General features: G+C 36.0%; 49 protein-coding genes and 2 tRNA genes (1 of these 51 running past the window's edge). 22 read left to right on the plus strand and 29 right to left on the minus strand.

Annotated elements, in window-relative coordinates; translation table 11 throughout:
• Positions 1–479 precede the first annotated feature (479 nt).
• The 4 genes from thrS (at position 480) to rplT (ending at position 3,743) form a co-directional block, all read left to right on the plus strand.
• Positions 480–2,420: a threonine--tRNA ligase gene (thrS, locus tag HW347_RS18825; RefSeq protein WP_214613292.1), complete on the plus strand. Its 1,941-nt coding sequence runs from the start codon at positions 480–482 to the stop codon at positions 2,418–2,420.
• Between the two features lie 38 nt (positions 2,421–2,458).
• Positions 2,459–3,007 carry a translation initiation factor IF-3 gene (infC, locus tag HW347_RS18830; RefSeq protein WP_317195331.1) on the plus strand — a complete coding sequence of 183 codons (549 nt, stop codon included), beginning with the start codon at positions 2,459–2,461 and terminating at the stop codon, positions 3,005–3,007.
• Positions 3,008–3,112: 105 nt separating this feature from the next.
• A complete protein-coding gene (gene rpmI / locus HW347_RS18835; RefSeq protein WP_138115992.1) occupies positions 3,113–3,310 on the plus strand; it encodes a 50S ribosomal protein L35 in 198 nt (65 codons plus the stop codon).
• An 88-nt stretch (positions 3,311–3,398) separates the two neighbouring features.
• Positions 3,399–3,743, plus strand: coding sequence for a 50S ribosomal protein L20 (gene rplT, locus HW347_RS18840; protein WP_194532084.1), 345 nt, complete (start codon positions 3,399–3,401; stop codon positions 3,741–3,743).
• 55 nt (positions 3,744–3,798) lie between these two features.
• On the opposite strand, the gene HW347_RS18845 is transcribed toward rplT, so the two are convergent.
• The gene (locus HW347_RS18845; RefSeq protein WP_214613293.1) at positions 3,799–4,221 is read right to left on the minus strand and encodes a secondary thiamine-phosphate synthase enzyme YjbQ; all 423 of its coding nucleotides are present in this window, start codon (positions 4,219–4,221) and stop codon (positions 3,799–3,801) included.
• 92 nt (positions 4,222–4,313) lie between these two features.
• Between HW347_RS18845 and HW347_RS18850 the strand changes: the two genes are divergently transcribed.
• A complete protein-coding gene (locus HW347_RS18850; RefSeq protein ID WP_214613294.1) occupies positions 4,314–5,126 on the plus strand; it encodes an HAD family hydrolase in 813 nt (270 codons plus the stop codon).
• 5 nt (positions 5,127–5,131) lie between these two features.
• Here HW347_RS18850 and HW347_RS18855 read toward each other — a convergent pair whose 3' ends face one another.
• Entirely contained in the window at positions 5,132–6,118 is a 987-nt protein-coding gene (locus HW347_RS18855) for a helix-turn-helix transcriptional regulator (protein WP_214613295.1), read from the minus strand.
• A gap of 119 nt (positions 6,119–6,237) precedes the next feature.
• On the opposite strand from HW347_RS18855, the gene HW347_RS18860 reads away from it, so the two are divergent.
• The 5 genes from HW347_RS18860 to HW347_RS18880 all read left to right on the plus strand — a co-directional run bounded on the left by HW347_RS18860 (position 6,238) and on the right by HW347_RS18880 (position 14,333).
• Entirely contained in the window at positions 6,238–8,655 is a 2,418-nt protein-coding gene (locus tag HW347_RS18860; protein WP_214613296.1) for a TonB-dependent receptor, read from the plus strand.
• Positions 8,656–8,675: 20 nt separating this feature from the next.
• On the plus strand, positions 8,676–10,034 hold the full coding sequence (locus HW347_RS18865) for a hypothetical protein (protein WP_214613297.1): 1,359 nt from the start codon (positions 8,676–8,678) through the stop codon (positions 10,032–10,034).
• Between the two features lie 88 nt (positions 10,035–10,122).
• Positions 10,123–11,628, plus strand: coding sequence for an ankyrin repeat domain-containing protein (locus HW347_RS18870; RefSeq protein WP_214613298.1), 1,506 nt, complete (start codon positions 10,123–10,125; stop codon positions 11,626–11,628).
• Between the two features lie 6 nt (positions 11,629–11,634).
• The gene (locus tag HW347_RS18875) at positions 11,635–12,132 is read left to right on the plus strand and encodes a DUF2271 domain-containing protein (protein WP_214613299.1); all 498 of its coding nucleotides are present in this window, start codon (positions 11,635–11,637) and stop codon (positions 12,130–12,132) included.
• A gap of 5 nt (positions 12,133–12,137) precedes the next feature.
• On the plus strand, positions 12,138–14,333 hold the full coding sequence (locus tag HW347_RS18880) for a PepSY domain-containing protein (protein WP_214613300.1): 2,196 nt from the start codon (positions 12,138–12,140) through the stop codon (positions 14,331–14,333).
• Positions 14,334–14,379: 46 nt separating this feature from the next.
• Here the strand turns inward: HW347_RS18880 and HW347_RS18885 are convergent, their stop codons facing one another.
• From HW347_RS18885 to tgt, 6 genes are all read right to left on the minus strand, one after another.
• Positions 14,380–15,642, minus strand: coding sequence for an asparagine synthetase B (locus HW347_RS18885; protein ID WP_214613410.1), 1,263 nt, complete (start codon positions 15,640–15,642; stop codon positions 14,380–14,382).
• A gap of 112 nt (positions 15,643–15,754) precedes the next feature.
• On the minus strand, positions 15,755–17,302 hold the full coding sequence (gene dnaB / locus HW347_RS18890; protein ID WP_214613301.1) for a replicative DNA helicase: 1,548 nt from the start codon (positions 17,300–17,302) through the stop codon (positions 15,755–15,757).
• Between the two features lie 155 nt (positions 17,303–17,457).
• On the minus strand, positions 17,458–18,411 hold the full coding sequence (locus tag HW347_RS18895) for an acetyl-CoA carboxylase carboxyltransferase subunit alpha (protein ID WP_155594259.1): 954 nt from the start codon (positions 18,409–18,411) through the stop codon (positions 17,458–17,460).
• 45 nt (positions 18,412–18,456) lie between these two features.
• Positions 18,457–19,350: a DMT family transporter gene (locus HW347_RS18900; protein WP_214613302.1), complete on the minus strand. Its 894-nt coding sequence runs from the start codon at positions 19,348–19,350 to the stop codon at positions 18,457–18,459.
• Between the two features lie 25 nt (positions 19,351–19,375).
• Positions 19,376–20,458, minus strand: a complete 1,083-nt coding sequence (locus HW347_RS18905; RefSeq protein ID WP_214613303.1) for an LptF/LptG family permease — start codon at positions 20,456–20,458, stop codon at positions 19,376–19,378.
• Positions 20,458–21,588 (minus strand): tRNA guanosine(34) transglycosylase Tgt, encoded by a 1,131-nt coding sequence (gene tgt, locus HW347_RS18910; RefSeq protein ID WP_214613304.1) that lies wholly within the window; start codon positions 21,586–21,588, stop codon positions 20,458–20,460. Before tgt ends, HW347_RS18905 begins: the two co-directional genes overlap by 1 nt.
• A gap of 259 nt (positions 21,589–21,847) precedes the next feature.
• On the opposite strand from tgt, the gene HW347_RS18915 reads away from it, so the two are divergent.
• The 3 genes from HW347_RS18915 to HW347_RS18925 all read left to right on the plus strand — a co-directional run bounded on the left by HW347_RS18915 (position 21,848) and on the right by HW347_RS18925 (position 24,382).
• Positions 21,848–22,723, plus strand: coding sequence for a transketolase (locus tag HW347_RS18915; RefSeq protein ID WP_225901990.1), 876 nt, complete (start codon positions 21,848–21,850; stop codon positions 22,721–22,723).
• 63 nt (positions 22,724–22,786) lie between these two features.
• Positions 22,787–23,740 (plus strand): transketolase family protein, encoded by a 954-nt coding sequence (locus HW347_RS18920; protein WP_214613305.1) that lies wholly within the window; start codon positions 22,787–22,789, stop codon positions 23,738–23,740.
• A gap of 48 nt (positions 23,741–23,788) precedes the next feature.
• A complete protein-coding gene (locus HW347_RS18925) occupies positions 23,789–24,382 on the plus strand; it encodes a porin family protein (RefSeq protein WP_214613306.1) in 594 nt (197 codons plus the stop codon).
• Between the two features lie 76 nt (positions 24,383–24,458).
• Here HW347_RS18925 and HW347_RS18930 read toward each other — a convergent pair whose 3' ends face one another.
• A complete protein-coding gene (locus tag HW347_RS18930) occupies positions 24,459–25,304 on the minus strand; it encodes an FKBP-type peptidyl-prolyl cis-trans isomerase (RefSeq protein WP_214613307.1) in 846 nt (281 codons plus the stop codon).
• Positions 25,305–25,381: 77 nt separating this feature from the next.
• Here HW347_RS18930 and HW347_RS18935 point away from each other — a divergent pair, with 77 nt between their 5' ends.
• Positions 25,382–25,783, plus strand: coding sequence for an RNA-binding S4 domain-containing protein (locus HW347_RS18935; protein WP_214613308.1), 402 nt, complete (start codon positions 25,382–25,384; stop codon positions 25,781–25,783).
• 53 nt (positions 25,784–25,836) lie between these two features.
• On the plus strand, positions 25,837–26,334 hold the full coding sequence (locus HW347_RS18940) for a phosphoribosyltransferase family protein (RefSeq protein ID WP_155594267.1): 498 nt from the start codon (positions 25,837–25,839) through the stop codon (positions 26,332–26,334).
• Here the strand turns inward: HW347_RS18940 and HW347_RS18945 are convergent.
• The gene (locus tag HW347_RS18945; protein WP_214613309.1) at positions 26,326–26,841 is read right to left on the minus strand and encodes a shikimate kinase; all 516 of its coding nucleotides are present in this window, start codon (positions 26,839–26,841) and stop codon (positions 26,326–26,328) included. The genes HW347_RS18940 and HW347_RS18945 overlap by 9 nt on opposite strands.
• Before the next feature lie 139 nt (positions 26,842–26,980).
• On the opposite strand from HW347_RS18945, the gene HW347_RS18950 reads away from it, so the two are divergent.
• From HW347_RS18950 to HW347_RS18960, 3 genes are all read left to right on the plus strand, one after another.
• Positions 26,981–27,056 (plus strand) — tRNA-Lys (locus HW347_RS18950).
• Positions 27,057–27,157: 101 nt separating this feature from the next.
• Positions 27,158–27,230: transfer RNA gene (locus tag HW347_RS18955), tRNA-Lys, on the plus strand.
• A 656-nt stretch (positions 27,231–27,886) separates the two neighbouring features.
• Positions 27,887–28,414, plus strand: a complete 528-nt coding sequence (locus HW347_RS18960; RefSeq protein WP_214613310.1) for a type ISP restriction/modification enzyme — start codon at positions 27,887–27,889, stop codon at positions 28,412–28,414.
• Between the two features lie 100 nt (positions 28,415–28,514).
• Here the strand turns inward: HW347_RS18960 and HW347_RS18965 are convergent, their stop codons facing one another.
• The 5 genes from HW347_RS18965 to HW347_RS18985 form a co-directional block, all read right to left on the minus strand.
• Positions 28,515–29,276, minus strand: coding sequence for a LytR/AlgR family response regulator transcription factor (locus HW347_RS18965; protein ID WP_214613311.1), 762 nt, complete (start codon positions 29,274–29,276; stop codon positions 28,515–28,517).
• On the minus strand, positions 29,273–30,307 hold the full coding sequence (locus tag HW347_RS18970) for a sensor histidine kinase (RefSeq protein WP_214613312.1): 1,035 nt from the start codon (positions 30,305–30,307) through the stop codon (positions 29,273–29,275). Before HW347_RS18970 ends, HW347_RS18965 begins: the two co-directional genes overlap by 4 nt.
• A gap of 139 nt (positions 30,308–30,446) precedes the next feature.
• Complete coding sequence (locus HW347_RS18975) at positions 30,447–30,863, minus strand: hypothetical protein (RefSeq protein ID WP_214613313.1); 417 nt, start codon at positions 30,861–30,863, stop codon at positions 30,447–30,449.
• Between the two features lie 407 nt (positions 30,864–31,270).
• Positions 31,271–33,058 carry a ribonucleoside-diphosphate reductase subunit alpha gene (locus HW347_RS18980; protein WP_214613314.1) on the minus strand — a complete coding sequence of 596 codons (1,788 nt, stop codon included), beginning with the start codon at positions 33,056–33,058 and terminating at the stop codon, positions 31,271–31,273.
• Positions 33,059–34,333 carry a ribonucleotide-diphosphate reductase subunit beta gene (locus tag HW347_RS18985; protein ID WP_214613315.1) on the minus strand — a complete coding sequence of 425 codons (1,275 nt, stop codon included), beginning with the start codon at positions 34,331–34,333 and terminating at the stop codon, positions 33,059–33,061.
• 783 nt (positions 34,334–35,116) lie between these two features.
• On the opposite strand from HW347_RS18985, the gene HW347_RS18990 reads away from it, so the two are divergent.
• Both HW347_RS18990 and HW347_RS18995 read left to right on the plus strand, forming a co-directional pair.
• Complete coding sequence (locus HW347_RS18990; protein ID WP_155594277.1) at positions 35,117–35,509, plus strand: hypothetical protein; 393 nt, start codon at positions 35,117–35,119, stop codon at positions 35,507–35,509.
• 149 nt (positions 35,510–35,658) lie between these two features.
• Positions 35,659–36,507: a universal stress protein gene (locus tag HW347_RS18995; protein WP_214613316.1), complete on the plus strand. Its 849-nt coding sequence runs from the start codon at positions 35,659–35,661 to the stop codon at positions 36,505–36,507.
• A 206-nt stretch (positions 36,508–36,713) separates the two neighbouring features.
• On the opposite strand, the gene HW347_RS19000 is transcribed toward HW347_RS18995, so the two are convergent.
• From HW347_RS19000 to HW347_RS19010, 3 genes are all read right to left on the minus strand, one after another.
• On the minus strand, positions 36,714–38,999 hold the full coding sequence (locus HW347_RS19000) for a tail fiber domain-containing protein (RefSeq protein ID WP_214613317.1): 2,286 nt from the start codon (positions 38,997–38,999) through the stop codon (positions 36,714–36,716).
• Positions 39,000–39,099: 100 nt separating this feature from the next.
• Entirely contained in the window at positions 39,100–39,804 is a 705-nt protein-coding gene (locus HW347_RS19005; RefSeq protein ID WP_214613318.1) for a hypothetical protein, read from the minus strand.
• A gap of 35 nt (positions 39,805–39,839) precedes the next feature.
• Positions 39,840–40,448 (minus strand): hypothetical protein, encoded by a 609-nt coding sequence (locus HW347_RS19010; RefSeq protein ID WP_214613319.1) that lies wholly within the window; start codon positions 40,446–40,448, stop codon positions 39,840–39,842.
• Positions 40,449–40,917: 469 nt separating this feature from the next.
• On the opposite strand from HW347_RS19010, the gene HW347_RS19015 reads away from it, so the two are divergent.
• A complete protein-coding gene (locus tag HW347_RS19015; RefSeq protein ID WP_214613320.1) occupies positions 40,918–42,171 on the plus strand; it encodes a mechanosensitive ion channel family protein in 1,254 nt (417 codons plus the stop codon).
• A gap of 212 nt (positions 42,172–42,383) precedes the next feature.
• Here the strand turns inward: HW347_RS19015 and HW347_RS19020 are convergent, their stop codons facing one another.
• The 11 genes from HW347_RS19020 to HW347_RS19070 form a co-directional block, all read right to left on the minus strand.
• A complete protein-coding gene (locus HW347_RS19020; protein WP_214613321.1) occupies positions 42,384–46,682 on the minus strand; it encodes a PAS domain-containing sensor histidine kinase in 4,299 nt (1,432 codons plus the stop codon).
• 374 nt (positions 46,683–47,056) lie between these two features.
• Positions 47,057–47,773, minus strand: a complete 717-nt coding sequence (locus tag HW347_RS19025) for a 3-ketoacyl-ACP reductase (protein ID WP_214613322.1) — start codon at positions 47,771–47,773, stop codon at positions 47,057–47,059.
• Positions 47,774–47,893: 120 nt separating this feature from the next.
• Entirely contained in the window at positions 47,894–48,541 is a 648-nt protein-coding gene (locus HW347_RS19030) for a DsbA family oxidoreductase (RefSeq protein WP_214613323.1), read from the minus strand.
• A gap of 74 nt (positions 48,542–48,615) precedes the next feature.
• Positions 48,616–48,924 carry an EthD family reductase gene (locus tag HW347_RS19035; protein ID WP_155594287.1) on the minus strand — a complete coding sequence of 103 codons (309 nt, stop codon included), beginning with the start codon at positions 48,922–48,924 and terminating at the stop codon, positions 48,616–48,618.
• Between the two features lie 29 nt (positions 48,925–48,953).
• A complete protein-coding gene (locus tag HW347_RS19040) occupies positions 48,954–49,820 on the minus strand; it encodes a hypothetical protein (protein WP_214613324.1) in 867 nt (288 codons plus the stop codon).
• Positions 49,821–49,910: 90 nt separating this feature from the next.
• Positions 49,911–50,645, minus strand: coding sequence for an SDR family oxidoreductase (locus HW347_RS19045; RefSeq protein WP_214613325.1), 735 nt, complete (start codon positions 50,643–50,645; stop codon positions 49,911–49,913).
• A 137-nt stretch (positions 50,646–50,782) separates the two neighbouring features.
• Positions 50,783–51,331, minus strand: coding sequence for a carboxymuconolactone decarboxylase family protein (locus HW347_RS19050; protein ID WP_214613326.1), 549 nt, complete (start codon positions 51,329–51,331; stop codon positions 50,783–50,785).
• Positions 51,332–51,398: 67 nt separating this feature from the next.
• The gene (locus HW347_RS19055) at positions 51,399–51,962 is read right to left on the minus strand and encodes a TetR/AcrR family transcriptional regulator (RefSeq protein ID WP_214613327.1); all 564 of its coding nucleotides are present in this window, start codon (positions 51,960–51,962) and stop codon (positions 51,399–51,401) included.
• Positions 51,963–52,122: 160 nt separating this feature from the next.
• On the minus strand, positions 52,123–53,262 hold the full coding sequence (locus tag HW347_RS19060) for a response regulator (RefSeq protein WP_214613328.1): 1,140 nt from the start codon (positions 53,260–53,262) through the stop codon (positions 52,123–52,125).
• A 40-nt stretch (positions 53,263–53,302) separates the two neighbouring features.
• Positions 53,303–54,541: a glycosyltransferase gene (locus HW347_RS19065; protein WP_214613329.1), complete on the minus strand. Its 1,239-nt coding sequence runs from the start codon at positions 54,539–54,541 to the stop codon at positions 53,303–53,305.
• 72 nt (positions 54,542–54,613) lie between these two features.
• Positions 54,614–55,870, minus strand: a complete 1,257-nt coding sequence (locus HW347_RS19070; protein WP_214613330.1) for an oligosaccharide flippase family protein — start codon at positions 55,868–55,870, stop codon at positions 54,614–54,616.
• A gap of 558 nt (positions 55,871–56,428) precedes the next feature.
• Here HW347_RS19070 and HW347_RS19075 point away from each other — a divergent pair.
• Positions 56,429–57,671, plus strand: partial view of a hypothetical protein gene (locus HW347_RS19075; protein WP_214613331.1) — the start only. The gene runs 1,844 nt beyond the window's last position; 1,243 of the gene's 3,087 nt are visible here — the first part of the coding sequence; it begins with the start codon at positions 56,429–56,431; the stop codon falls past the right edge of the window.

The following is a 57,671-nucleotide window of genomic DNA, read 5'->3' on the forward strand; positions in this document are numbered from 1 at the left end:
CAAAATCTTTTTTCTCGGTGACAAAAACAATATCTTACAAGGAACGTTTACTCTTTATTAACCCACACTTAACAAACATCTTCATACCTGTTTAGCGGGGTGCAAATGTAAGACCCTTTTTTAATTCTCAAAGGGTTTTTTAAAGAAAAAATAAAATTTTTTTTAAACCTCTTGTTTTCAGTAAATTACATACCTCATAAAAAGAGCGGCCTTAAAAATAAAACTTTTTCTTCACTCCCGCAAGCTTCAAACCCCTGTTTCACTCTTAATGTTTTATTAATTTTTAGTTTACACATAATTCACCTAACCTAATTAGACCTCACACAACTCCTATATATGTAGAGGAGCATTATGATCATCGATATACCTAATATCTACACCTTACTATATAGTAGGAGACAACTTAGAAACTTAAGTCTTATATATTGTATGGCTTGTGCCGGTATACTATCTTTGCATCCTTATTACAAAAAATGGGCATGATGAAAATTACATTACCAGACGGAAGTATTAGGGAGTATGCAAAAGGAAGCACTCCTATGGACATTGCCAAAAGTATTAGTGAAGGTTTTGCACGAAACGTAATTTCTGCAAAATTTAACGATACGGTAGTAGAAACCGTCACCCCTCTTAACGAAGACGGATCATTAGTTCTTTATACTTGGAAAGACAAGGGAGGTAAAAAAGCATTTTGGCATTCTTCTTCACATATAGTTGCACAAGCACTTGAGGAATTATACCCTGGTATAAAACTAACCATTGGACCTGCTATTGACAACGGATTTTACTATGATGTTGATTTTGGCGAGCACACCCTTTCTGAAAAAGACTTTCCTTTAATAGAAAAAAAGGCATTGGAAATTGCTCGTGGTAAGCATGACTTTAAAATGCGCCCTATATCCAAAGCCGAGGCCTTATCTTTATATAAGAGTCAAGGAAACGAATTTAAGGTAGAACTTATAGAGAATCTTGAAGACGGTACTATTACCTTTTGCGACCATGATACTTTTACCGATTTATGCCGTGGTGGCCACATACCTAACACAGGTATTGTAAAGGCTATAAAAATATTAAACGTTGCAGGTGCTTATTGGCGAGGTGATGAAAAGAAACCTCAGTTAACAAGGATTTATGGTATTTCTTTTCCAAAACAGAAAGAACTTACCGAATATCTTGCTTTAGTAGAAGAAGCAAAAAAACGTGACCATAGAAAACTTGGGAAGGAACTTGAACTCTTTGCTTTCTCCCAAAAAGTTGGTCAAGGTTTGCCATTATGGCTACCTAAAGGTGCTGCCCTAAGAGAACGCCTAGAGGATTTCCTTAAGAAAGCTCAAAAGAAAGCGGGTTACGAAATGGTGATTACACCACATATTGGTCAAAAAGAGCTTTATGTTACTTCTGGTCATTATGAAAAGTATGGTGCTGATAGCTTTCAGCCTATTCACACTCCAAAGGAAGATGAAGAGTTCTTACTAAAACCTATGAACTGCCCTCATCACTGTGAAATATATAACGTACGCCCATTTAGCTATAGAGAATTACCAAAACGATATGCAGAATTTGGTACAGTATATAGGTATGAACAGAGTGGTGAACTTCATGGCCTTACAAGGGTTAGAGGTTTTACACAAGATGATGCCCATATTTTCTGTACTCCTGACCAGTTAGATCAAGAGTTTAAGAATGTAATAGACCTTTCTCTATATGTATTAGGTTCATTAGGTTTTGACAACTTCACCGCTCAAGTATCCGTAAGGGATTTAGATACGCCCGAAAAATATATTGGATCTGTAGAAAATTGGGAGAAAGCAGAAAATGCAATCATTAATGCAGCCAAAGAAAAAGGCCTTGATTATGTGATTGAAAAAGGCGAAGCAGCTTTTTATGGTCCAAAATTAGACTTTATGGTGAAGGATGCCCTTGGTAGACAATGGCAGTTAGGAACCATCCAAGTAGATTATAATCTACCAGAACGTTTTGATCTTACGTACAAAGGCAGTGATAATGAGTTACACAGACCGGTAATGATACACCGTGCTCCCTTTGGTAGCATGGAACGCTTCATTGCCCTGTTACTAGAACATACAGGAGGAAATTTCCCGTTATGGCTCATCCCAGAACAAGCTATTGTATTGCCTGTGAGCGAGAAACATGAAAAATATGCGGAAAAAGTTTTAAAATCCTTAGAAAATGACGAAATTCGCGCCCTTGTTGATGCTCGTAATGAGACAGTCGGCAAGAAAATACGTGAAGCTGAAATGAATAAAATTCCTTTTATGCTAATCGTCGGGGAAAATGAAGAAGCATCGAATACTATTTCTGTTCGCAGACATGGTGGTGAAGATTTAGGCTCTATTTCTCTTGAACAGTTTTCTGACTTGGTAACTACAGAAATTAACAGTACCTTAAAGTCGTTTTAAAAAAAATTAAGTTTAACTAAAAAGAATTAGTCATAGCAATACGTAAAAGATTTAGGCCCCAACCTAGGAGGGAAAACAAAAACCCTCATAAAATCAACGAGAAAATACTATCACCTGAAGTAAGGTTGGTGGGTGACAACGTTGAAGTAGGTGTATACCCTATAAGGGTAGCTCTAGATAAATCGGAAGAAATGGCTTTGGATTTGGTTGAAATATCACCAGATGCGAAACCACCGGTATGTAAAATTATAGATTACAAGAAGTTTCTTTACGAACAAAAGAAGCGTGAGAAAGTCATGAAGTCCAAGGCTACCAAGGTGATCGTAAAAGAGATCCGTTTTGGGCCTAACACGGATGACCATGATTACGACTTCAAAAAGAAGCATGCAGAAAAGTTCTTGCAAGATGGTGCCAAGTTAAAGGCATACGTATTCTTTAAAGGACGTTCTATAGTATATAAAGATAAAGGTGAAATTCTACTATTAAAACTTGCCCAAGATTTAGAAGACTGGGGAAAAGTAGAGCAGTTACCAAGATTAGAGGGTAAACGTATGACTATGTTTATTTCCCCTAAAGCGAAAAAATAAAAGTAACATAGTTTTATACTATGTTAACAAAAGAGATACTGACTTCTGTCCGCCATTTGCGGACAGTTTCAGCATAAATAAGTGAGATTCATATAAATAGGAAAAATGCCTAAACAGAAAACAAAATCGAGTGCCAAGAAGCGTTTTAAGCTTACCGGTACTGGTAAAATTAAAAGAAAGCACGCTTTTAAAAGTCATATTTTGACTAAAAAGTCTAAAAAGCGTAAGCTTAGGTTAACACATGACGGCTTGGTTCACCAAGCAGATGTTAACAGTATTAAAGAACAATTACGTTTAAAGTAAAAGTTCTTTCGGTAAAAAAGTATTAACCCTGGAGTTAGGCTCACAAGTGCGCTAATAAAAGCGCCGCCTACTACAAAAATTTAAAATTATGCCAAGATCAGTAAATGCAGTTGCTTCTAGAGCCAGAAGAAAAAAGGTGATAAAGCAAGCCAAAGGTTACTTTGGAAGACGTAAAAACGTTTGGACAGTAGCCAAAAATGCGGTAGAAAAAGCAATGTTATATGCTTACCGTGATAGAAGAAACAAAAAGAGAACTTTTCGTGCTCTATGGATTACTCGTATTAATGCGGGTGCCCGGTTACACGGATTATCTTACTCTCAGTTTATGGGGAAATTAAAAGCTAGCGGAATTGAATTGAACAGAAAAGTTCTTGCAGATTTAGCAATGAATCATCCTGATGCTTTTAAAGCAATCGTAGACCAGGTTAAATAAATTAAGAATATATCTCACTTATAAAAAACCCGTTACACTTGTGTAACGGGTTTTTTTATTCCCCAAAAGCAGTAATCACAAGGTTTCTTCCTGAAGCATGGTTTCTATGCTCACATAAATAAATCCCTTGCCAAATACCAAGATTTAACTTTCCTCCCGTTATTGGTATTTGTACAGACGCTCCCATCAGAGATGCCTTAATATGCGCAGGCATATCATCAGGCCCTTCATAGGTATGAATATAGTAGGGCGCATTTTCAGGCACCATTTTATTCATATGACTCTCAAAATCTGTTCTTACCGTTGGGTCTGCATTCTCATTTATTGTTAAGCTAGCAGATGTGTGCTTTATAAATACCTGACACATGCCAGTTCTAATAACACTAAGTTCAGGAAAAGAGCTTAGAAGCTCTTCGGTCACGAGATGAAAGCCACGTCTACGAGCTTTAAGTTGTATTTCCTTCTGAAAAAATTTCATAAATTTTATATATCAAATAAATGTAAAACTTTCTAAATACGAACCCTAATTAAATTACGAACAGATACCTTTGCTTCTTCTAAAAAATACACATGGATCTATCAAAGGTAAAAATGGTTGTCACAGATATGGACGGCACGTTATTGAACTCTAATCACGAAGTAAGCAGTCGTTTTTTTGAGCTCTTTGAGGAAATGAAACAGAAGGGTATTATTTTCGTTGCCGCTAGCGGTAGACAGTACCATAGTATTGTAGATAAATTAGAGCCTATTAAAAATGACATTATTGTAATAGCTGAGAATGGTGGTTTTGCCATGAGGCAGGATACAGAACTGCTGGCTACCCCTTTACCAAATGAATCTAAAAATGCGGTTCTTAACGTATTAGATACTATTGAAAATATCCATCCCGTGCTTTGCGGTAAACATAGTGCTTACATAAAAAACGATTCTAAAGAGTTTGAAGCAAAGCTGAGGGAATATTATACCGATTATAAGGTTGTTGATGATCTTAAAGATTTTGATGGTGAAATACTAAAAATTGCCATTTATCACTTTGAAAGCTCCGAAAAATACATTTATCCTTCTGTAGCTCACCTAGAAGATAGCCTGAAAGTAAAAGTCTCTGGAGAGAACTGGGTAGACATCTCTAGTCCTAATGCACATAAAGGCTATGCGCTTCAAAAGGTTCAGGAACTGTATAATGTGACTCCTGAAGAAACTATGGTTTTTGGGGATTACAACAACGACCTTGAAATGCTTGCCCTTGCTCATTTCAGTTACGCTATGGAGAATGCACATCCTAATGTAAAAAAGACCGCAAACTACCTTACCGACAATAACGACAGTTTTGGTGTTGAGAACGTTTTACAATCAATGCTTACAGCAATTGACCTTAAAAAATAAATGATTTAAAGCGGTGTACCAAGCAATGAACTTGGTAAATACCCCATAGTCTTTTTGAATGCTACGGTAAAATGCTGTGGATTAGAATATCCAACCTCGTAAGATGCTTGAGCAATTGTTAGATTTTCTTGTAGAACAAGCATTCTTGCTTTTTCCATACGTAACTGTGTAATATATTTAAATATAGTAGTTTGATGTGCTTTCTTGAAGCTACTTTTTAATTTGGTTGTATTAAAGCCTGCAATTTCAGACAGCTCTTTAATTGTCAACTTTTTCTTTAGGTTTAATTTTATGTATGACACTACCCTTTCAATTGCCTCATAGTCCAAACTAGGCAACTGAGGCTCTCCTATTTTACCCATACAATTTTCTCTTCCTAAAAATGCTTCTATTAATAAACAACGTGTTTGAGATTCAATATAACTGACTCTAGCATTTCCCCGGTAAGGACAATTCAAAATTTCAAGAAGTAATATTCTTAGTTTCCCCGGTATTGGCTGACCATTATCCCATAGACATTGTGGATGCTTTCCCGAAGAATCTAAAAAATGTCTAAACCCAAAATCATGTTCACTTCCCAATAAGTCTTCAATAAAATCCCTAGTAAAAAATACTTCTACAGAAACACACTCCGTCCCCTTAAGATTTACCGTGCCTAAAATGTTTGGCCATTGCACAAGGTTATAATAACCGGACTTGATGCCTACCGTAGCTTGTCCTTCTGCACTAGTAAATTTACAATCACCTTCTAATAAAAAGTGAATACCATAACATAAATGAGCATTTTCATATTCTCCAGCAGCCAAGTTATCCAAGGTCAAATTTCTTAATTGAACAGTAGCTCCCCCCATTTTAAGCTCTTGTTGTCTTCCTTGATCTTTCTCTTCTAGTTCATGTATTTCAGCTATAGATACGTTCTTACGCACCAATGTTCTGGAGGTAATACTATTACCAACCCTATGTTTCTTATATGGAAAAAGGCCAATTCTCATTAATTCTTAATTCGTAACTAAAACTTCTCTTTGCGTTATCCTTACCTGAAATCCTAGATTAGTTTTGCAAAGGTATTTATTTAGACTAAATCTTAATAAAGATAAGTGCTTTTTATTCAATGAAAAATTTACTCACCTCTTTCCTGCTTATAGTTTGCATATCTGCTCAAGGCCAAGAAGCTTATGGTACAATATCCGGAGCCATAAATGATGATGCTGAAAACCCTTTACCATTTGCAAATGTGGTAATAGCAAGTCTGAATCGTGGTGTTCTCACAGATGACAATGGAAAATACTTCATTGATAAAATACCTACAGGAAAACATAAGCTAATGGTGTCATTTATAGGCTATGGTACGCGTACTAAGGATATTGAGATTAATGATTCGGACACCAACCTTAAGGTAGATTTCCTCTTAAAAGAAACAATTGAGAATTTAGACGAAGTAACAGTACAAGGTAAAACCAAAGAAACTCAGATAGAAACCAAAGGCTTTGCCGTAAATGCTATAAAGACAGAGGAGGCCAGTCTGAGAAATATTCAAACAAACGAATTATTAAACACTACTGTTGGAGTTAAAATACGTCAAAATGGAGGTTTAGGCTCTGACGTTACTTATAGTTTAAACGGACTATCAGGAAACTCAGTCCGTATTTTCATAGACGGAATTCCTATTTCTACCTATGGTAATTCATTTAACTTAAACAGCATCCCTCCTTCAATGATCAAGAATATTGAAGTTTACAAGGGGGTTGTTCCAGGGCATCTGGCAGACGATGCTTTAGGTGGAGCCATCAACATAGTGTTACATAATGATGCGAAAACCAATTTCAACGCTTCGGTTTCTTATGGATCGTTCAATACTTTACAAACTAGCGTAAATGGGCTTTATCGCTTTAAAAAATCAGGATTTACAGTTAAAGCTTCCCTTTTTCACAACTACTCTGACAATGACTACAAGGTATCGGGCAGAAGTGTAGTAGTTACAGGTTTGGGAGGGGTACAAACACCAATTACTGCTAGAAGATTTAATGATGCCTATAGGTCTACAGGTGGAATGGCTCAAATAGGTTATACCGATGTAAAATGGGCAGACCAATTTTTCATTGGCCTTACCGGTTCAGATGATTATAAAGAGGTACAGCATGGTGCTTTTATGACCATTACTCCTTACAAAGGTAGATTCTTAGAGTCCGATGCTCTGTTAGGGAGTTTAAATTATCACAAGAAAGACCTCTTCACAAAGGGACTTGATGTAAGTGTTCATGGTTTGTACGGTAAAAGAAACCGTGATGTTAATGATACTGTTTCATGGGCCTATAGTTGGACCGGGGAACGCGCAGTTGATTTTAGAGGAAATGAATATCAATATACTTGGGGTTCACAACAAGAAGGTGGCCCTACCCTAGCCAAAATTAAAAGAAATGTAGCATCAATCAGAACCGGAATTTCTTATGCTATTAATCACAATCATAAGGTGTCTGCTAATCATGTGTATAGTGGTATTGACCGAGAAGACAGTGATGCCTTAAGATCGGTATTGGAAAACACGTTTCTGGGAACAAGAGATTTGCATAAAAACATATATTCATTTACCTATGAATTAACAGCTTTTGAAGAAAAGCTAAAAGCCAGTTTATTTGGCAAGCATTATCAACAAAAAACAATTAGCATTGACCCTGCCATAGAAACAGATGTTGACGGAAACAATACGGTCGTAGATGAAATTGTAAGCAGCAATAAGAATTATGACGGTTATGGGTTTGCTGCTTCATATGCAATCATCCCTAATATCACAGTTCTAACTTCCGCTGAAAAAGCTATCCGACTACCAAATGAGACTGAGGTGTTTGGTAATGACGGGGATAACGTAGTAGCCAATTCTAGCATTAATCCTGAAAGTAGCAATAACTACAACTTAGGCTTTAGGTTTGGAAATTTCAAAATCAAAAAGCACAATTTCACTATATCAACCAATGTCTTCACTCGGAATATTAAAGATAGAATTGGTCTGCCTATTGAAACATCTCTAAATGTAGATGATGAACTCATTGTATATGTAAACCAAGGTAGTGGTACATCTAAAGGAATAGACGCTCAATTAAATTACTCTTATAACAACAACTTTGGGCTGAATTTTAATGTTTCTCGTTTCGACTTAAAAATCGTTAATCAAGGAATAGAGATAGACGTCCCCAATACCCCATTCTTTACTATGAACGGTGGCCTACGCTACTCTTTTAAGAATGTTGTTCAAAAGGAATCGCAATTACATCTTTTCTATAATGTCTATTTCACTGATGAATTTTCATTTTTAACAGCACAAGGAACTAACACCGTTGGGAATGAGTTTTTTGAAGTACCCCAGCAATTAGCACAAGATTTTGGACTTAGCTACACTTTCCCAAACAACAGATTTGTGATGAGCTTTGACATCAAAAATATTTTTGATGAACCCGTTTACGATAATCTTTCTGTACAAAAACCAGGAAGAGCTTTTTACTTAAAACTGAATTACGCAATACATAAATTTTAAACTTTTAAATACTACCGAAAATGAAACGAACTTTTCTAAACTTAAAAACCTTTGCTACCATCATTTTAACAGCTGGTCTAATGACCGCTTGTAGCAGTGACGATACAGTTCCTACACCAGAACCAGACACTGAAGAACCGGATATAGCAGAACCAGAGGAACCAAGATGGATTACTGTTGCTGGAGCTAAAATGGGAGATAACCCTGGTGATGGTAATGGAGGAACTTTAATTTATTCTGTAACCAGTGATGATGCCAAAGACCCTTCTGTATCTATAGAGCCTTTTGAAAATGGATTTATAGCTCCTTCTAACAGAACGGCAAGATTACAATCTTCTGAAGATGGAAGTACTATTTTTAATATTAGCTACGCAGGAGATACTGGCGGAAATTATACCAAATATACCGTAGAAGGTGGGCAAACTTTCACCCCAACAGGATCAGAAGTGAGTATTGCTCCTTATGTAGGTACAGCTCCACGATGGATAAAACTATTTGATGGTGACCAAACGGGTGCTGCAGTATACGTATCAACAGAAAATGAGTTTGATGAAAACGACAAATACACTCGTACAGAAGCTACTATTGGCGTAGTAACTTTAGACCTAGTGAACTCTTCTATAAAAGAATTCCAAGAGCATAGTATTCCGTTAAGCGCTGAAGAGGAAGCTAATGGCTATTACATTTCAAGAATTGATATGCCTACACTAAATGCGGCTGGCGATAAATTATATATAGGTGCACGTTTAAGTAAAGTAAACCCTGATACTGCTGAAAGCGATAGTGATTATGAAATTTTAGGCTCCAAAACCATTGTTTTAGATTACCCTTCTCTACTGAACCCATCAGTAATTTCTTCTACCGTAGGGCATGGAAATACGAATGGATACCGAAGCATTAATGCTTTCCTTTATGAAGGAAGCGTTTATCAAGCTAACCAAAGTGATCCTGAAGGTTCTCATATTTTAAGAATTGGAGCTGATAATACATATGATGATTCTTACGAATTTAATTTAGATGATGCTTTAGGTGTAGAAGGTGCTTATATCCTTGCTTGGAGACCTGCAGCAAATGGCAAAGCGGTTATAGCTTACCGTCATGATGCGTCTGCCGAAGGTGTAGCAGGAGCGCAAGGATTTTTCGCTTTAGCTGACTTGAACGCCAAAACAGCACAAAAAATTGATGCTATTCCTTATGACCCAGATTTCTATTTATTCCAATACCAAGGTTTTGTAGTTGATGGAACAGAAATTTACCTTACCCAAGGCGCCGTAGGTCAAAACGGAAATATTTACGTGGTAGATACCGAAACAGGAGAAGTTACCAAAGGTGCGGAATTAGTAAACGTAGCGGGAAGTCACTTTATCGGTGCTTGGTAAACCTATAAAATATTAGCTTATACATGCCATTATCGGGCTTATGGTCCGGTAATGGTTTTAGCAATTAAGAATCTCAATTTATAAGAACATGAAAAAAAATATCATTAGAACTTTTATTTTAGTTCTCAGCTCTGTACTTGTTTCTTTAAGTGCGATCGCCCAGCGAAATGCACCAAAAGATCCAAATCCTTTTTTAAATAAGGACTACTGGGAAAAACAACCAAGTATTAGTAGCATTCAAGCTACAATGAAAGATGGTCATTCGGTTACCGAAGCCAATAGAGGTGGGTTTGACGCCACTACTTTTGCCATTTTTAGCAAAAATCCTATCAGCACCATTCAGTTTTTAATGGAGCAGGGCAACGATATAAATAAACGTACACACGATTCACGTACCTATGTTTTTTGGGCCGCATCTAGTGGTGACTTGGATCTTGTAAAATATTTGATAGACAAAGGTGCCAAATTAGACCTTGTTGATTCCCATGGATACGGACCTATATCTTTTACCGCTGCAACGGGTCAGCAAGATTTTGCCATCTATGATGCATTTATTACCGGTGGTTCCGATTTAAAAAAGGAGAAAGACCACCATGGTAAAAATGCCTTATTAGTGTCTATTGGAAGAGCTAAAGACTTGAAAATTGTAGATTATTTTATTGAGAAAGGTTTACCTCTTAATAGTGTAGATGACCACGGAAATGGGGCATTTCACTACGCTGCACAAGGTGGAAATATTGCTATTCTTAAGGAATTGGTAGAACGCGGTGTTTCAACTTCAAAGAATGAATCTACTGGAGAAAATGCTATTTTCTTTGCAAGTAAAGGCAGAGATGCCTCAGCTGAACTTTTCAAGTATTTGGAAGGACTAGGGGTCAATGCTAATATAACTACTAAGAAGGGAGAAAATCCTTTACATAATATAGCTAGCTCGTCTAAAGATGTTTCAATTTTTGAATATTTTAAAGCAAAAGGCGTTGATCCAAATGCAGTAGATGAAGAAGGCAATACGTCTCTTTTAAATGCAGCAGGAAGAAACGAACTTAAAGCTGTAAAATACTTTGCCGAAAAATCAAATGATATTGACCATGCTGATAGTAAAGGGCAAACTGCATTGGCAATAGCGCTTCAAAACAATGGTGCAGATGTAGTGACTTACCTTATATCCAAAGGAGCTGATGTAAATGCAAAAGATAACAAAGGCAACAATTTAGCTTCTTACCTTTTTGGTAGCCGAGGTAAACCACGTGATTTTGATGCCAAGGTTGTCGCATTACAGAATGCAGGTTTTGATTTTAAACAATTACAAGCTGATAACAGCAGTGTTTGGCATTTAGCGGTATCCAAAAACAATTTAGACTTGCTGAAAAAAGTAAGTGCGTTTGGTGCCGACATCAACGGTAAAGACAAAGATGGAAATACTCCATTGCACTATGCAGCTATGAAGACTGAAAACGCAGAAATATTAAAGTACTTAATAACTAATGGAGCAGACCTTAAGTCTACCACCGAGTTTGGTGAAACTGCACACGATTTGGCCAGTGAGAATGAGCTATTGGCCCAAAACAAGGTTAATCTTGAATTTTTAAACTAGTATTCTATGAAAAATATAATAGTAAAGACCGTTGTAGCGCTGTGTTTAGCTTCTGCCATTTTCGTGTTATCTTCTTTTATAAAAGAACCAGAAGTAAGTTATAAATGTATGATTCAAATGACCAATTACACTGGCGAAAAAGCTTATGTAGTGGTTTCATTAATCAATCCTGAAGGGAAATATGAAAAGACGCTTTACGTACAGGGGGATGATAAAGAATGGTTTCCTGATTTAAAGGAATGGTGGAAATTTAGTGATGGCTCAAGTGAAAATGTTGATGCTATTTCTGGAGCCACCATTGGTAACGGTGAACGAAATATAATTTCTTTAGGTTTCAACACTACTAATATTGATGCTGGTTATAAAGTTCGTTTTGAATCTGCGGTAGAGAATCAGGAATACTATGTTGTAGATGCTGAAATTGAACTGAATTCGGCTACTCTAAAAGAGAAAGTAGACGGTAAAGGTTACATCCGTTATATAAGAATGGTACCTAACAGATAGTTTTTATGATTGTATCGGTATGGAGGTATAGCCATTTACTATTTGCCATTGCCTCTTCTGTTTTTCTTTTGATTGCATCGATTACTGGTGTTATTCTTGCTATAGAACCAATTTTAAATAAAATTGAACCCTACAGTGTTTCCGGCGCCGATGAACTTTCTTTGGCAGAGACTCTAGAGAATATCAATACGAAATATGAAGAAGTATTAGCTATAAAACGAGACCGAAACGGTTTTGTAAGTGCTACGGTTATTATAGATGGAAAGAACGAAGAATTCTACATTGATCCATTTACAGGTGATAAATTGGAGAACCTTATTCAAAAAAAGCCCATTTTTCAATTTGCCACCAACCTCCACCGATCTCTCTTTCTAAAATCTACGGGGCGTTTTCTAATAGGATTCGCCTCTTTTTTACTAATTCTCATTAGCATTTCGGGTATTGTACTCATCGCGAAAAGACAAGGCGGATACAAACAGTTCTTTGCACCCGTTGTCCGTGAGAATTTTTCCCAATACAATCATGTTGTATATGCAAGGTTTTCACTCCTTCCTCTTTTAGTATTAGCAATCACAGGCGTATATCTTTCCTTGCTTCGTTTTGATATTATTCCAGATTCTCAAGTATCATTACAAGTCGATTTTGATTCCATTCAGGAGGAACCTTTTAAAGAATACACGGAATTTGACCTATTTAAAAATACACCGCTATCCCAATTACGTGAATTGGAATACCCGTTTTCTGAATTTGTAGAAGACTATTATATCATCCGGTTAAAGGACAGGGAACTATACCTGAACCAAGTTACTGGAGATATCCTTGCCGAAGAAAAACACCCCACAATACAAGTCATTTCTTCTTGGGCCACTGTATTGCACACCGGAGAAGGAAGTATTTTATGGTCAATCGTACTCGGTTTGGGAAGTTTAGCAATTCCCTTTCTAACCGTTACGGGCTTTATTGTATATTTTAAAAGACCTAAAACCAAGATTAAAAATGAGCATTCAAAAAATGAAAGTGAGTTTGTAATTTTAGTAGGTACGGAAGGTGGTACAACACTTCAATTTGCTCAAGAGTTACACAAACAACTTTTACTATCGGGTAAAAAAAGTCATCTGGCACTGATGAACGAATATTCTCATTTCAAAAAAATGGAACATTTATTGGTCATTACGGCTACGTACGGACAAGGAGAAGCTCCGGCATCCGCAGAGAAGTTCATACAATTGGTCAAAAAAAATCAGCAGAAACAAACATTTGATTTTAGCGTAGTAGGTTTTGGCTCTACGGCCTACCCAAACTTCTGTCAGTTTGCTTACGAAACTCATGAGGTCTTAAAAGCCTCAAATAATACTATTGTTATAGAAGAGGTCTTTACGGTTAACGACCAATCTTTTGAGTCCTTCAACAATTGGTGTTCGGTCTGGTCCGAAAAAATGGGAATACCTATGCATCTGGAAAAGCCTAAACTGGTTACCAGTTCAAAACCTGCATCAACTTTCAAAGTTATTCATAAATCGGAACTACCTGAAGACGACACCTTCCTTTTGAGCCTTAAAAACCTGAATGGGTCAAAACCCGTTTCAGGCGATTTACTATCGGTCGTACCAGCCAAAGGGGAGCGTGAACGCTTATATTCCATAGGAAAAGTGAATACGGATACACTTTTAATCAGTATCCGAAGACACGAAAAAGGATTATGTTCCAACTATTTACATCAACTGGAACACAACGAAAAACTTACTGCCACGATAGTAAACAACCGAAATTTCCACTTTCCAAAGCACTCTAAAAAAACGGTGTTTATAGCTACGGGAACAGGTATTGGTCCTTTTTTGGGAATGATGCAGGAGAATATAAAAAGAAAAGAAATTCATTTGTATTGGGGTGCACGAACGAAAGATGCTTTCAACCTCTATAAAGATTACATTGAAACGGCACTACAAGCAGGTAAATTGACCAATTTTAAAACCGCCTATTCTCGCCAACAATCTGAAAAAATATACGTACAGCACTTGATTCAACGTGACAAAGAACTGTTTTTAGAAGTTTTAAAAAAGAAGGGTTGCATTATGATTTGCGGATCCATTGCTATGCAAAAAGAAGTTTTACAAGAACTGCAGCAACTCAGCAACAAATACCTTGGTAAAGATTTAAGCTACTATCAAAACCGAAAACAGATAAAGATGGATTGCTATTAAATCAATGGGCTTTGATGGTATGAATATTCGCAAATTTAAACTCTGTTTACGTCTTCTGCTTCTTCTTTCTAGCTGCAGGAAACAACACATTATTCAAGATTAAACGGTATCCAGGAGAATTGGGGTGTAATTCCAATTCCGTTTTTGGATCCCCTACTCTATGCTGGTAATCCTCAGGATCATGCCCACCGTAAAATGTAAAAAAGCCTTTGCCTTTAACTCCGTGAATATAACGCGCTTCACCATTCAGTTTATTTTCTCCTAAAACCATAACCGTTGGCTTTACTTCATCTCTATTAAAAGCAGTTGTTTGCCCCATAAACCCCTTTACCAATGCGGTATGATTTTGACAAAGCATGGTAGGTACGGCATCCCATTTAGCAGAAAAATCCATTAACGAAAAGTAGTCGGACTCTTTGGGCACGTTACCCCTCTTACTGGTCATATCAATTGAAGAGAATTCATATTTAAGCGGGTTTCTTTCCAGGGTGAAATCAGTGAATGCAAAAGTCTTGCTATAGTTTAACTTACTCTGGTAGTTTGCATCAGAAGGGTCATTATCAAACATTGGTTCGCAAATATCAACCCCCTCAGCTGAAAGTGCTATATCAAAACTATCTGTAGCAGAACACATAGCAAACATAAAACCTCCGCCAATAACATACTTTCTTATTTTCTGAGCTACTGCACCTTTCTCTTCCGATACTTTTGAAAACCCATGCTCACTAGCCAATGCTTCAGCAGATTTTTTTTGTTCAATGTACCACGGTGCTGCTCTATAAGCTCCATAAAATTTACCATATTGGCCCGTGAAATCTTCGTGATGCAAATGCAACCAATCATAAAGCGCTAGCTTATCACCTAAAACTTCTTCATCATAAATGGTTACATAAGGAATCTCCGCATAGGTCAAAACCATAGTTACAGCATCATCCCAAGGTTGGTTTCCTTTTGGAGAATAGACGGCAATCTTAGGTGCTTTTTCGAGAATTACTGCATCTTGATTTTTAGAAGGACTACTAATGTCTGCTAAAATACTTTGAGTTTGACTATCGGATAAAATTTCAAAAGAAACGCCCCGTATCTGACATTCTTTACGAATAACATCTCCATCAGGAAGTAAAAAGGAACCGCCTCTATAATTTAGAAGCCACTGTACTTTTTGTTGTTTGCTTAATACCCAATAGGTGATTCCGTAAGCTTTTAGATGATCCTTCTGCCCATCAACATCCATAGGGATTAAAATGGAAGATGCGCAAACCTGCAAAACACCTATAAAGATGAAAAGAGTTGATAAAAGCGATTTCATCATATGTATAGCTCTTTGATTTTCTCTAAAGATACTTGAAAAAGTGCGCTTTTTATGACGGCCACAGTTAAAGCTATTAGAAAACTATCTGAATTTTTAATACACCCTTCTATTAAAACGGCACATCATTATCTTCATCTGCATTCAAATCATTCATAGAGCTACCAAAAGCTTGGTTAGCATCCGGTAGATTTTTTGTTATAAAAGGATTATCCTCGTTCTCGTTCATTTTAGACTGAAACTCAAATGGAGAATCAAAATCATCTAAATTATCAAACTTACCAAGGTTACCGATAAATTTAAGACGAATACTTTCTAGACCACCGTTACGGTGTTTAGCAACGATAAATTCTGCCTGACCTTGTGTTGGGCTTCTTTCTTCATCATCCCATTCATCAATCTTATAATATTCAGGGCGGAAAATAAATGATACAATATCCGCATCCTGCTCAATTGCACCAGATTCACGTAAATCCGAAAGTAAAGGTCTTTTACTTCCTCCACGCGTTTCAACTGCACGAGATAACTGAGATAATGCAATTACCGGTATATTCAATTCTTTTGCCAGTGCCTTAAGGTTTCGTGAAATAGTAGATATTTCCTGTTCACGGTTACCTCCTTTACCGGTACCACCAGCGGTCATTAACTGTAAGTAGTCAATGATAATAATTTTAATATTATGTTGCGAAGCTAAACGTCTAGCCTTTGCACGTAAATCAAAAATAGATAACGATGGTGTATCATCAATAAACAAAGGTGCCTTTTCTAACGCTTTTACTTTTACGTTTAATTGCTCCCACTCGTGTTTTTCTAATTTACCAGTTCTCAGCTTTTCAGATGATAGACCGGTTTCAGAAGAAATTAGACGGGTTATTAACTGTACGGAAGACATCTCACAAGAGAAGAACGCTACACCTTGACCACCATCTACCGCAATATTCCTTGCCATAGATAAGGTTAAGGCTGTTTTACCCATACCAGGACGTGCCGCTACAATAATTAAATCACTAGGCTGCCAACCAGAGGTTAACTTATCTAGTTTATCAAAGCCGGTAGCAATACCGCTCATCCCCTCTTTGTTGGAAATTTCTTCAATCTTTTTCTTAGCCTGAATTACAAGATCCATGGCTGTTTCCGCAGAACGCTTTAAGTTACCTTGTGTAACATCGTAAAGTTTAGACTCTGCACTATCTAAAAGGTCAAAAACGTCTGTAGATTCATCATAAGCCTCTTCAATAATCTCATTTGAGATTTTAATTAAGCTTCTTTGAATGTACTTCTGAAGTATAATACGTGCGTGAAACTCAATGTGCGCCGAAGAAGCTACTTTTTGAGTCAATTTAATAAGGTAAAAATCACCTCCAATAGTATCTAACCGTCCGTCTCTCTTTAATTGAGAAGAAACCGTTAATAAATCCACCGGTTCTGAACTTTCGAACAGTTTAAAAATAGCCTCGTAGATGTGACGGTGGGCATCCTTATAGAAAACATCCGGGTGTAGGATATCTATCACTTCATCCACACCTTTCTTATCTATCATCATTGCACCAAGAACAACCTCCTCTAAATCAACAGATTGCGGTGGTATTTTACCACGCTCTAAATTGATCAGGGTAGATTTATCTATTTTTCGGGCAACGACCGGATTAATTTTTTCCATTTCACGAAATTATGCAATTAACTAAAAAATAAAGCGAAGTATAGTTAACAGGTAATGAACATTACCCTGTTAATAAGTTACGATTTTATGTTGATAACAAAAAAAATCTGAGGAAAGTCTTCCTCAGATTTTGGTCAGCTTGTTAAAAGCGTCCGTTAACCGTTAAAAACACCCATTTGGGCGTATTTATCCATTCTTATTTTAACTAATTCCTTTGGGGATAACTTTTCTAAAGCTTCAAATTGAGTAGTAATTTTATTTTTTACCACCTCAAAGGTCTTTTCTCGATTTGCATGCGCTCCACCTGCTGGTTCACGCACGATTTCATCGATTAGTTTTAATTTTTTCATATCCGTAGCAGTCAGCTTTAATGCTTCTGCAGCTACTTCTTTATATTCCCAGCTTCTCCAAAGAATTGAAGAACAAGATTCTGGTGATATTACGGAATACCATGTATTCTCTAACATCAACACCTTATCACCTACACCTATACCTAAGGCTCCACCAGAAGCTCCTTCACCTATAATCACAACAATTATTGGCACTTTAAGGCGAGTCATTTCTAAAATATTACGAGCAATTGCCTCTCCTTGACCTCTTTCTTCTGCTTCAATACCAGCAGCACCACCAGGAGTGTCAATGAAACAAACTACAGGAATATTAAACTTCTCTGCAGATTTCATTAAGCGCAATGCTTTACGATAACCTTCAGGATTGGCCATACCAAAATTACGGTATTGCCTTGTTTTTGTATTATAGCCTTTTTGTTGCCCGATGAACATATAACTCTGATCACCAATTTTACCAAGACCACCAATCATGGCTTTGTCATCCTTCACATTTCTGTCTCCGTGAAGTTCTAGAAAAGTATCGCCACATATAGCGTTAATATAATCTAAAGTATATGGTCTATTAGGATGTCTAGATAACTGTACCCGTTGCCAAGCAGTAAGATTTTTGTAGATGTCTTTTCTGGTATCGGCTAATTTCTTTTCGATCTGTTTACAGGTCTCCGATACATCTACATCGCTTTCTTCTCCAATAATCATGCATTTATCCAGCTGGTCTTCAAGCTCTTTTATCGGGAGTTCAAAATCGAGATATTCCATTAGTGTAATAGGTTTAGTTTGATGGGCAAATATAGAACTTTAAGCTTATCTCTTGAAGGGTTTTTTAAACCTTCTCTTATTTTTCATTAATCCGTTGGCAAGAACCGTCATTAGGATGATGCCGCCGCCTACGTAAAATAAAGGATTCATTTTCTCTGAATCGCCTAGAATAAAATACGCCAGAATTATGCCGTACACAGGCTCTAGATTAATGGTGAGCATTACTGTATAAGGACTTATATACTTTAATATTTTTACCGATGCAATAAAAGCATAAGCCGTACAGATAGATGCTAATATAAATAGATAAAATATATCATCTGATGACAATTGAAAAAACTCTGCGTTAAAGCTCCCCTGAAAAGCTAGAAAAATTGTTAATAGCACTACTCCGCTCAATAACTCGTAGAACGAGATTACGGATGGTCTTTCTTTCTGAATGAGTTTACCATTTATTAATGAGAAAAGTGCCGAAAGAAAAGCTGAAATAAGGGCTAAAACAATACCATACAGGTACTGCGTATCCACTTTAAAAATTAAATAAAGCCCTAACATAACTATGATTCCAAACAGAATTTCGTACCAAATCATTTTTCTCTTGTACCAAAAGGGTTCTATAACCGCAGTAAAAAATGCCCCTGTAGACATAGTCGCTAAGGCAATGGACACGTTAGAAACTTTAATAGCCAAAAAAAAGGTGACCCAATGCAGCGCAATTACAATTCCCGCACCTATTAAGGCCAGTAGCATTTTACGTGTAACCTTTAGAGAATATCTTTTAGCGAACAGATAGAAGAATATGAGTACCGCAGCAATAAGCATACGATACCAGACCAGAGGCATTGCGTCTAAGGTTATTAATTTCCCTAGAACAGCCGTAAAGCCCCAAATGAAAACTATTAAATGTAAATGTAGGTAGTTTTTTAGCTGTGCCCCCATAAAAGCCTTTTTAGACGCCGTAGCGTTATCGTTTTGCTTTCTGTAATAAAACTACAGCAAGTATACCAAAAATCGTATTAGGAATAAGCACTGCCATGAGGGGTGAAAAACCGGATTGTTCCGCAAGTGTACCAAAAACCTTATCAAAGAAAACAAAGACAAAGGCCACTATAATTCCAAAAGCAAGGTTAATACCCATTCCTCCACGCCTTTTTACAGACGAAACGGCTACTGCTATTATAGTCAAAATAAAAGCTGTTATAGGTAATGCCCAACGTTTGTATTTTACCAACACATAGGCATTTATATTAGAGGCTCCTTTTAATCTTTGGTCCGTTATAAAGCGGTTGAGCTCAAAGATATTTTTAGTTTCCGCCGCATAAGACACCGGAGTAAGATCTCCTATTTGAAAAGAAAAAACCGTATCCAGACGACGCTTGGTTTCTACCATGGCCGTATCGTTAATTAGTTGTCGCTTTTTATAAGTAGTTAGACGGTACATACTATCCTTATCTACATATCTAATATTGGCTGCTGAAATTTTAAAATCAAGCTCATTTTTATCATTGAACCTTTCAAAAGTAAAATTGTACCCAATCTGTCTTGCAGGGTCAAAGCTACTCACATAGATAAAATCATTCGCATTTAATTGCGTAAAAATGTTGTTAGTAACCCGGTCTTGTTTCCCCTTTTTAAGATACTTGTACTTAAACTCATTAAAGCCTTTGCTGGCATTGGGAACAATAAACATACCCATGAAAAACATAAGAGTAGCAATGATAGATGCTCCAATAATATAAGGCCTTAAAAACCGGGAATAAGAAACGCCTGAACTTAAAATAGCAACAATCTCTGTGTTACTAGCCAGTTTAGAAGTAAAGAAAATAACGGATAGAAAGAGAAAAATAGGAAACAGCAGACTACCTATGTAAATAGTAAAGTTTCCAAAATAGATAAGAATTTCATCTAATGGGGCCTCATTGGCCTGCATTTTCCCTATCTGTTCGGCCAAATGCGCCATGATACCTATGGGGATAAATAGCAATATCATCACTGAAAAAGTGATCAGATATCTCTTTAATATGTATTTATCCAGTATCGTTAACACTACAATCGTTTATCCATTTGCTTCACCATACGGTCTTTCCACTCTGTGAAATCTCCCGCTAAAATATGCTTTCGAGCTTCACGAGTCAACCAAAGATAAAATCCTAGGTTATGAATCGTAGCAATCTGCTTACCCAAATATTCTTTAGCAATAAACAAATGACGCAAGTACGCCTTTGAATATTCAAGGTCTACAAACGTAATACCCATTTCATCCACAGGAGAAAAATCATCTTCCCACTTTTTATTTTTTATGTTGATGGTACCATGAGCGGTAAATAACATTCCATTTCTGGCGTTTCGCGTAGGCATCACACAATCAAACATATCAATTCCCAAGGCTATGTTCTCTAGAATGTTAATTGGAGTACCTACTCCCATTAAGTATCTTGGCTTGTCTTCCGGTAAAATTTCGCAAACCACTTCAGTCATTGCGTACATTTCATCTGCAGGTTCACCTACTGATAGACCACCAATGGCGTTACCTTCAGCTCCTACTCCTGCAATATATTCTGCCGAACGTTTTCTTAAATCTGTATAGGTAGAACCTTGTACTATAGGAAAAAACGTTTGTGAATAGTCGTATTCAAAAGGAGTCTTTTCCAAATGCGTAATACAACGTTCTAACCATCTATGGGTCATATGCATTGACCGCTCCGCATAACGATAATCGCAAGGGTAAGGTGTACATTCGTCAAAAGCCATAATGATATCAGCACCAATAACACGCTGAATTTCCATTACATTTTCAGGCGTAAAAAGATGCATAGAACCGTCTATGTGCGATTTGAACTTTACGCCTTCTTCTTTTATTTTACGGTTTCCAGAAAGAGAGTATACTTGGTACCCTCCACTATCCGTCAGGATATTTCTATCCCATCCCATAAATTTGTGAAGACCACCTGCCTTCTTTATAATTTCTGTTTTAGGCCTAAGAAAAAGGTGATAGGTATTCCCCAAAATAATATCGGGGTTTATATCCTCTTTTAATTCACGCTGATGCACACTTTTTACGGAACCAACTGTTCCTACAGGCATGAATATAGGTGTTTCTATTGCTCCATGATCGGTAACCATTGTTCCGGCACGGGCTTTACTTTTAGGATCTGTGTGGTGTAAGGTAAATTTCAAAATATAATTTATGGGCGCAAAGATAAACAACTGCCTAGCATAAAAGCCTTAACGAAAAAATAAAGTTTGCTGCTCGTTTTTGCATCAACCCGTCAAAATACTTTTTAGTGATGAGTACTTCTAACTTTACTATTATTTTGAATAAATAAACCGCTAATGCTCAAAACATTGCAATCTGTTGCTTTTATCACTCTTTTTTTAATTTGAGGGCAAAAATAAACAAGGTGCAATTTGTATTCCCAAAAGATTGCGATTACATTTGAAAACTACTAAAAACGAACATTTACAAATGGCAAAATTAGACGAACTACAAGATATCGTAGTACAGACCCGAAGGGACATTCTACGTATGGTACATAAAGTAAATTCAGGTCACCCAGGAGGTTCTTTGGGTTGTACTGAATTTTTGGTCGCGCTTTATAATGAAGCAATGGACCTTAAAGAAGGTTTTGATATGGATGGTAAGGACGAAGATCTTTTCTTCCTCTCAAACGGTCACATATCACCTGTTTTTTACAGTGTTTTGGCAAGAAAAGGCTATTTCCCTGTAGAAGAATTAAACACATTCCGTTTATTGAATTCTCGTCTACAAGGACACCCAACTACACATGAAGGGCTACCTGGTATTCGTGTAGCTTCTGGTTCATTGGGCCAAGGTATGTCTGTAGCAATAGGTGCTGCATTAGGCAAAAAATTGAACGGAGATGACAAATTAGTATACAGTCTTCACGGCGATGGCGAACTTCAAGAAGGCCAAAACTGGGAAGCTATTATGTATGCTGCCGGTAATAAAGTAGATAACTTAATTTCTACTGTTGACAGAAACGGGCAACAAATTGATGGTCCTACAGAAGAAATACTTCCGTTAGGGAACCTAAAAGAAAAATTCGAAGTTTTTGGATGGGATGTTTTAGAAGTTGCAGAAGGAAATAATCTTGAAGCAATAGTGAACGCACTTAAAGAAGCCAAAAGCAGAACAGGTAAAGGAAAACCTGTATGTATCATCTTAGATACAATGATGGGTAATGGCGTAGATTTTATGATGCATACACACGCATGGCACGGTAAGGCGCCTAGTGATGAGCAACTGGAGAATGCTTTAGGGCAGAATCCTGAAACTTTAGGTGATTATTAAAATTCCGCAACTATCTTAAAATTTTAGATTTCCGCTTGACGGAAACGACAAAAACGAAACAAAATGACAAAATATATAGATCAAGGAAAAAATGATACTCGAAGTGGCTACGGAGAAGCCATGACAGAGTTGGGAAGAACCAATCCTAATGTCGTAGCCCTTTGTGCTGATTTAATTGGATCATTAAAAATCCAACCTTTTATTGATGAGAACCCAGAGAGATTCTTTCAAATAGGTATTGCCGAGGCCAACATGATGGGTATTGCTGCCGGTCTTACTATTGGAGGTAAAATTCCTTTTGCAAGTACTTTTGCCAACTTTGCTACAGGTAGAGTTTACGACCAGATTCGCCAATCTATTGCTTACTCTGGTAAAAACGTTAAAATATGTGCATCTCACGCAGGTGTAACCCTTGGTGAAGATGGTGCTACACACCAGATTTTAGAAGACATAGGTATGATGAAAATGCTTCCGGGCATGACTGTTATAAACCCTTGTGATTTTAACCAGACGAAAGCTGCTACATTAGCAATAGCGGAACATGAAGGCCCTGTTTACTTACGTTTTGGGAGACCAAAAGTAGCTAACTTTACCCCTGTTGATCAAAAGTTTGAAATTGGTAAAGCCCTTATGCTTAGTGAAGGTACAGATGTTACCATCATTGCTACAGGACATTTAGTTTGGGAAGCTTTAATAGCTGCCGAAAGATTAGAGGAACAAGGTATCTCTGCAGAGGTAATAAACTTTCACACCATCAAACCTTTTGATGAGGAAGCTTTATTAAAATCTGTTAAAAAAACAGGTTGTGTTGTTTCTGCAGAAGAGCATAATTTCTTAGGCGGACTTGGCGAGAGTGTTGCTAGAACCCTTACTGTTCATAATCCTGTACCACAAGAGTTTGTTGCAACGCAAGATACTTTTGGTGAAAGCGGAACTCCAGAGCAACTTATGGAGAAATACGGACTAAACAATAAAGCTATTGAGAAGGCCGTTTTAAAGGTATTGAAAAGGAAATAACAATGGTATCGTTTTTGATACTGTTGTGGTATTAAAAAACGAGAACATATGAGAAAAACACTCCTTACAGCAGTTTTTGCTTTAGTAAGCATTGCTGCATTTTCGCAGAAAGATTTGGTTAAAATTGGTGTTAAGGCCGGTCTTAACTACAGCGCTAACGGTGACTATTTTGAATCCATAGGCGATGCCTCTAAAGACCCTGACCGAAAAATGGGCTACCACGTAGGCCTCTTCGGGAAGATTGGCTTAAACCGTATTTACTTTAGACCTGAATTGGTGTATACCAAAACTAAGTCTGATTATAGCGGTGATGATTTTGATATCAGCAAGTTGGATATGCCTTTATTAGTAGGCGTTAAAGTAATTGGTCCGTTACGTGTTTTTGCAGGTCCTTCGTTTCAATATATTCTTGATACTGAATTTGATGGTATCTCTATAGATGATGTTGAAAACAATTTTAGTGTAGGTGCCAATATAGGTGCGGGAGTAGATTTAGGTAAACTAGGTATTGATATTAGATATGAAAGAGGCTTCAACAGTAACGAAGCTAGTTTTATTAACACTAATATTACCGAGCTAGGCCCAAGTCGTGTAGATACTAGACCAGACCAACTAATCGTAAGTTTATCTTTGACGTTATAAAGAAACTGTTATTATAAAAAGAAAGCCCGAAACTTATGTTTCGGGCTTTCTTTTTTATTTGAAAAAATTTTCTCTTTTAATCAGCATCTAAATAATCAGGAATACCGTCATCATCTGCATCATCATTAAACAAATAACCATCGCCATCCGTGTCCTCATCTATTGATGGAATACCATCACCATCATGATCTGTTTGATTAACAGCATACATATCTAACTTAAATATAAGCGGACTATAAGCAGGTATCGTTCCTCTTACTATATTATAATATCCTAATCCAGATGGAAAAATAAACATTCCTACACCATAATCATCAACTGAGTATGTACCGTCTTCGTTGACTACCGCTGGCGTACCTCCTTTGATAAGGGCTGCTCCTTCTGAAAAACCTCTTGCAGCAGTTCCTGTAACTGTTGAAGTTGCCGGTGCTTGCAGACTAGCCAGATCAAACCAGAGTGGAAAGTCTACATTATTTTCATCAAACACAGTACCATCAATAAGATTTCCTGAATAGCGAACAAAAGCAGAATCTGCAACCTTTAAACCTTCTCCAGCACCTGGTCTTGCATCTAGGAAATACATTGTATGCTCAACAGTAGTTTCTTCTCCAGAAATTAAAAAATGACTTGAGGGTACGCTCACTTTAATTGGAACCATCTTTTCCAAGAGCGTCTCTTTATCAGTATCCCCTTCACCTATTTCCATCACCTCAATTTTGTAATCAAAATCTTCAGGCGGATTTTCAAATTCTTCGTAATTGTAATAATGTGTTTTAAGATATGTTTGGATCTTCGCTTCATCTTCCGCCAACACCTCACTTAAAGGGCGAGCAGGTTCAACGGTAGTACCATCATCATCATTATTACAAGACCCTAATACAACTACTAACGCCGATAAGGCTACTATTCGATTCAATTTCATCAATTCATTTTTACAGCCGGCAAGATACAATTTTCCCTTATTTTTGTAGAGAGCCTTAACAAAGATTTTTAATAGTTATGCGAATTGATAAGTACTTGTGGAGTACCCGTTACTTTAAGACCCGAAACATTGCTTCTACAGCCTGTAAAAAAGGTCAGGTTAGAATTAATGAACAAGTAGCCAAACCGTCCAGAGAAGTGTACCCAATGGATAAAATTATCGTAAGAAAGGATCAGATAAATCTTGAACTTACGGTTTTAGACATTCCAAAAAGCAGAGTGGGCGCTAAATTGGTATCTATTTATAGAACGGACACCACTCCAAAAGAAGCTTTTGAACATAATGAGCTTTTAAAACAAGCTAAAGAACATTACCGAAAGCAAGGAACCGGAAGACCCACCAAGAAAGACCGTCGTGATATTGAAGACTATTTAGATGATCCAGATTCAACTCCAGATGATTTAAAGAGTATAGAATAAAAAAGAGCAAATTTATACTTGGTTGGCTATCTTTGAAATGAAAATACCCCTTTATGGAAAATAAAATACTTACGCACCAGCAAATTCAACATAAGATAGAACGCATTGCCTACCAGATATACGAGGCTAATGTTGAAGAAAAGGAAATTATCATAGCAGGTATTGATGGCGGGGGTCTAAATTTTGCAAAAAAATTACAACGTGTTCTTAAAAAAGTAACCGATGCCGAGATTACACTTTGCAAGGTTTTAATGGATAAAACAAATCCTTTAAAAAGCGGCGTACAGACCTCTATTCCAGAATCAGAATACGTAAATAAATCTATTGTTTTAGTTGACGATGTTCTTAACTCTGGCACAACACTAATTTATGGCGTTCACCATTTCTTAAAAACACCGCTCAAACAACTTAAGACCGCGGTTCTAGTAAATAGGAATCACAAAAAGTATCCTGTAAAAGCAGATTATAAAGGCATTTCCCTATCCACTTCATTGCAAGAGCATGTTCACGTACAGTTTCAAGCTAAAAATGATATGGTCTATTTAGACTAGTGCCTCTTCCATTTCAGCTACAATTTCTTGCGGGTCTTTGGCATCACAACTAATAACCTTTTTTGCTTGATTGTAATAATAGCTTCGTTCAAAAAGATGTTTCCCTATAAACTCGGGTAACTCATCTTCGGCGATGTTCATTACCAAGGGGCGCTCATCTTTCTCTTTTAAAAGACGTTTAGTTAATTCAGGTATGGAAACTTTTAGATAGAAAGCATTTTCCGTATTCTCTAGAATTGCTTGTATGTTATTTCCATAACATGGCGTACCGCCACCAGTAGATAATACAAAATCGTCTTTTTGGGCAAGTACCTCGTTAAGATATTCATATTCCTTCTTTCTAAAATAAAGCTCGCCTTTATTTTTAAAGATATCAGGAACAGACATGTTCTCTGCCTCCTCTATATAATTATCAAGATCTATAAATTCCAAACCTTTTTTATGGGACAACAATTTACCAATTGTGCTCTTACCACTCCCCATATAACCCAACAATACTATTTTCACAATTTTATTTTGATGTAAAAGTGGCTTATTTTCAGGGGTTTTCAAAAAAAAATAAATTTATATTAAAAAGGGCTTGGAAAATAAAGTAATCGACTTATATTTGCACCCGCATTGAGGGAAACAATCCTGATTTGTTATTGACCTGGTAGCTCAGTTGGTAGAGCATCTCCCTTTTAAGGAGAGGGTCCTGGGTTCGAGCCCCAGCCAGGTCACCAAATAAATAATAGCCTCTTCAGCAAAAAAAGAGGCTTTTTTATTTATTTACGTGAACTGATTTTTATTTAAATTGAACACGTATTAGTTTTTTTGACATTATGACCTGGTAGCTCAGTTGGTAGAGCATCTCCCTTTTAAGGAGAGGGTCCTGGGTTCGAGCCCCAGCCAGGTCACTTTAAGACCTTCATAATCTAAGCAAAAAGCCCTGAAACAAAATTGTTTCAGGGCTTTTTTCATAGGGTCTAAATTGGATTGGAAAATATTTTCCAAAATTCATTACACAGAGGTAGTCATCTTATTATCTTAAACTAAATATTGGTTCTCAACCTTATATCATCTAACATCAGAAACAGCAATTACGAGCTTATCTAAGCCATTATCCATACTCTTTTGAGTATCCGTATTTACAAAACAATATCTCTGGAATTCAGGACCCTATTACCGACTACTCATAAAGAGCAATAGCACCTACAAAAGATATGACACAACCGTATTGATACTTGTTTATGGTTTATTTATGTTCAGAAAAACCTTGTCCAAAAACTAGGATCAAAACAAAAGGATATATACATACTCTAAAAATGAATATCGATATTTCACCAAGTCAGCATTGACCAAAACTTCAGAATCTTTGACTAGCTTTGATATATAAACACATCTTTTCAAAGATGGTTGATTGCTGCAGAGCTATATAGGTGCGGTGCTATAGTAATCTACAATAATTTATAAACGACCTATTGGCTCGTATCCATTTAGAAAAAAAATATTCTTTTCCAAAAAACAAAAACTCTGGAAAAAGAATTGAAGCGTGAACGATAAAATAAATATCATGGATTCAAAAAATAAAATCCAATCCACAAAGATAGAAGTGAGTTTTTCCATTCCCAAAGAAATGGCTTACCTGTATTGGGAAATCGGAAAACCGAAACCGAAACAGCAAAATAAATCAATCGTACAAAACACCTTGGAAAGAAGTTTTGACCTAGACCCAAAAATTGCCAAAACTATTGAAGTAAAATTAAAGTTGAATTTTATGATTGAATTAAAGGAAACCGGCAATGTGTGTATGGCAAACAGTCCCGAAGTGCGTGATGAATATAAGAACAACTTTTACACCAATGATATTTTGCATTATATATACGCCATACTGTATTCTCCAGGCTACCACGAGAAAAATAATAAGTTTGCAAAAAACCTTTTATTTCAAATCCCCTACCCTAGCAATCCGAACTGTTTTTGGAAATTAGTAAGTCTTGGCACACAATTAAAGATGTTTCATTTATTGAGGTTAACTACCCTTAAAAATTACACCCAAGAAACCGATGAAATTTTAAAAAATATAGCGGAAATTGAGTAGAAAAAATTCGACAAAAATGAGATAGCCCGAATAAAGTAGTATTCATAAGCTATGAATAGCCTAACGGCAAAAGCCGATTAAATAGAATATCCTGCTTAAATCAGGAACCAACCCAGTCCTTAAATTCGGTAGCTTTTGCCTTGCTGACTATAATGCGCTCGTCGCAAACAGGGTTTACTACCACAACAAGTTTACCACTAAAATAGGGTTTGATGTTCACAATAGCCTCTCTATTCACCAAGAATTGTCTATTGACCCTATGAAAATCCTCAGGAGACAATTCTTCTTCTATATCTTCCAGCTTGTTGTCCATACTGTAAGATTTATTATCTAAGGTTATCCCTTTTACAATTCCTGTATCTACTCTAAAATAGGCGATATTTATGGTTTTTAGAGGAATCATCTCCTCGCGATAGTTAACCAAAAAAGTGGATTTATAGCTTTTCGACTTTGTTTTTATCAAATCAAGCAAGCCTTTTACCTGATGGTCGGCAATTCCTTGTTCCTTGTTCTGAACCTTAAATTGTTGCAGCGCATCAGAAAGTTCGTCCTGATCTATAGGTTTCAATAAATAATCAATACTGTTAAACTTGAATGCTTTTAGGGTATATTGGTTATAGGCGGTCGCAAATATTACAGGGATATTTATTGCAACCCTATCAAAAATTTCGAACGAAACCCCATCTGCAAGGTGAATGTCCATAAAAATCAATTCGGCCTCATGGGGTTTTGAAAGAAAAGCTACCGAAGATTTTACAGAGTCAAGTACCTTAAGTATTTCAATATCACTATCTATGGTATGGAGCAGATACGTAAGATTATCGCTTGCTGCCAATTCATCCTCTATGATTACCACCTTCATGTTACTTTATTTAATGGAAGTTCCACACTAAAGATACCGTTTTCGGTACGTACGGTCAATTCTTGTTTACGTAACAATGAATATCTCTTTTTCAGGTTCAATAGTCCATTTTTTGTCCCTTCGACCAATGTGTTCCGTGGTCTGATGGCATTTTCTACATAAATTGAACCTTCCTTTGAAAAAATGTTGACCAACAAAGGGTTTGCTTCCGAAATCTCATTATGTTTTACGGCATTTTCAACGAGCAGTTGCAAGGCCAAAGGTGGTATCCTCTCCACAAGAAATTCATTCTTTATTTTAATATCAATAGAAAAACGGTCTCGGTATCTCGTGCGTATCAAGTACGTGTAACTTTCCAGGAATTTAAGTTCCTCTTTTACACTGGTTAAATCGCCTTCCCCACTCTGCAATATATACCGGTACATGTGTGATAGTTTTTTCACAAACTTCGTGGCCTCTTCGTTATCACGAATAAGAGAGGTCAATGAATTCAGAGAGTTGAACAAAAAGTGCGGGTCAATCTGGTTTTTTAACGCCATAAGCTCGTTTTGCAAACTCTCCTGCTTCAAATGTTCGTTTTCTATGCGGCTTTCTTGTTTATCGGCTTGCAGTCGCAAAATCCTCCCTATAAAAAACTGTGCAATCAACAGATTGACATAGGTGAATTTTAAAAAGCCATTGTCGCGCTCCGTAATTTCGGTATCTAACAAAACGGGGTGTAAAAATTTAAACAAGGTAAGGGCCGCTACCAATACTGTAAGGTTAGCCAAGACCAAAACCACCATTCGTACTCTGGTAGACCATTTGAATTTTGCATACCCGATGTTCGCATTTAGCTCCAATATCGCCCAAGAGAAAGAAAAGGAGAAAATCAGGCGGTAAAGCGTATTCATAACCCATTCCGCAGAAAAACTAAATTTCCCTTGGCTTATCATTTCATACAGAAAAATGGTCTTTGGTAGCGATGCCAAGATAGCAAGTAGCAGGGCTATCTTGATAATAGTAGATTGTTTTACTAGTTTTAGAGCCATGGGAAAGTCTGTATGGAAGAACTATTTCAAATTTACATCAATTTTGTTTCGAAGGATACACACAAAGTTGTGGTTTCTTAAAACAAAATAGGCTTTCAAATAATATTGAAAGCCTAGTCTATTATTGCTGATTTAAACCTTATTTGGAAAAGGCATTAAAGTTTTTAGGGAGATAGTTCTGAACATCCAAACCTAAATTTATTTCTTCCTGTTCTTCTATAAAGGTAATATCATCCATTTTAAACACCATACCGTCATAGGCATTAAAACCGTTGGGCAAATATTTTAAGGTGTTAAAGCCGATATTAATTTCTTCTCCTTTTTCAATAAAATCAATATCATCCAAAACCGTCTCCATACCTACATAAGCATCAAAACCTTCTGGCAAATACAGTGCCGTGTCAAGGCCTAAATCTATTTCCTCTTCCTCTTCTATAAAAGTGATATCCTTTACCCTTAGACTATCACAATCGGTTTTGCAATCATCTTTTCCACTAAAGGACATAAATGACGCTCCCAAAAATACCATACTTAAGACTGTTGTTACTTTTTTCATAATTTCTAATTATATATGTTTTTAAAATTCTTTTTCAACTTCTTAGACAAATGTAGGCCTATGTATTTCTTGAAATAGGGCCTTATTAAGTGAAATGACCAAATGTAGAAGTGAAACGACTTTTCAGGCAAGTGAAGTTGGTAGGGAAGTAAAAAAAATATTACTTATTTCAGAACAGTCTCTTAACTCCAGATAAAAGGGTCATTCAAAAACCACTAATCCGTGGTTAAAAAAGAGTATTTCGAGAAAAGTATTTATTTTTTCTGCCGTTCTCCTACAGCATAAAATAAATTTCATTAAAGACCTCAGGATAAAAAATAAAAAAACCCAACCCTATTCTAATTTATAGAATAGGGTTGGGTTTTAATAAAGTAAAATATAAGCCTTAGATAGCGATGCTTTGAAGCTTATGCCTCACAACTAGCGCAATCCTTTTTCTGCTTAAATTTTTGAGCTGCATTCATACTATGCTGATAGTAAAGAGATTTTAACCCAAGTTTCCATGCCGTAACATGAATCTTATTTATTTCTTTTACTGGCATATCTGGATGCACTATTATGTTTACCGATTGGCCTTGGTCAATATGATTTTGACGGTTTGCCGCTTGATAGATAATATCCATCTGGTCTATTTCAGAATACGTTTTGAACACATCTTTTTCTAGTTCCGTCAAGAACTCCAAGTGCTGTACAGAACCATCGCGTTCACGAATACTATGCCATACCTCTGTTGTATTCTTTCCTTTTTCTTCCAATAAATCCAATAAAAATGGATTTTTGATAGTCGTCTTTACTTTGGCAATATCCTTTACATAAATATTTGACCAAATTGGCTCAATACCTTGTGATACCTGTCCTAAAATAAAAGCTGAAGATGTTGTTGGTGCTACTGCATTTAAAGTTGCATTACGTCTACCATATCCTTTAAGAACGGCTGGCTCACCAAACTTAGCTGCCAACTCTTCTGACGCCTTGTATGATTTCTCCTTTATTCCCTTAAATATTTCACTATTTAAGTTAAACGCTTCTTGACTGTTGAAAGGCAATCTTTTTGATTGTAACAAAGAGTGCCACCCTAAAACACCAAGACCTAAGGCACGGTTATCTTTAGCAAAATTATAAGCACGTTCCATAAAAAGAAAAGTCTGTCTGTCTTCACGAGAATCAGAATCGCGGTATCTTTCTAGTTTTTCAATAAATTCAGTAATAACGGCATCTAAGAAATATACCATTGTTTCAACTGCATCGGTATCTTTCCACTTATCATAATGCAACACGTTTACTGAAGACAATACACATACAAACGACCAATCATCGTTTGATGGTAACATTATCTCTGTACAAAGGTTACTTGCATATATAGGTAAATCTTTCTCTTTGTATACGTCTGATGCACCATTGTTGGCATTATCGGTAAAGAATATGTATGGATACCCCATCTCTCCTCTACGTTGCAATACTTTAGCCCAAATAGAGCGTTTATCCGTATCGCCATCAATCATATCCTTCATCCATGCATCAGTTACCGTTACCCCATGGGTAAGCTCCTGAATAGGATTTCCTTCCGTACCAATTTCTAAGAACTCCATAATGTCTGGATGCTCAATAGGCAAGTATGGTGAAAAACGACCACGACGAACCGAACCTTGACTTACAACATCTACCATAGATTCAAAAAGCTGCATAATATGCACAGCTCCTGAAGCTTGACCGTTGTTTTTTACCTCAGCACCACGATGCCTTATTTTTCCAAAATAACCAGAAGTACCTCCACCCATTTTAGACATCATACCAACTTCTGATTGGGTATATAAAATATTACCCATATCATCGCCTATATGCGAACCAAAACAACTAATTGGTAACCCTCTTTCTTTTCCGAAGTTTGACCATACCGGAGATGCCAAAGAGAAAAACCCTTCTGACATGTAACCAAAAAATTTGTCGGAGAAACCTGGCATGTCTAACAACTGTTCTGCTCTATCCGCGATTTCGCGAATACGTTGCTCAGCAGTTACGCCTTTGGTTAAATATCCAGAGTTTAAAAAGTTAAGACTGTGGTCGGTAAGCCACTCAAAACCGCCTTTCGGTTCATTCTTAGTGTTTTTAAGAGCTTCTTTTCTTGCGTTCACAAGTTGGTCTTGCTCTGAGATTGTTTCTTTAATTTGTGAGGTGGTAGTGTTTAATTCGTTCATTTAGAAAAGGTCGTCACTAGTTATACTTTGGGTTCTTTTACTATAATTGATAGAGCGCTTCACAAAGAAATCGCCATGTTTGGTTCCTATAATTTCATCATCAAACCATTCTGTTTCCGTCAATAGTTTTTCATCGACATCAAATATTTTGTCAATTCCAATACTACTTAAAGAATTATTGAATCGGTTTTTAATAAATTCATTTATCACTGCTTTTGGCAAGAAGTCTAATTCTCCTTGCTCAAAAATCCAATCTACTATTTCACTTTCGGCAATAAATGCTTCATGACACATATCTTGTATCATAGTGCTGTATTCTTCATCAAACCAATCTGGATTTTCATCCTTAATGATTTTAATAACATCAATACCAAAGTCACCATGAATCTGTTCTTCCTTAGAGGTAGCTTCAACCACGTTAGAAATACCCTTAAACATATTCTTGTGCTTGTTGAAAGCCATTATGATCAAAAACTGAGAGAAAAGAGAAACATGCTCAATAAACAAAGAAAACAACAAAATTGATTCTGCATACTCCTTGTTATCTACACTTTTTGCATTCTTAAGTGCTGTTTCTAGATACTGCACCCGCTTCATCATCACCGGCTTCTTCTTTAAATTTTTAAACTCTGCATTGAGTCCTAAAATTTCAAGTAAATGAGAATATGCATCTGCATGACGTACTTCACTTTCTGCAAAAGTAGCTCCAACCGAACCAATTTCCGGTTTAGGCATTTTATGGTAGATATCTCCCCAGAAACTTTTTACAGCAACTTCTATTTGGGAAATAGCCAACATGGTATTTTTGATAGCACTTCTTTCCGATTCTTCAAGTCCGGTTTTAAAATCTTGAATATCACTTGTGAAATTAAATTCCGTATGTATCCAATATGAGTGACGAATAGCCGGAACATATTCATACAACTGCGGATATTCGTACGGCTTTAAGTTGATGCGCTTCTCAAAGATATTTGACTTTCTTTTTTGAGCCTGCTCGTTACGATACAAGATATATCCTTTGGCAACGTCAAAAAACCCACCTTCCATGAGTCTGTTTTCAACAAAATCTTGCACTTCTTCTACCGTAGGTACATAATTATTATCTAGCGCACTTCGTTCCAGGAGTGAAGCGTGAACGTTATTTGCTATACGTTCTGCATCGTTAGGACCACCATGAGACGCTGCCGTCATGGCTTTCATAATAGCCTCAGTTATTTTGTATAACTGAAACGGTTTCTTGGAAAAATCCCTTTTTATAAGGTGTGTTATCTGCATAGGAAATGAATCTTAAAATTCTTCTTCAGAAGAAGTATAAAGGTCTTGTTTTATTCCTCGTATTTCTCTTAAATCAAAGTAATGTTTTCAGACTTTTATTAACAACCATCAAAAAAAAGGGTAAACTAATTGTCTTCTAGAGAGTTGTCTAAGAAAAGAAAAATAGATACAATTTAAAGCGCTAGATAGATTAAATACTATATCTAGTTCCCGATTATAAGAACTCCTAAATTGAGCTTTTTTTGAGTTATTATTTAATTTCATTTGGTTAGTAACTCTTATTTAAAAATTATAAGAAAAAGTTTGCAAGTGATTGTTTCTGTATTTTATCACTACCTCTTATACTCATTTTACAAAATCACCAAATTATTCCTTTGCTTCTACTTTTTTCATTTTGTAATTATGCATTTGTTCTTCGATTAGGTGATTGCTTTTCTGAGCTAAGAAAAGCTGAAAAATCATAAGAATAAGTAGTTTCCAGTTGAATTGATTCAATGGTTCAAAACTCATCAACCGGGTAAATTCTCCTCATCTTAAAATAGCTTTATCACACCTCACAATACTCATTAATCATTGACAATCAGTATTTTAAATAGTATAATTATATCTGTTCCGTTTATAGGCATGCTCTTTGTCTCTAATAGCATTAACCTAAAAATATTGTGATAATTTTCTGAAAATCAAACAGATAACAGTTACCAATCCTAATTAGTTACTCCTACAAGTGCTCCTATTTACTAACTGTTAACTATAGAAAGAACACAAGAGTCAAAAACACAACATATGAACGCAATAGAACCATTTTATCCGCATGAATCCGATAGCCGCATCATGATGGAAAAAGATAAAGTAGAAGTCACTAATTGGACGGACGATCTTGAATATATAAACGAGGAATTAGATTATCTGATAGATATTGAAGAACGGATGCTGCACAACACGCAACTCTATCAACAGCTAAAAGAAATAAAGAAAGAGAACAAATCGCAAATAGGAACATTACAAAACCATGGCAGCAACATGCGCCATATAGTAGAATGTGACACTGTGCAATGTGATGCCTTCTATCTGCATAAGCATGAAAAAAATAGGTTGGTTTACCTGGAGCACATAAGAAGATATAGGACTTTAAAAAGAATGGTGTTATCGCAAATTCTTTTGAATGTGAAAAGCTAAATTTTAAAATATTATGAGCCCTAAATCAATACTTACTGTACAGGTTATTAGGGAAAGAATAAAGAACGAAAAAGAGAAACAAGAAAAGGAAGTTTGACTGCTGGTCTGGTAAATCAATTTGAATATAAAGAACATTAAAAAAAACAATCATGGGGAAAAAGATACTATTGCCAACAGATTTTTCAAAGTATTCGTTGAACGCTATTCAATACGCTATCAAACTCTATGAAAATAAAGACTGTGATTTTTATATCCTAAACACGTATGCAAAAGATACACATGGGTTGGATAGTCTTACTCTTTTAGATCCAGACGAGGCTTTCAACAAGCTATCTGAAAAACGTTCAAAACAAGGTCTTGGAGAAATTCTCACCCGTTTAACCTTTGAAAACGATAACCCCAGACATCGTTTTCATGTTCTTTCCCGTTCCACCCTCTTTCTAGACGCCGTAAAAGATATAATTGAGAATATGGAGATAGACATCCTAATAATGGGTGCAAAGGGAACGACCAACAAAAGAATGGCAAACTACGGTAAGATGGCTATATCCGTTATAGAAAATATTAGAAAATGTCCTGTTCTCATAGTTCCAAAAAATGCAATTTTTAATTCCAATAAAGAAATTGTATTAGCTACCGACTTTAAAAACGACTTCAATTTTTTTGATATTAAACACTTGGCAGAAATAGCAAAACTGAGTAACTCTAGTATTCAGGTGCTAAGCTTAGAAGATTCAGATGCGTTGGATGCTGAGCAGAAAAGGAATAAAACATTACTGACTACATATTTCAAAAATATTGATCACAACTTCACTATCATACACAATGTAGAAATGAATACTGCTTTAAATTGCTTCGTTGAAATTAGGCGTAGTAATATGATAAGTTACATTAATAAGAAACGTACATTTTGGGAAAGGATGGGGTTTGGAAAACCTACTTTGGACCGCTTAGGATATTTTGAAGATGTTCCCGTTCTTGCTATAAACGACAAATAGAAAAACCTTTTTCACATACTTTAATTGTAAAAGATAAAGAAGAACATACTGTTATAGCAGTTTACCACTAAAACGGGGCAATTATTCTATGCATAACCTTGCTTGATTCTTTCTATAACTTATTTTTGAGGTGATACTAACGTACTATGGTCGTAAATAGAATTCATCTCCAATAGGAAATAGATAACTATACATTTATACATCATTTAATTGTTTTGCAACTCAAGAATTGTCTGTTCTAAAACCTCCAAACGCTTATTTGTTGCCTCCTTCTCTTCTTTTAATAATTTAATTTCTTCTGTTTGCTCTTGAATAGCTTTTACCATTGGCGCTATTAAATCGTTATATCTAACGCTTAGCATACCTTCTGCATCTTCAGATATAATTCCGTTGTTTTCTGCGCCATTATTTTTTAATGCTTTTTTTAATTCTTGAGCAATAAATCCATATTCAAGTTTAGCACTTTCATCATTATTTCGGTAATACGAAACTGGACGTAATTCATTTATAAAACCTAAACCTAGATTAGAGTCATTAATTGTGTTTTTCCAACGTCTATCAGATGTAATAGTCCACGCTACTTGCACGCCTGCATATGTAACAGCAGTATTACCTATACGTACTTGATTACTTAATAGTCCATTTGGAACATTAGACAAATAGCCTATTGCAATATTATTACTTCCTGTAGTTACATTGTCTAAGGATCTGTGGCCAACAGCTATATTACTGCTTCCCGTTGTTAATACTCTAGAAGAATGATAACCTAAGCTAGTATTATTATCTCCTGTTGTACTCAAATTTAAGGCTAAATACCCCATGGCAGTATTATAATTTCCTGTGATATTATTTGGCAATGAACTATAACCAGAAGCAGTATTACCAATTCCTGTGGTATTATCAAAAAGAGCACTACCTCCTATTGCGGTATTATAACTCGCATTATTTATTCTCAAACTATTTACACCTATAGCTATATTATAATTTCCAACTATATTTCCATTAAGAGAGCCAAACCCTAATGCGATATTATAAGTTCCTGTTATATTATTAAATAGTGAATTTACACCGCTTGCTATATTACCACTTCCTGTTGTATTATAGAAAAGTGAATTTGTACCACTTGCTACATTATGGTTTCCTGTAGTATTATTAGTAAGCGAATTTGTGCCAGTTGCGGTATTGCTAGCTCCTGATGTATTATCTCTAAGAGAAGCACTTCCTGTTGCTGTATTATTAGCTCCTGAAAGATTACTATTAAGTGAATTTGCACCCAATGCAGTATTACCAGCACCTGTTAAATTAGAAAAAAGCGAGTTTGCACCAAGCCCTGTATTGCTACTTCCTGTTGTATTTGCATTAAGTGAATTAAAACCATTGGCTGTATTATAACTTGCGGTAGTATTTCCGGCTAAAGCATTTGCTCCTGTAGCCGTATTATAATGCCCGTTATTGGTAGAAAGCGCTAACACTCCTAAGGCAACATTACTACTTCCTGAAGTATTTGCTAGCAAAGCATTTTCACCAACTGCCGTATTATTACTTGCTGTTGTGTTTGCATTAAGTGCATTTGCTCCCATTGCGGTGTTATTTGCACCAGTTTTATTTGAATACAACGCGTTTGCACCAACCGCTGTGTTTTCATTTGCGGTAGTATTAGAATACAGCGCATTTGAGCCTACACCAGTATTGTAATCTCCCGTTGTATTATCTCTAAGTGCATTAAGACCTAATGCTATATTCTCATTTCCTGTAGTATTAGAAGACAATGAATAAACACCAAATGCTACATTATCGCTATCTAATATACCTGCATTAACGTTATTTCGTTTAAAAACTAAATCTTGATCATCTGTAGTACCAATAAAATTAACGTTATCATCGGTACCTGAGTTTCCTAGAACACCCCACGCATTATCAACAGTTTTAATTGATGTGTACAACTCTGTAAGTGCATCTTCAACATTGGTTGCGATAAAATTGTCCACAACATCTATGATGTTTACCTCGGTTGCGGTTTGGTTGTCCGTTCCTAAGCTGGCAATGCCTAATTCAACAACATCGCCGTCGGCCTCTACCGCCAATATATTGGTTGCTATTCCTGTAACAGTACCGCCGCCATAGTCCGAGAAGCGAACGGTGCCACCTTCTACATCCAATCTGGCATCTGGAGTATTCGTTCCCAGACCTAGGCTTGAAGTGGCTGTGTCCCAAAAAAGATTGTTGTTATCTTGAGTAGGATTATTGGTAGATCCTGTATAAAAAATAGATCCTGGAGTGCCTGTATAGTCAAGGGTTACCCATACTGTGCCTGTCCATATCTTAGGTCTCGTATTTTCACTATCTGAAGTATCTAACCAAACATCATTTTCAACAGGGTTTGTGGGTGCCGCAAACGCAGTAGTGACCGTATTATTATTAACGGTTACTATGCTCCCTTTTTTATTAATAGCTTCTACTTCTTGCGCGATGATGGTAAAATTTACCATCATCGTAAAGCAAAGAGTTATTCGTTTAAAATTGAAAAACATATGGAAGCAGTTTGTTTGATTAAGAACATAACAAATGTGCCAATCTAAAAATTTAGGTTAATTATTTAACGTACTGCACCTCAATAGTATCACCAGCATAAACAACATAATCATTAGTGACATCTAAAGTCACTGTTGATGCAGATACCGTATAATCCACATTAGCAATAAGCTTGGCTCCGTTTCGATATACCCAAACTTGGCTAAATGCAGGTAGAACAGGGCTTCCTGTAAGTGCATACGTCGTAAGAGTTGCACCATTATCCGTTGCATTTGCTGTAAAACTTTCTTGTCCGCTCGTAATAATATCAATATCCGATGCCAATAATTTTTTGGTGTCTCCGGTAGCCTCATCACGCACTAAAAAAGTATATCCTGTACCGGTACCGGCATCTGAACCATCAGTAGCATCTGTAGAGGCAGTTTCAGAACTGATCAACGCAATACCGTTGAGCCCAAAAATATTTCCGTCAACATCTATAAAAGTGTCGTCCGTTAACGTACCTCCCAATTGCCAAGTTGTTGTGGTTACATCTGCTGTGGTATTTGAAAGCATGGTGATACCATTTTGCGACTGAAGGTACTTGATGGTACCTTTATTATCAATGACACGAACAGCACCGGCTGTGGTAGTTGTCCCGGGATTAACGTCTGTCTGTTTGACGACATCACCGGTTGTCTGTTGCGCACTAACTGCAGCACCTGTAAGCATAAGCAAACCAAAGGCAAGAGTTTTAAAACTGCTGAATATGTTTTTTGTCTTCATAATTGTTTATTTAACTATTTTTAAAAATGTATTTATTATAGAATTTGTACGATTCGTATGCTATCATTTTGGAAACAAGTCACGTCACTTTCCAATTCAATTGTGTTGGTATTTATGGTTGTGAAATCTATGCGCACTCCATTTCTATAGACTTCAATTTTTCTACTATCATCAAAAGGAAAGGGGGTGTTAAATTGTGTCTGTTTGTTATAGGCTACAATCACTATTTGTTCCAGTTCTGCACCACTATTTACACCGTCAACACCAGCAGGACCTTGTGGTCCGGTTAGATTAGAAGAAGTATATGTACTACCATCACTATTATTGATGGTGAATGTTCCATCATTATTATCTACAAATGAAAAAGTACCAGATGAGCTATTACATAGATTCACCCAATTTGCTCCATTATAAGAATAAACACAATTAGTATCTGTATTATAAACCATTCCCCCTGGTAAAGGGTTCAAAGAAAGCATTTGGGTGTTGGTTATTCTGGTAAGCACAAGTACTTTAGTGGTACTTTCTAATTCTAAGATAGAAGCTTCATCAATGGTGCTTACATTATCACCAATTTTTACTTGACCGTAAGAAAGTATTCCGCAAAAAAGAAACAGCAGAAACACAAAATATTTCGTAGGCATACTAACACTAGATTAATTAAAGATCAAAGATGACTTCATAAAAGCTGTTTTAATAATTAATGTTGTAAACCTGTAAGAAAAGAGTATAAACTCTGTAAGATATGATGTCATTATTATCTTAGGGAGGTAATAACATTTAATTGGGCGAATAACTATATTTCCATAAATTGATAAGCTTGGCTCCCTAGTTTACTATGTGGATATCTATCTGCCTTTTTAGGCACAACACAAAAAGTTGTGAGTACTTAAAATTGTCCAAACTTAGAATTTACCTATTTTGATTTAACTAAGCCTGAGGTCAAAGGCGAAGAGATTCACTTTTATTTTATAAAAGTCTAATTGATAAAGACAAAGAACTTCTTACCGTTGCAGCTTTGTACCGCTAAAACAGGACAATTATTCTATGCATAACCTTCCTTTGTTCTTTCTATGGCTTAATTTTGCGGTGGAAATATTTAGAAGGAGACTCATGGAAAAGGGATTACACCGCGTATTATACGATTATCTACTAAAAACTGGAATAAGCGAAAGCTTTGCATCATATCTAAATCTATTTATAGTATTAGTAGTTGCCTTAATTTTTGCGTATTTCTTAGATTTAATTATTTGGAAAGTTTTACGCTCCATATCCTTAAAACTGGCCAGGAAATCAAAAACTAATTTTGATAATTTTCTTGTTATCAATAAGGCTCCTCGCTTTCTAGCCCATATCGTTCCATTATTCATCTTATTTAAGTTTATTCCTTTTGCTTTTTTTCATTTTGAATATGGCGGTGAATTAGCTCTTAAGGGGCTCCAGATACTGTTTGTAGTATTAACTCTTTATATAGTTAAAAGTCTTTTCAAAAGCATAAATGACTATTTAAAAACCAAACCTAGGTTTAGAGATAAACCAATGGATAGCTACATTCAGGTATTTATGATTTTTGCTTGGTTTATTGGTATTCTCACCATATTTGCCATAATTACAGATGTTCTAATTTGGAAATTCTTCACCGCTCTTGGGGCCGGTTCCGCTGTAATACTTCTGATATTTAAAGATTCTATTCTGGGTCTTGTAGCCAGTATTCAAGTTAGTATAAATGACATGGTCCGCATTGGCGACTGGATAACTTTTGAAAAATATGGGGCTGATGGTAATGTTAGCGAAATTACTCTTGCTACCGTAAAAGTCCAGAATTTTGATAAGACCATTACCACTATCCCTACCTACGCTTTAATCTCTGACTCTTTTAAAAACTGGAGAGGTATGGAGGTTTCCGGTGGAAGACGTATTAAACGTGCATTGATTATCCGCCAAAAAAGTATCCGTTTTCTAACCGATGAAGATATGGAGTCTTTTAAAAAGATACAGCTCATACAACCCTATCTTACTACAAGAAACGAACAGATAAGTGCGTATAATAAAACTCATGAAATAAACAAGGAATTACCAATTAATGGTAGAAACTTGACCAACATTGGCGTATTCCGTAAGTATGTAAATGATTACCTGGAAAGTAATTCTGCCATAAATAAAGGTATGACTTTAATGGTGCGTCAACTAGCACCAACGCCACAAGGTATTCCTTTGGAGATTTATGCTTTTAGTTCGGACAAGCGCTGGGAAAATTATGAGTATATCATGGCCGATATTTTTGACCACCTATTAGCTGCTTTACCCTATTTTGATTTAGAGGTTTTTGAACTTCCCGTTTCTCTAGATTCTTTACCTAGTAATTAGACCATGAGACTCATGTGGGGTCTTCATAAATTATATATCGTACTTCTAAAAACAAAATAAACGTACGTGGGTACGTTTATACAATTGTTGTAAGAAATAAGGAAAAATAGATAAGTATTAAGCAGTTTTAAATAGCTGCCGAATACTTCTTACTGATACGTAACAACAACGCGTATAAAATTGGGAATTTTAGTAGGCGTAAAGAGAAAAAGTTAATCGAAATTTATTGTAAAAGTTGTTCCTACATTAACCTTGCTAGATGCAGAGATAACACCGTTCATAGCTTCAATTTGAGTTTTTGTCAAAAACAAACCTACACCCTTTGCATCAGGATGCCTGTGAAAAACTTTATTTAATCCAAACAGCTTATGGCCGTGTTGCTCTAAATCTATACCAAGGCCATTATCATGGAACTTGAGTACAATTTTTCCGTTTTCAAGCTCTGAGGTAATTCGTATTTCTGGTATGCGGTCTTCTGATTTATATTTAATTGCATTTCCTACCAAATTGAGGAAAATACTTTCCATATAAACTCTCTTATAACGAATAGTAGAAACCTTGGAGAAATCGCTTTTAATTATCGCGCCAGAATTCAATATTGCTCCACTCAAAATTTCTTTGGTATGCTCCAATACGGCACCTAAACCAATCTCTTCTAGGTCCTCGCCTGAATCACCAATCTTAGTTTTTAACGCATCCACCAATGTGTTAAGCGTTAAAGTAAGGTGTTGAATAACTGTTTTAAACTTGCCGAATATATCGGTACGATCCAAATCAGTTTCTGACTGATCATATATTTCCAACAACGAGTTAAGGTTGGCTACGGGCGCCCTTAAATTGTGAGACGTAATATGAGTAAAATCTGCAAGTTGCTTATTTTGACTGGATAGTTTTTGTGCTACAAGTTCTAAATTCTCTTTTGCTTCATTAATTTTTTGTTCGGCTAATTTTCTTTTGGTAATGTCACGTATGGCTGCAGAAACCAACAATCCTTCTTCTGTATGAAGCGGACTTAGACTTATTTGAATGGGTATTTCATCTCCATTTTTCTTCAGAGCGTATAAATCTTTACCATTACCCATTACCCTAGTTATTGGGGTGTTGAAAAAACTATTTCGGTTTTTAGTGTGTTTAGGGTAAAACCGTGTGGGAATTAAAATTTCTACCGGTTTATCAATTAATTCTTCTAGTGTATATCCAAATAATTTTTCAGATTGTTTATTGATTAGCTGTATTGTTCCTTTATCATTTACAATAACCATAGCGTCCGGAGCAGACTCTAGGAGCCCTCTAAACTTCCTTTCTGCCATTTTAATTTCGGTTACATCTTGGCAGGTACCTACCATTTCAACGATCTCTTCTTTATCATTGGTATGAACTTCTCCTAAAAGTTGAATCGTTTTTAATTTACCAGAAGTGGTTATAATACGATGGGTAAAGCTATTAAGTTTTTTATCCTGCGCCGTTTTATCAAAATACTGAGTAACAATGTCCTTATCTTCTGGATGAACAAAACTAAAGTACGTATCAAACTTAATGTCTGTTATGTTTTCATCAAGCTCAAAAACGGTATAAAGATTTTGTGACCACTTTACGGTATCGGCAACGGTGTTCCATTGCCAATTGCCCATCATTGATATCTGTTCCGCAAAATTTAATTGCTCATTTTTTTTCAGAAGTTCACTTTCCGCATTTTTAATTTCAGAAATATCTTTGGAGATTGCTATAAATCCTTCATTGGCATTGTCTCCATTTTTAATAGTGGTTATTGTAGAGAGTACCGAGACTGGCGAACCATCTTTTTTGTAATACGTCCATTCACGAGTGTCGTTTAACTCCTTTTTAAAAAGGTTTTCATAATGATCATATGTACCTGGATCTTCACCATTTTGTACAGCAATATCATTTCTAAATTTTGTAATTTCAGCCTCGTGAATATATCTTGCAGGTTTTTCTATCCCGACCATTTCTGCCGCAGAATACCCCAATAATACCTCTGCACCATGATTGAAACGATTAATGACACCATCCTTATCAGTTGTTATAATTAATATAGATTCTGAGTTGAATATAGCTTGTAATTCAGAATGGGCTTTTTGCAAATTACGTTCCGCCATTTTAATTTCGGTTACATCTTGGCAGGTACCGCTTATTAATATTACCTCATCTTTTTCGTTAGTAAAAACTTCTCCTAAGAGTTGAATTATTTTTAATTTTCCCGAAGCAGTAATAATACGGTGCGTAAAACTTTCCCAGTTTTTATCTATTACTGCGTTCTCAAAATGTTGAGCAGTAATTTCTTTATCTTCTGGATGAACAAAATCTAAATATATGTCTAATTTAAGATCGGTAATTTTTTCGTCAAGCTCAATAATGTTATATAGATTTTTTGAAGATTTTCCTTCATCGGTAATAGGATCCCATTGCCAATTAGCCATCTTTGAAATCTGTTCCGCATAATTTAAAAGCTGATTTTTTTTCAGAAGTTCACTTTCCGCATTTTTAATTTCAGAAATATCTTTGGAGATTGCTATATAACCTTCATTACTATTGTCTATATTTTTAATAGCCGATGTTGTAGCAAGTACCGGAACAATAACGCCATCTTTTCGGCGATACATCCATTCTCGGGTATCATTTAAATCATGATCTAAACTATCTACATAATAATTAAACGTAGCAGGGTCTTTACCATTTTGCCTTGCAATATCACTTTTAAATTTGGAGTGTTCTTCTTTAAGAAGATAGAGTTCAGGTTTCTCTTTACCTACTACTTCAGCCGCGGAGTAGCCCAATATAGCTTCCGCTCCATCATTAAATCGATTAATAACACCATTTTTATCTGTTGTTATGATTGAAATAGAATTTGAATTGAATATAGCTGTCAATTCAGAATGGGCTTTTTGCAAATTACGTTCCGCCATTTTACTTTCGGTCACATCTTGGCAGGTACCAACCATTTCCACAATCTCATCTTTTTCATTGGTATGGACCTCTCCTAAAAGTTGAATTATTTTTACCTTACCTGAAGTGGTAATAATACGATGTGTAAAACTTTCCCATTTTTTATCCTTTTCTACTTTCTTAAAATGTTGATTGACAATTTCTATATCTTCTGGATGAACAAACCTAAAATACGAATCAAACTTAAGTTCCGTTATTGTTTCATCAAGCTCTAGAATTTTATAAAAATTTTGCGACCACTCTACTTTATCCGCAATCGTATCCCATTTCCAATTGGACAACATTGAAATCTGTTCGGCAAAATTTAATCTCTCATTTTTTTCCAGAAGTTCTTCCTCTGCATTTTTGATTTCCGAAATATCGGACAACACAGCGATAAAGCCCGTGTGTTTGCCTTGCGCGTCCTTAATAGATGATACCGTTGTTTGGCATGGAAATGTAGAACCATCTTTTCTACAATGTGTCCATTCTCGAGTATCGTCCATGTCTTGTTTTGAGATATCTATATATTTTGAGATATCTTGAAAATGGTTAAAGCTAGATGGCCTTTCCCCATACAATTCCTTTAATTCATTTTTAAAGGCTATGAGCTCATTCTCTGCAACAAATAGCATAGGATTATTGATTCCAACCATTTCTGCAGCAGAATAGCCTAATAAAACCTCAGCACCGCTATTAAAATTATTAATTATACCATCTCTATCCGTGGTTATGATTGCAATGACTTTTGAATTGAATATAGCTTGCAATTCAGAATGGGCCTTATTTAATTGTTGTTCCGCAAGCTTTGTTTTATTTATATCTTGAATTATTCCAAAAAGCCGTGTTAGTTTTCCGTCCAAGTATTCTGATCTTCCTACTACCCTGGTCCAACACGGATTTCCTTTGGCGGTTATTATTTCTAATTCAAGATTAAAATGGGTTCCATCTGCCTTGGCACTATCTATTGCACTTTGTAATTTTTCTCTACTTTCGCCTTCTTTGTAAAAGTTAATACCACTATTTAAATTCGGTATAAAATCTTCTGCAACCTCATGTATTTCACGAGCTATTTTACTCCAAAACACCTCATTGTTTAGAAGGTTTACCTCCCAAGTTCCTATCCGGGCAATTTCATTTGTTTTTTCAAGTATCTCATCTATTCTAGCTTTTTCTAGCTCTTTTTCCTTTTGACGTGTAACGTCACCGGTATGCATTAAAATACCACCAATTTTGTTCTCTGAGATGAACCAAGGGCGAACATCCCAATAAATCCACTGTATGGAACCATCTGTACGTTCAAAAGCCGTTTCTTCACAAATATCAGTAGCGCCATTAAGGCATCTATTGTGCATATCTTTCCAATCATCTCCTATTTCAGGAAAGATTTCGTAATGAGAACGCCCTATTATTTCCACTCCTTCTAAGCCATAATCCTTTATCCATGATGGAGACGCGGCAATGTAACACATGTCGTTATCCACCATAGCCATTGCAGTAGAAGCCTGTTCAATGAACATTTTCTGATACTCTTCCTGCGACTTTAAATTGTTCTTAGCTGTACTCAATTAATTAAATTTTGTAGGAAATTTATTTAAGGTAACAATAATTAATGAACTAGAATAGAATGATCAATTTCTAATGTTAGTTTTTTTAAGAAAAAACTTACAAATATAAAACGAGATATTCTAAAAATATTGCAGTATGCTACTTGATAACTTCTAACTGATACACCATATTAATTTTATTATCAACAGCTTATATCCTAAAGCAAACAATAAAATTACCGGAGGAACCCATAATCTATAATAATTCAACCTCGCTAACGAAGGTTATAAAAAGTAAAAACTCTCCTACATTCAATAGTTTTGAATGAAGGAGAGCGTTTTATTTACTTCGTTTACCCAATCTAAAAAGGGCTTACCAAGGTAATCTTTATATCCTATGGATTAGTGGACCAAATAGATGCATTTGCTAACATGGCTCTTCTAGGTAATTTTAAACCTGCAGTAATCAATTCTGCAAAATCTTCCGGCTGTAAAACTTTTTCCGGGTTACCATCTGTAATACCTAACTCCAAAGTCATATCTGTAGCAATGGTACTTGGTGTTAACGTAGATACTCTAATGTTGTCTTTACGAACCTCTTTAGTCAATGCCTGAGACATACCAATAACAGCAAACTTAGATGCTGAATATGCGGACGTATTTGCGTTACCGCTTAACCCAGCTGTAGAAGAAATATTTATGATATCACCTTCTTTATTGGCTATTAAGTGCGGTAAAACTACTTTGGTTGCGTAATACACACCCAATACGTTAACCTCAATCATGCGCGTCCATTCGGAAACTTCCATTTCATTGAAGGGGGCAAAATTTCCAATACCGGCGTTGTTCATTAAAATATCTACTCCACCTAAATCTTGAATGATACTTGCCATTCCCTTTTGTACGGCTTCATAATTGCTTACATCAAACGCTGCATAGGTTGCATTTACACCTAACTTCTTAAGTTCAGCTACCGTTTCTTTTAGGGTATTCTCATTTTGACCCGTTATTCCAACAGCAATACCTTCTTTTGCAAAAGCAATTGCAGTAGCGCGACCTATTCCCCTACTCCCACCGGTAATAATGGCTTTTTTACCTTTTAAATCTTCCATCTTAAAAACTATATTTTTTAGTAAACCTTTCTATACACAAGATTAACAAATCTTATCTAATTTCCTGGGCCTAGAAAGGATATTCAATACTTTTAAATGATTTAATAAACCAAACAGAATTTAAGCTTCCTGCAACATCTCAGTCAACACTTCCTTAAAAACATGTACTGGTTGCGCACCGGTTAACGCACTCTTCTTATCAAATACAAAAGTAGGCACTGATGATACACCTAGCCCTTGCCAATACTGCTCTTTAGAAGTAACCTCATATAGTGCGGTATCATCATCTAATCTGGCCATACCTTTTTCTACGTTCAAGCCTACCGCTTTTAACTCTTGAGCTAAAACTTCTCTATCCGAGACATCTTTTCTTTCGCTAAAAAAAGCGGTTACAAAACGCATCTTAAGTTCTGTTTGTTTACCATTTTCTCTAGCATAATCAAGAAGCACATGAGCTTCACGAGTGTTAGCCATGCGCATCTCATCAAAGTAATCAAAAGTAAAACCAAGCTCTTCACCTGCTTCTATCATACGTTGTTGAGATTCTCTTTGCTGCTCTATTGTAGAACCGTATTTATTGGCAATATGCTCAATTACATTTTCTCCTTCTGCAGGCATCTGTGGATTAAGCTCAAACGGTTGCCATTCAATCTCTACCCTATCTTCAATACCTAATTCAGAAATGGCTTTTTGCAAGCGTTTATAGCCAATGGTACACCAAGGACAAACCACATCTGAAACAATATCTAATTTTATTTTATCTGCCATAACGTAAATTTTAATTTAATTGAAACACTGAATTTATACTGTGTGCTTTTCTTAATCTACCATCTAAAAAATAGTTAGACTATATCACTAATTTGAAGCACTCCCTGAACATTGGTATAATTAGGCAAATCTGCCGCCAATGTTGCTCCATGAGGTCCAAAAGATTTCTGAAATTCTTCTACAGATTCAAAATATAGGTTTGCGATTGCAACGTAAGGTGCTAGCTCACCAGGTTCTCTTCCTGCCAATCCTTTCTCTACCTCAACTTTTTTAAGCGCGCTCCCTACCAATTTCTTAACCATAGGTATATGAGTATTTATATAATACGCTAAATCAAATTCTACAGTTTTACTGTTCGGATATAATACAGATACTTTAATCATTAGTTTATTTTTTATGTTGTTCTATAATATCAATTCTTGCCTATGGGATTCAACTTATCAGCCGGAAAACTATCCCATTTAAAACTTTCTACAGTTACCCTATGTACGTTCTCATTGGTATCATCTTTGGGTTCACCAATTTGAGCTGTCATTACAAACGGTACTAAAATACCATTTACGTTTCTATAGTCTTCAAATTGCATGGAACCATACAAAAAATTTGGTGCAGGTTTAGGATTATTTCTTGTAGTAAATGTGGCCGCTTCAACAAGACCACTTTCTTTACCTATCCATAGTACATAATGGTCATAATCCTTAGTAGTTTCATTACCCCAACTCACAAAAACTTTTTCAATTTTTTGCCCTCTTAATTCATCTTGACCAACATACCTTATAAACGGAGCTTTAGATAAGCGGTCTGCTAACTCAAAGAAATACTGCAATGCGCCAAGAGTGAAAATAATTCCAGCATTATCCTCTACTTCCGAATGATATGTTATATGTTGTTTTTCGTAATAATCATTAGAAATTATTCCAGCAACATATCCTTTTTCATCCCCTTCCAGAACTTCCAGCTGACTATCAAAATTGCCTACTTTAAACCGAAAAGCTATTTTGGGATTCTCCCATCTATACGGTGAACCCACCTTACCCATCAATCCAGGCCAATAATCTCTTCCAATGGCTTCATAAGTTGAAAACTGGTTGAGTTTATCTAATCCTTGTTTTAGAACCGCTTCATCTAATAATTCTTTAGCATAAGCTATTTTTTCTTTGGACTGATTATTGTCTTTGACTTCATCTGGTCTTAAGTCGGCCAGGACAAATGCGCTAATTGCCATAAATACTGCGAGTATCGCAAATACCAATAGTATAATTCTAAAAATTTTTTTCATGGTTAGTTGGGGTTACTAGAGAAAAAAGACCTTGCCCGAACATACAGGCAAGACCATTAAATTATATAATTAATAACTGGTTGTCTAAAACTATTCGTTCATATCTGCCAATACCACTTTGTCAGAAAAACTTTGGTAAGCACCTTCAACTTGCTTTGCCATAGCATCTGGAAACAAGTGGAAATCACCTGCTTTTAATGCACTAACAATACCTTCTGCAACTTCTTCAGTAGTTGAATCTGTTTCAAAACCAGCAGTCGCGGCCATATCCGTATCAATAGGTCCTGGATGAACACTTAAAATACTAACTCCCTTGGCGCCTAGTTCTGTTCTTAACCCTTGAGTTAATGAATATGAGGCAGCCTTAGATGCTGAATATGTAGACAATTGCGAAAAGTTTTTGATAGATGCGATAGAATTCAGCTGTACCAAAGCTCCTTTTTTATCTTCCAAAGTCTTGGCAAAAGCATTAGCTACACGCAATAAACCAAAAGCATTAACTTCTAGTTGTTGTCTAAAATCTTCTTCCACATTTTCTCCTATTGTAGCGTATGGAGTTCCCAGTCCTGCATTGTTTACAACAACATCTACATCATTAGCTTTCTGAGCTAAATCTTTAATGGATTGCGAATTAGAAACATCTGCTTTAATGGTCACTACTTTATTGCCATACTTTTCTTCCAATTCTTTGGTAGAACTTGTATCACGCACTGCCAAGTATACTTTCTTGGCGCCGTGGTTTATAAAAGATTCTACAATTGCTTTACCAATACCACGATTGGCTCCTGTTACTAGTGCTACTTTATTTTCTATTGAAATGCTCATAGTTTATTTTTTTATGTCGAACTGTTTTAAGGTCGATTTTTTAAGGTGATTAGAATTAATAAACCTTCCGCTTTAAACGGAAGGCTTATTTATTGCCATCATGCTTCATTAGCTAACAACATTAGGCAATATTCTTTTTACTTTTTCCAAGCAAATTTCTGGAACGCTGCATCAACAGGTGTTTCTGCAATATGGTTTACGTAATTACTGATTACTTTTTGAGAAAGACCTAAAATAATTTCTAGTAGTTGTCTCTCTTCATAACCTGCTGCGTAAAATGCCTGTACATCTTCATTATCAATATATCCTCTGTTACGAACAATCTTAAGAGTTGTTTCATGAAGAACTTGTAATTTATCGGATGGTAACTTAGTACCATTTCTTAATGCTTCTGTAATAGCATCATCTACTTTCATCATTTTTGCGATAGCGGTATGTGCCGGTACACAGTAATGACAAGCATGCTCTACGTTAATAGTTTGCCATACAACAGTAAGTTCATCATTATTAAAAGATGAGTCTACAAAAAGCTCATGTAAAGATTGGTAAGCTTTTAAAAGACCAGGTGCTCCTGCCAATACGCCGTGAAGATTTGGAATATTACCATACGCTTTTATAGAGTTTTCTAATAATGGCTTGCTTTCAGCTGGTGCTGTTTCTAAAGTGTGTATTGTTAATGTGCTCATAGTTTTTATTTTTATTTATTATTAAATATATTTCTAAGCAAATGCTTAGTTTAGGTGCAAAAAATTTTTATATGTTCAAAAATGTAAATTCAATTGTATCGTTGAGTTGGCTTTGGTCGAAAACTTTTGATGAAACTGACAAACCCAATAAACTATTCATTAAATAATTTGATTGTCGAGCGGCTTCCTCTACCGTATTACCTTTTTCTTGCAAAAGATTATCTACAAATAATTGCTTAATATCGTTAGCAAAATCCATCAATTGCTCCATGATTACAGGGTCTCCGTCTTCTTTAATTTCGTTTACCGTATTAGTCACTAAACAACCTCTATTCTTATCGTCTTCTTTCGCAAATTCTAAAAAATCATAAAAGTATTGCTTAATACCTTCCTTTCCATTATTAGATTTAGAAAGCTTATCAGTTATAGACCGTATTCTCTTTTTGTACGCATTAATACTTTCAAGAAATACACCCTGCTTATTCCCAAAACTAGAATAAATAGAAAATTGGTTGATGCCCATTTCCTTTTCCAGCATACGAACAGTAGTAGCCTCATAACCATTTCTCCAAAAAAGAGCTGTGGCCTTTTCAATTACTTCTTCTTCGTTATATTGCTTCTTTCTAGCCATTGTTTCTAAACTACCATACAAAACTAAGCACTTGCTTTGTTATTACAAAATTTTTAAGAATAATTTAGCTTTTCAGTATAAAAAAGCAGCTCAAACGTCTGGTTCACAGATTTGTGAGCTATACGTTTGAGCTGCCAATAAAATTACTTAATACTTTTATCTACCTATATGACACAGCAATCTTAGCCAGTTGGCCAACAATTTTAACTGAGTCTTTCATGGATAATTTAGAGCCATCTGCATGAATCCATCTTTTAAGTGGCTGCTCACAAATTATGCGCTTTGCTTCTTCTTTACCGTAATGCTTTCTCATACGCATGAAAATCTCAACATCAAAAAGCCATTTGGTAATGAACTTTTTGTTGAACATAGTTGAAGCTATCTCACGGTCCATTATTTTAGCACCACACTGTGTATCCTTAAAAGGCATACCCAGAATAGTCTGTATGATCATATTAATGGTCATACTTATAATTTTACGAGCAGATTCTTTTGTGATATTCGCTCCCATTCTACTAATTCTAGAACCACTTACAATCTTAAATTGTGAGTTTTCTATTGTTTTGACTAAATCGTCAAAATCTCTAAAATCTGTTGAAAGATCGGCATCTAGATATCCTAGATAATCTAATTGTTCATCTTTAATCATATGTAAGATTCCTTGGCGTACCGCTTCTGCCTTACCACCATTCTTCTCACAATTATATACACTTATATTAGACTCGTTCCCTTTCCGAAGCTCATGTAACACCTCTAGGGTTTTATCTGTACTTCCATCATTTACAAAGCATAAATGATATCCCAAATTCTCTTGCGCAAAGGCTTTGAATTCCGGACCTGATAAACGGTCTTCTTCATTATAACATGGTATAACTACACCCACACAGTTCTTTTGAAGCATTCGGGCATTATCACTTGTTACCGCTTCTTTTTGAACATCGGGTGCTCCAATGATTCGTTTTATCCGTGCAGCCATTTCATCTAGACTCACAGGCTTTTTCATATAATCATTGATACCTAAGTCAAAACCATCTACAATGATTTTCTCATCGGTATTACCGGACATCACCAATATTGGTGTTTCAGATTTCTGTTCAAGACGAATGTGTTTTACCACTTGCAGTCCTGACATACCTGGCATGTTAATATCCACCAGTACTAAGTCTGGTTGAAAATTATCAAATACTTCTATGCCCTGCTCACCGGAGCTGGCTGTTTTAACCTCATAACCTAGTTCTAATAATCTCTTTTCAACAGAAAGCAAAATCAATTGCTGGTCGTCAATGGTTAATATTTTCATGGTGGTATTTTTTATAAGATGTGGGATCCTAATTTTTTGTTTATGCTTTTACTTTTTCGTGCGATAATCCAATTGCGTTTACGTCTATTATTTCGCCTTTAGATTTTTGAACCTGAATGGCCTTGAAATAATCTAAATACATTTGGGTAATGGTACTCATTGGTAGCGAACAAGCAGCCTCATAATTGGTCTTGGCCAACTCTGTTCTATAAGCATCATCAGTAAGTATTTTTTCTATGGCATCTGCTAAAGACGCTTTGTTCTCCGGTAAAAAGAACTCGCCTCTATACCCTTCTTCTTGAACAAGTACACTTAAGTCTCCTAGATCAGGAAGTGCAACTGCTTTTCCGTAGCTTCCTGCTTGGTGCAAAACTCCAGAACTACCTGTAGTAGAAGTATACGGAAAGACCACTACAGCACTTTGACCAAAAATAACGGGTACGTCTTCTTCGGCTACATAACCTGTAAATCGTATTTGAGGTACATGGCTATAAACTTCTTCCATTTTCTTTAGATATCCAGGGGTATTGGGACTATCTGTACCTGCAATTACAATTTCTATATCTTCATTGCTTCTATTCCGGATTACTTCTACAGCTTCTATAAGCACCTCAACTTTTTTGTAGGTACCAAACTTTCCAAAAGCCATGACCTGCTTTGGACCTGCGGGAAGACTAAAATCTGGTTCTGGAGGTGTTTCAAAAGAACCGTGAGGAATTAACGCAATGTTCTTCGCTTTATATTTTTGTTCTAGAATAGTTACATATTTGCTAATGGTAACCGCCAAAATATCTGACGCCAAAACGAACTTCGTTAAAGTGGTTCCTATGAAACCATATACCTTTTGAAGTATTTTACTTTTAGTAAATCCGGCACTATCCAAATCTACTTGCTCCAATATATTGTGCAATAATGAAATGGTAGGAATACCTTTAAATTTGGTTGCATAAGGCAACATTAACCCTAAAGCTGCTGGTATCTTTTTATCACCAAATTTCAAAAACTGTAAATTAAAAAGTACAGCATCTGGCTTATGAATACTAATAGATTTATTAACTGTCAATAAGTTCCAATAGCTATTAAAATCCCAACATTCTGAAACTGTAATTTTACACCCTTCCCCTTCAAATGAAAGGTCTTTTGGCTCCTCCGTTTTATCTGTCATCAAAATGATTTCAGTGACTTCTTCCTGTAATCTAAAATGCTTTACAAGATAATATCCGTATTCCGTCAATGTGACTTTACTGGGAGGATATGCGGTTACAATGGCTAGTTTCATACTGTAGGTTTAATTTTTTGGGACTATTTAATGAACAGTTATCTTATGTTTTTATACTAATTTTTAAAATTTTCAACTTTCTGTTACGCTCTTCTTTCCTAATTCTTTACTCGCAAAATATACCAACTGAACTACCAATAATATAGACATGGCTATCAGTTGCATATGCACTACACTTTCTAAATTATCATGGTATAATACCACCAATAATATTTGCGAAAGACCTAATACGCCAGATAAAATAACAGGTACATAATGGTCTAACGACAAAAAGTAATATGCGAAAATGTTGGATATAGCGAACAGTGAAGTCGCCAATGCATACTGCCATAACAAACTGGACATAGCTACATACGAATCTCCAAACATTAGGGTTATAATCAATTCCGGGAATAGGTAACATGCTGCTACAATGCCAGCAGAAAGCAACCCTATATAGGATACATATTTAAACAAAATTGGTGCTGTTGGCTCGCCATCTTTTTGTTTTTGTACTACTACAGGAAGTAAGAGCATTACGAACATCCAAGCTACAAAATACACTACCCTGCCTATTAAAGCTAAAGAGGCATATAGACCAGCTTCGGTTGGTTCAAAATAGTGCTTTACTAAAAGGACATCACTATTATTTATGATTATTTGAGTAAACTCATAACAGGCGGTCAACCATATAAATTGTGAAACTCGCTTTGCATTATCCGGACTCAGTTTTCTAGATTCTTTAAAAGATATGGACGTACTATCCGAAGGAAAAAGTCCAAAAAGAAACGATAAAAAAATGCCCAATGCTACGAGTGTTCCAGGCTCTATATCTAATAAGAAAAGTAATATCATGGTTAGTAACAACCGGCTCCACATTTCTGTCTGGTAAGTGATAGACAACTTTCCAAATTCTTGTTTGCCCTGGTATGCACCTCTATTTACACTCATAAAAAAGTAAATAGGAATACCTAAACCAAAGATGATAAACATCCAATGACTTTCTGTATTGAAAAGCGATTGTAATTGTTTCGAAAAAATAAGAATAAGTACGCCTATAATTAGACCTACAATACTTGCTTGACGATAACTTATGTTCTTAAAAATATCCCATTCCTTACCTGAAAAAATTACAGCAAATTTTGCCGTAGCCAGTTGAAAGGTCATTCCCATAAAGGACAAAACCAATAATAAGGTTACTAAAAGTGCTGCTTCCGAAAATGCTGCAGGCCCTAATAACCTACCTAACAAGAGGTTGTAAAGGTAGTTACCGCCATTTACCAAAAGCACGCTACCCATGAACAACTGCTCTTGGGAAACTTTCTTAAACATTAACTTTATGGCGGTCATAGTTGGTGATATCTAGGTTTTGTTTCTTATCTCTACTATCATGTTCTTACTTCGCTACTTTTGGATATAAAAAGCATACTTATCTGTATGTCAAATATCTAGTTTCAAATTTTTTCTGAAATTCCGAACTTGATATCTAAACGAATTTTTGTTAGAATATTGTAGGATTTAACTTATAATCGATAAAACGTAGCGTTTCATAGAATTATCCTGCATTTCATCGATTATGTGATCTTTTCGTATCCACCAAATCTATACCTCTGTAATAACTCTTCTTTTCATTAAACTCCATTTAACCTCCTTCTCACCCACCATCTATTAGCTATTTAAACTACTACGATTCATAGTATTACAATCCTTTAAACTCTAAAAAAAGATGAAGTTTTCAGTATCTTTTAATGTTTAAATTTATCTGTATTTACGGTGATTTTTGAGATAGAAAAGTTCATTTACGCTCAATTGTAGACCAATGGCTCAAATCAATAGATATACAATACCATCGATGAAATACAATATAAATACCTTTATAATGTTATATTTTCTGACAATTAACCACCAATGCAACGCACCAATGTTTTATTGATCTTGGCACTGGTCATAGGTATAGCATTTCATGGGTCGAGTATATTCTTTACTCTTGAGACTACCTATGATGCCCTGATTCATTTATTTTTTGCCGATCATTACGCCAATAGCTGGTTTGAACCTTGGGATTACCGTTGGTATACGGGTTTCACTGTACAAGCCTATCCTCCTTTGGTGCACCAATCTATTGGTATTCTTTCTCATATTGGCGGACTTAAGTTTGGAATGTTCAGCGTGGCTATGATAGGGATTGTCTTATTTATAACAGGTGCTTATAGGTTTGGTCTTTTAATGACCGGTGATAGAAAAATAGCAGGTTATACAGCTTTGCTTGCCGTCTTTTCATCAACCTTTGTAGAGACCTTACATATTTTTGGACAATTGCCCAGTATAATTGGGCTCTCTGTACTTTTACACTCCCTACCTGAAATTTATCTCTGGGTTAAAACAGGAAAAACTAGATATATAGTTACCAGTCTTTCATTGATTGCCGTTACGGTAACCTCACATCATGTGACCCCTATTTTTGGAATGATCTTCTTTATTTTTCCCCTGCTAGGTATGGCGGTTATGGATTCGGCCAGAGATCAAGTCAATAGTTTTAAAGAGGTACGTTTTGGCGTCTTTTTTAAGCAATTTAAAAAGTGTTTCTGGCGGATAGTTATTTTTGGATTTTCCTCGTTATTTCTCATTGTTACTTGCATCCTACCCTATTGGATCAATTCAAAGAAAAACCCAATTACCCAAGTTCCCATACCCCATGGTTCCAGAGACAATTTTCTAGAGGTAACTTCATCGGGACTCGTATTTTTTGTTATTCCCTGGGGAATTCTGACTTTTATTCTCCCATTTTTGTTTTACCGTTTTTATAGTAGGCGATTCATCTTTTTTGGATTGTCATTTTCTATGTTAACCCTTTTGGGAACAGGAGGTACAACGCCTCTACCTCTTATATTACTTGGCGAAACAGCTTTCAACATATTAACATTAGACCGTTTTACCCTTTGGGCAACCATTATGGCATTACCCCTTTTTGGGGAGTTTGCCTACCGTATGGTAGAAGGCGACCTCAAAGACCTTATTCAAGAAAATTGGGGCCGGGTGTATCATCGTATTCTTGGGGGGTTAATCATGGGAGGTATTTTATTCATGGTCATTTTTACCATGAGCCTTGGCTATTTTAGACCATCACAGCCTCAGAAAATAAAGATGCAAC

The organism is Zobellia barbeyronii, assembly GCF_018603515.1.
GTDB classification, from domain to species: domain Bacteria; phylum Bacteroidota; class Bacteroidia; order Flavobacteriales; family Flavobacteriaceae; genus Zobellia; species Zobellia barbeyronii.

Bases quoted from the DNA above. Each gene is read 5' to 3' on its own strand.
- HW347_RS19070 (WP_214613330.1), bottom strand. From the start codon at position 55,870: ATGACCGCCATAAAGTTAATGTTTAAGAAAGTTTCCCAAGAGCAGTTG.
- HW347_RS18930 (WP_214613307.1), bottom strand. From the start codon at position 25,304: ATGAAATTGAATCGAATAGTAGCCTTATCGGCGTTAGTAGTTGTATTA.
- HW347_RS18940 (WP_155594267.1), top strand. From the start codon at position 25,837: ATGGAAAATAAAATACTTACGCACCAGCAAATTCAACATAAGATAGAA.
- thrS (WP_214613292.1), top strand. From the start codon at position 480: ATGATGAAAATTACATTACCAGACGGAAGTATTAGGGAGTATGCAAAA.
- HW347_RS19055 (WP_214613327.1), bottom strand. From the start codon at position 51,962: ATGGCTAGAAAGAAGCAATATAACGAAGAAGAAGTAATTGAAAAGGCC.
- HW347_RS18875 (WP_214613299.1), top strand. From the start codon at position 11,635: ATGAAAAATATAATAGTAAAGACCGTTGTAGCGCTGTGTTTAGCTTCT.
- HW347_RS18845 (WP_214613293.1), bottom strand. From the start codon at position 4,221: ATGAAATTTTTTCAGAAGGAAATACAACTTAAAGCTCGTAGACGTGGC.
- HW347_RS19050 (WP_214613326.1), bottom strand. From the start codon at position 51,331: ATGAGCACATTAACAATACACACTTTAGAAACAGCACCAGCTGAAAGC.
- HW347_RS18900 (WP_214613302.1), bottom strand. From the start codon at position 19,350: ATGGGGGCACAGCTAAAAAACTACCTACATTTACATTTAATAGTTTTC.
- HW347_RS19010 (WP_214613319.1), bottom strand. From the start codon at position 40,448: ATGCCTACGAAATATTTTGTGTTTCTGCTGTTTCTTTTTTGCGGAATA.
- HW347_RS18850 (WP_214613294.1), top strand. From the start codon at position 4,314: ATGGATCTATCAAAGGTAAAAATGGTTGTCACAGATATGGACGGCACG.
- HW347_RS18865 (WP_214613297.1), top strand. From the start codon at position 8,676: ATGAAACGAACTTTTCTAAACTTAAAAACCTTTGCTACCATCATTTTA.
- HW347_RS18855 (WP_214613295.1), bottom strand. From the start codon at position 6,118: ATGAGAATTGGCCTTTTTCCATATAAGAAACATAGGGTTGGTAATAGT.
- HW347_RS19005 (WP_214613318.1), bottom strand. From the start codon at position 39,804: ATGAAGACAAAAAACATATTCAGCAGTTTTAAAACTCTTGCCTTTGGT.
- HW347_RS18920 (WP_214613305.1), top strand. From the start codon at position 22,787: ATGACAAAATATATAGATCAAGGAAAAAATGATACTCGAAGTGGCTAC.
- HW347_RS19015 (WP_214613320.1), top strand. From the start codon at position 40,918: ATGGAAAAGGGATTACACCGCGTATTATACGATTATCTACTAAAAACT.
- HW347_RS18990 (WP_155594277.1), top strand. From the start codon at position 35,117: ATGAACGCAATAGAACCATTTTATCCGCATGAATCCGATAGCCGCATC.
- HW347_RS19035 (WP_155594287.1), bottom strand. From the start codon at position 48,924: ATGATTAAAGTATCTGTATTATATCCGAACAGTAAAACTGTAGAATTT.
- HW347_RS19030 (WP_214613323.1), bottom strand. From the start codon at position 48,541: ATGGCAGATAAAATAAAATTAGATATTGTTTCAGATGTGGTTTGTCCT.
- HW347_RS18895 (WP_155594259.1), bottom strand. From the start codon at position 18,411: ATGGAATATCTCGATTTTGAACTCCCGATAAAAGAGCTTGAAGACCAG.
- HW347_RS18935 (WP_214613308.1), top strand. From the start codon at position 25,382: ATGCGAATTGATAAGTACTTGTGGAGTACCCGTTACTTTAAGACCCGA.
- HW347_RS19025 (WP_214613322.1), bottom strand. From the start codon at position 47,773: ATGGAAGATTTAAAAGGTAAAAAAGCCATTATTACCGGTGGGAGTAGG.
- dnaB (WP_214613301.1), bottom strand. From the start codon at position 17,302: ATGGAAAAAATTAATCCGGTCGTTGCCCGAAAAATAGATAAATCTACC.
- HW347_RS19040 (WP_214613324.1), bottom strand. From the start codon at position 49,820: ATGAAAAAAATTTTTAGAATTATACTATTGGTATTTGCGATACTCGCA.
- HW347_RS18970 (WP_214613312.1), bottom strand. From the start codon at position 30,307: ATGGCTCTAAAACTAGTAAAACAATCTACTATTATCAAGATAGCCCTG.
- HW347_RS18980 (WP_214613314.1), bottom strand. From the start codon at position 33,058: ATGAACGAATTAAACACTACCACCTCACAAATTAAAGAAACAATCTCA.
- HW347_RS18885 (WP_214613410.1), bottom strand. From the start codon at position 15,642: ATGAAATCGCTTTTATCAACTCTTTTCATCTTTATAGGTGTTTTGCAG.
- HW347_RS18860 (WP_214613296.1), top strand. From the start codon at position 6,238: ATGAAAAATTTACTCACCTCTTTCCTGCTTATAGTTTGCATATCTGCT.
- HW347_RS19045 (WP_214613325.1), bottom strand. From the start codon at position 50,645: ATGAGCATTTCAATAGAAAATAAAGTAGCACTAGTAACAGGAGCCAAT.
- HW347_RS18965 (WP_214613311.1), bottom strand. From the start codon at position 29,276: ATGAAGGTGGTAATCATAGAGGATGAATTGGCAGCAAGCGATAATCTT.
- HW347_RS18985 (WP_214613315.1), bottom strand. From the start codon at position 34,333: ATGCAGATAACACACCTTATAAAAAGGGATTTTTCCAAGAAACCGTTT.
- HW347_RS19060 (WP_214613328.1), bottom strand. From the start codon at position 53,262: ATGAAAATATTAACCATTGACGACCAGCAATTGATTTTGCTTTCTGTT.
- rplT (WP_194532084.1), top strand. From the start codon at position 3,399: ATGCCAAGATCAGTAAATGCAGTTGCTTCTAGAGCCAGAAGAAAAAAG.
- HW347_RS18960 (WP_214613310.1), top strand. From the start codon at position 27,887: ATGGATTCAAAAAATAAAATCCAATCCACAAAGATAGAAGTGAGTTTT.
- rpmI (WP_138115992.1), top strand. From the start codon at position 3,113: ATGCCTAAACAGAAAACAAAATCGAGTGCCAAGAAGCGTTTTAAGCTT.
- HW347_RS19065 (WP_214613329.1), bottom strand. From the start codon at position 54,541: ATGAAACTAGCCATTGTAACCGCATATCCTCCCAGTAAAGTCACATTG.
- HW347_RS18880 (WP_214613300.1), top strand. From the start codon at position 12,138: ATGATTGTATCGGTATGGAGGTATAGCCATTTACTATTTGCCATTGCC.
- HW347_RS18995 (WP_214613316.1), top strand. From the start codon at position 35,659: ATGGGGAAAAAGATACTATTGCCAACAGATTTTTCAAAGTATTCGTTG.
- HW347_RS18870 (WP_214613298.1), top strand. From the start codon at position 10,123: ATGAAAAAAAATATCATTAGAACTTTTATTTTAGTTCTCAGCTCTGTA.
- HW347_RS19000 (WP_214613317.1), bottom strand. From the start codon at position 38,999: ATGATGGTAAATTTTACCATCATCGCGCAAGAAGTAGAAGCTATTAAT.
- HW347_RS18925 (WP_214613306.1), top strand. From the start codon at position 23,789: ATGAGAAAAACACTCCTTACAGCAGTTTTTGCTTTAGTAAGCATTGCT.
- HW347_RS18975 (WP_214613313.1), bottom strand. From the start codon at position 30,863: ATGAAAAAAGTAACAACAGTCTTAAGTATGGTATTTTTGGGAGCGTCA.